Annotated in this window: 45 protein-coding genes and 3 pseudogenes (2 of these 48 only partly in view); 4 read left to right on the plus strand and 44 right to left on the minus strand. The window is 42.5% G+C overall.

The window, feature by feature from the left end:
* The 9 genes and pseudogenes from rseP to rpsB all read right to left on the minus strand — a co-directional run.
* Positions 1-197: pseudogene (gene rseP / locus QZL64_RS05620) on the minus strand (RIP metalloprotease RseP) (it extends 852 nt beyond the left edge of the window).
* 8 nt (positions 198-205) lie between these two features.
* On the minus strand, positions 206-1,351 hold the full coding sequence (locus tag QZL64_RS05625; RefSeq protein WP_021841026.1) for a 1-deoxy-D-xylulose-5-phosphate reductoisomerase: 1,146 nt from the start codon (positions 1,349-1,351) through the stop codon (positions 206-208).
* A 143-nt stretch (positions 1,352-1,494) separates the two neighbouring features.
* A complete protein-coding gene (locus tag QZL64_RS05630) occupies positions 1,495-2,307 on the minus strand; it encodes a phosphatidate cytidylyltransferase (RefSeq protein WP_021841027.1) in 813 nt (270 codons plus the stop codon).
* A gap of 1 nt (position 2,308) precedes the next feature.
* Positions 2,309-3,085, minus strand: a complete 777-nt coding sequence (locus QZL64_RS05635; RefSeq protein WP_021841028.1) for an isoprenyl transferase — start codon at positions 3,083-3,085, stop codon at positions 2,309-2,311.
* Positions 3,063-3,323 carry a hypothetical protein gene (locus QZL64_RS05640; RefSeq protein ID WP_021841029.1) on the minus strand — a complete coding sequence of 87 codons (261 nt, stop codon included), beginning with the start codon at positions 3,321-3,323 and terminating at the stop codon, positions 3,063-3,065. Before QZL64_RS05640 ends, QZL64_RS05635 begins: the two co-directional genes overlap by 23 nt.
* Positions 3,323-3,883 (minus strand): ribosome recycling factor, encoded by a 561-nt coding sequence (frr, locus tag QZL64_RS05645; RefSeq protein ID WP_021841030.1) that lies wholly within the window; start codon positions 3,881-3,883, stop codon positions 3,323-3,325. The genes QZL64_RS05640 and frr overlap by 1 nt, the downstream gene beginning before the upstream one ends.
* On the minus strand, positions 3,883-4,611 hold the full coding sequence (gene pyrH / locus QZL64_RS05650) for a UMP kinase (protein ID WP_021841031.1): 729 nt from the start codon (positions 4,609-4,611) through the stop codon (positions 3,883-3,885). Before pyrH ends, frr begins: the two co-directional genes overlap by 1 nt.
* Positions 4,612-4,680: 69 nt before the next feature.
* Complete coding sequence (tsf, locus tag QZL64_RS05655) at positions 4,681-5,361, minus strand: translation elongation factor Ts (RefSeq protein ID WP_021841032.1); 681 nt, start codon at positions 5,359-5,361, stop codon at positions 4,681-4,683.
* Positions 5,362-5,632: 271 nt separating this feature from the next.
* A complete protein-coding gene (gene rpsB, locus QZL64_RS05660; RefSeq protein WP_021841033.1) occupies positions 5,633-6,415 on the minus strand; it encodes a 30S ribosomal protein S2 in 783 nt (260 codons plus the stop codon).
* Between the two features lie 71 nt (positions 6,416-6,486).
* Here rpsB and QZL64_RS05665 point away from each other — a divergent pair, with 71 nt between their 5' ends.
* On the plus strand, positions 6,487-6,762 hold the full coding sequence (locus QZL64_RS05665; RefSeq protein ID WP_021841034.1) for a hypothetical protein: 276 nt from the start codon (positions 6,487-6,489) through the stop codon (positions 6,760-6,762).
* 430 nt (positions 6,763-7,192) lie between these two features.
* On the opposite strand, the gene QZL64_RS05670 is transcribed toward QZL64_RS05665, so the two are convergent.
* The 8 genes from QZL64_RS05670 to QZL64_RS05705 all read right to left on the minus strand — a co-directional run bounded on the left by QZL64_RS05670 (position 7,193) and on the right by QZL64_RS05705 (position 21,846).
* A complete protein-coding gene (locus QZL64_RS05670; RefSeq protein WP_295242890.1) occupies positions 7,193-9,055 on the minus strand; it encodes a YadA-like family protein in 1,863 nt (620 codons plus the stop codon).
* Between the two features lie 394 nt (positions 9,056-9,449).
* Positions 9,450-10,769 (minus strand): gluconate:H+ symporter, encoded by a 1,320-nt coding sequence (locus QZL64_RS05675; RefSeq protein ID WP_021841037.1) that lies wholly within the window; start codon positions 10,767-10,769, stop codon positions 9,450-9,452.
* A 55-nt stretch (positions 10,770-10,824) separates the two neighbouring features.
* Positions 10,825-12,381: a gluconokinase gene (locus tag QZL64_RS05680; RefSeq protein WP_021841038.1), complete on the minus strand. Its 1,557-nt coding sequence runs from the start codon at positions 12,379-12,381 to the stop codon at positions 10,825-10,827.
* A 43-nt stretch (positions 12,382-12,424) separates the two neighbouring features.
* Positions 12,425-16,105, minus strand: coding sequence for a PolC-type DNA polymerase III (locus QZL64_RS05685; protein WP_021841039.1), 3,681 nt, complete (start codon positions 16,103-16,105; stop codon positions 12,425-12,427).
* 36 nt (positions 16,106-16,141) lie between these two features.
* Complete coding sequence (locus QZL64_RS05690; RefSeq protein WP_021841040.1) at positions 16,142-17,545, minus strand: VanW family protein; 1,404 nt, start codon at positions 17,543-17,545, stop codon at positions 16,142-16,144.
* 65 nt (positions 17,546-17,610) lie between these two features.
* Positions 17,611-18,579 carry a DNA polymerase III subunit delta gene (gene holA / locus QZL64_RS05695; RefSeq protein ID WP_021841041.1) on the minus strand — a complete coding sequence of 323 codons (969 nt, stop codon included), beginning with the start codon at positions 18,577-18,579 and terminating at the stop codon, positions 17,611-17,613.
* Positions 18,580-18,587: 8 nt separating this feature from the next.
* A complete protein-coding gene (locus QZL64_RS05700; protein ID WP_021841042.1) occupies positions 18,588-20,957 on the minus strand; it encodes a ComEC/Rec2 family competence protein in 2,370 nt (789 codons plus the stop codon).
* Positions 20,958-21,168: 211 nt separating this feature from the next.
* A complete protein-coding gene (locus QZL64_RS05705) occupies positions 21,169-21,846 on the minus strand; it encodes a helix-hairpin-helix domain-containing protein (protein WP_021841043.1) in 678 nt (225 codons plus the stop codon).
* A gap of 171 nt (positions 21,847-22,017) precedes the next feature.
* Here QZL64_RS05705 and QZL64_RS05710 point away from each other — a divergent pair, with 171 nt between their 5' ends.
* Positions 22,018-23,247, plus strand: a complete 1,230-nt coding sequence (locus QZL64_RS05710) for an aminopeptidase (RefSeq protein WP_021841044.1) — start codon at positions 22,018-22,020, stop codon at positions 23,245-23,247.
* 800 nt (positions 23,248-24,047) lie between these two features.
* On the opposite strand, the gene QZL64_RS05715 is transcribed toward QZL64_RS05710, so the two are convergent.
* The 4 genes from QZL64_RS05715 to pheA form a co-directional block, all read right to left on the minus strand.
* Entirely contained in the window at positions 24,048-24,527 is a 480-nt protein-coding gene (locus QZL64_RS05715) for a deoxycytidylate deaminase (protein ID WP_021841045.1), read from the minus strand.
* A 129-nt stretch (positions 24,528-24,656) separates the two neighbouring features.
* Positions 24,657-27,125, minus strand: coding sequence for a leucine--tRNA ligase (gene leuS, locus QZL64_RS05720; RefSeq protein WP_021841046.1), 2,469 nt, complete (start codon positions 27,123-27,125; stop codon positions 24,657-24,659).
* A 111-nt stretch (positions 27,126-27,236) separates the two neighbouring features.
* Entirely contained in the window at positions 27,237-29,075 is a 1,839-nt protein-coding gene (locus QZL64_RS05725; RefSeq protein WP_021841047.1) for a glycosyl hydrolase family 18 protein, read from the minus strand.
* Positions 29,076-29,191: 116 nt separating this feature from the next.
* On the minus strand, positions 29,192-30,046 hold the full coding sequence (gene pheA, locus QZL64_RS05730; protein WP_021841048.1) for a prephenate dehydratase: 855 nt from the start codon (positions 30,044-30,046) through the stop codon (positions 29,192-29,194).
* Between the two features lie 111 nt (positions 30,047-30,157).
* Here pheA and lgt point away from each other — a divergent pair, with 111 nt between their 5' ends.
* On the plus strand, positions 30,158-31,021 hold the full coding sequence (lgt, locus tag QZL64_RS05735; protein WP_021841049.1) for a prolipoprotein diacylglyceryl transferase: 864 nt from the start codon (positions 30,158-30,160) through the stop codon (positions 31,019-31,021).
* 148 nt (positions 31,022-31,169) lie between these two features.
* Here the strand turns inward: lgt and QZL64_RS05740 are convergent, their stop codons facing one another.
* From QZL64_RS05740 to QZL64_RS05755, 4 genes and pseudogenes are all read right to left on the minus strand, one after another.
* Entirely contained in the window at positions 31,170-32,513 is a 1,344-nt protein-coding gene (locus QZL64_RS05740; protein WP_226974045.1) for an MFS transporter, read from the minus strand.
* A gap of 18 nt (positions 32,514-32,531) precedes the next feature.
* Positions 32,532-32,762 (minus strand): annotated as a pseudogene (locus QZL64_RS05745) (flavodoxin); the annotation flags it as partial.
* Positions 32,763-33,076: 314 nt separating this feature from the next.
* On the minus strand, positions 33,077-33,607 hold the full coding sequence (locus QZL64_RS05750; RefSeq protein WP_226977546.1) for a hypothetical protein: 531 nt from the start codon (positions 33,605-33,607) through the stop codon (positions 33,077-33,079).
* An 85-nt stretch (positions 33,608-33,692) separates the two neighbouring features.
* Positions 33,693-34,262, minus strand: coding sequence for a flavodoxin (locus QZL64_RS05755; RefSeq protein ID WP_021841052.1), 570 nt, complete (start codon positions 34,260-34,262; stop codon positions 33,693-33,695).
* A gap of 348 nt (positions 34,263-34,610) precedes the next feature.
* Between QZL64_RS05755 and QZL64_RS05760 the strand changes: the two genes are divergently transcribed.
* Complete coding sequence (locus QZL64_RS05760; protein ID WP_021841053.1) at positions 34,611-35,438, plus strand: LysR family transcriptional regulator; 828 nt, start codon at positions 34,611-34,613, stop codon at positions 35,436-35,438.
* A 229-nt stretch (positions 35,439-35,667) separates the two neighbouring features.
* Here the strand turns inward: QZL64_RS05760 and hslU are convergent, their stop codons facing one another.
* From hslU to QZL64_RS05855, 19 genes and pseudogenes are all read right to left on the minus strand, one after another.
* A complete protein-coding gene (gene hslU, locus QZL64_RS05765) occupies positions 35,668-37,071 on the minus strand; it encodes an ATP-dependent protease ATPase subunit HslU (protein ID WP_021841054.1) in 1,404 nt (467 codons plus the stop codon).
* A gap of 105 nt (positions 37,072-37,176) precedes the next feature.
* Entirely contained in the window at positions 37,177-37,722 is a 546-nt protein-coding gene (gene hslV, locus QZL64_RS05770; protein ID WP_021841055.1) for an ATP-dependent protease subunit HslV, read from the minus strand.
* On the minus strand, positions 37,722-39,032 hold the full coding sequence (trmFO, locus tag QZL64_RS05775) for a methylenetetrahydrofolate--tRNA-(uracil(54)-C(5))-methyltransferase (FADH(2)-oxidizing) TrmFO (RefSeq protein ID WP_021841056.1): 1,311 nt from the start codon (positions 39,030-39,032) through the stop codon (positions 37,722-37,724). The genes hslV and trmFO overlap by 1 nt, the downstream gene beginning before the upstream one ends.
* A gap of 43 nt (positions 39,033-39,075) precedes the next feature.
* Entirely contained in the window at positions 39,076-41,382 is a 2,307-nt protein-coding gene (gene topA / locus QZL64_RS05780; RefSeq protein ID WP_021841057.1) for a type I DNA topoisomerase, read from the minus strand.
* Positions 41,372-42,538, minus strand: coding sequence for a DNA-processing protein DprA (gene dprA, locus QZL64_RS05785; RefSeq protein ID WP_021841058.1), 1,167 nt, complete (start codon positions 42,536-42,538; stop codon positions 41,372-41,374). Before dprA ends, topA begins: the two co-directional genes overlap by 11 nt.
* Before the next feature lie 134 nt (positions 42,539-42,672).
* Positions 42,673-44,214: a YifB family Mg chelatase-like AAA ATPase gene (locus QZL64_RS05790; protein ID WP_021841059.1), complete on the minus strand. Its 1,542-nt coding sequence runs from the start codon at positions 44,212-44,214 to the stop codon at positions 42,673-42,675.
* Positions 44,215-44,348: 134 nt separating this feature from the next.
* A complete protein-coding gene (locus QZL64_RS05795; RefSeq protein ID WP_021841060.1) occupies positions 44,349-44,705 on the minus strand; it encodes a YraN family protein in 357 nt (118 codons plus the stop codon).
* 321 nt (positions 44,706-45,026) lie between these two features.
* Positions 45,027-45,836 carry a ribonuclease HII gene (locus QZL64_RS05800; RefSeq protein ID WP_021841061.1) on the minus strand — a complete coding sequence of 270 codons (810 nt, stop codon included), beginning with the start codon at positions 45,834-45,836 and terminating at the stop codon, positions 45,027-45,029.
* Entirely contained in the window at positions 45,823-46,743 is a 921-nt protein-coding gene (ylqF, locus tag QZL64_RS05805; RefSeq protein ID WP_021841062.1) for a ribosome biogenesis GTPase YlqF, read from the minus strand. Before ylqF ends, QZL64_RS05800 begins: the two co-directional genes overlap by 14 nt.
* Before the next feature lie 330 nt (positions 46,744-47,073).
* Positions 47,074-47,415 (minus strand): 50S ribosomal protein L19, encoded by a 342-nt coding sequence (gene rplS / locus QZL64_RS05810; protein ID WP_021841063.1) that lies wholly within the window; start codon positions 47,413-47,415, stop codon positions 47,074-47,076.
* Positions 47,416-47,601: 186 nt separating this feature from the next.
* A pseudogene (locus QZL64_RS05815) lies at positions 47,602-49,006 on the minus strand (DASS family sodium-coupled anion symporter).
* A 111-nt stretch (positions 49,007-49,117) separates the two neighbouring features.
* Positions 49,118-51,169, minus strand: coding sequence for a glycine--tRNA ligase subunit beta (gene glyS, locus QZL64_RS05820; RefSeq protein WP_021841066.1), 2,052 nt, complete (start codon positions 51,167-51,169; stop codon positions 49,118-49,120).
* Position 51,170: 1 nt separating this feature from the next.
* The gene (glyQ, locus tag QZL64_RS05825) at positions 51,171-52,046 is read right to left on the minus strand and encodes a glycine--tRNA ligase subunit alpha (RefSeq protein WP_021841067.1); all 876 of its coding nucleotides are present in this window, start codon (positions 52,044-52,046) and stop codon (positions 51,171-51,173) included.
* 159 nt (positions 52,047-52,205) lie between these two features.
* Positions 52,206-52,922: a DNA repair protein RecO gene (gene recO / locus QZL64_RS05830; protein WP_021841068.1), complete on the minus strand. Its 717-nt coding sequence runs from the start codon at positions 52,920-52,922 to the stop codon at positions 52,206-52,208.
* A 6-nt stretch (positions 52,923-52,928) separates the two neighbouring features.
* Positions 52,929-54,293, minus strand: coding sequence for a hemolysin family protein (locus tag QZL64_RS05835; protein WP_021841069.1), 1,365 nt, complete (start codon positions 54,291-54,293; stop codon positions 52,929-52,931).
* Positions 54,294-54,299: 6 nt separating this feature from the next.
* A complete protein-coding gene (era, locus tag QZL64_RS05840) occupies positions 54,300-55,196 on the minus strand; it encodes a GTPase Era (RefSeq protein ID WP_021841070.1) in 897 nt (298 codons plus the stop codon).
* Complete coding sequence (ybeY, locus tag QZL64_RS05845; protein WP_226974054.1) at positions 55,189-55,683, minus strand: rRNA maturation RNase YbeY; 495 nt, start codon at positions 55,681-55,683, stop codon at positions 55,189-55,191. The genes era and ybeY overlap by 8 nt, the downstream gene beginning before the upstream one ends.
* A gap of 5 nt (positions 55,684-55,688) precedes the next feature.
* Positions 55,689-56,807 carry a PhoH family protein gene (locus tag QZL64_RS05850; RefSeq protein WP_021841072.1) on the minus strand — a complete coding sequence of 373 codons (1,119 nt, stop codon included), beginning with the start codon at positions 56,805-56,807 and terminating at the stop codon, positions 55,689-55,691.
* A gap of 95 nt (positions 56,808-56,902) precedes the next feature.
* Positions 56,903-57,671, minus strand: the 3' portion of a protein-coding gene (locus QZL64_RS05855) for a TIGR01212 family radical SAM protein (protein ID WP_021841073.1). It continues 194 nt past the right edge of the window; 769 of the gene's 963 nt are visible here — the last part of the coding sequence; the start codon falls outside the window, past its right edge; its stop codon occupies positions 56,903-56,905.

Below are 57,671 nucleotides of genomic sequence, written 5' to 3' on the forward strand. Positions count from 1 at the left end.
TTATTATAGCCGCCGAGAGGAATGGCTCGGATAGAATACAATGTTTCGCCCTTGCGTTTTTTAGCAATAGCCGGACCAAAACCGATAGCGAATTCATCAACTCGCATGCCGCTTGCTTTGGCCGTAATAAAATGACCAAATTCATGAATAAACACAATAATGCCAAATACGAAGATTGTGGCAACAATAGTTAACATAATCTCTCCTATTTAATCAAAGCTTTGGCTGTTTCACGAGCCCATAAATCAATTTCACGTAAATGTTCCAACGTAAAGTCCGGTTCTGTTTCCATTTTTTCTAAAACAGCCAACACCGTTTTATAAATATCGGCAAACTTCAACTTACCGTCAAGGAACGCATACACCGCAATTTCATTGGCTGCATTAAACACAGCCGGTTTAAAACCACCTGCACGACCGACTTCATAGGCGAGGTTAAGCGCCGGAAAGTCATCATAACGAGGCGGGAAGAATTCCAATGTCAACGCATCGGCAAAAGTAAGTGTATCCATCTTGAGAGGTTTACGTTCGGGATACGTCAAAGCATACTGAATCGGTTCACGCATATCAGGATTACCTAACTGCGCCAAAATAGCACCGTCTTTCATCATGATCATGGAATGAACTATACTTTGCGGATGAACAGTCACTTTAATATGATCAAAATCAAAGCCGAACAACCAATGAGCTTCTATCACTTCAAGCCCTTTATTGAATAAAGTGGCCGAATCGATGGTAATTTTATTGCCCATATTCCACGTCGGATGACGCAAACAATCGGCTGCTGTGGCTGTTGCAATTTTTTCAGACGGCCATGTACGTAATGGTCCACCCGATGCCGTTATGAGCAAAGAATCTACATTTTCACGAGTCTGGCCTTCCAAGCATTGGAAAATCGCACTGTGTTCACTGTCAATCGGTAATAATTGAACACCATATTCTTTGCATAACGCCGTAATAAGCGGCCCACCGGCCACCAAGGTTTCTTTATTGGCCAGTCCGATGGTCTTCTTCGCTTTAATAGCCTCTACAGTCGGCTCGATGCCCGCTGCACCGACTACGGCAGTGACCACAAGTTCAGCACTCGTCAAGGTGGCGGCAACAATTAATGCGTCTTTACCGCCTACCAACTTTGTGGGACCTTGATAGCGTTTTTTTAATTCTAAAAAAGCCGTTTCATCAACCAGACCTGCTACTTCCGGTTGAAATTCCTTAATTTGAGCTTCCAATATATCCACATTGCGGTATGCTACCAGCCCTTTTACCGAAAATAAATCGGGATGCTGTCGTACCACATCCAAAGTTTGCGTGCCGATAGAACCGGTACTCCCAAGAATACTCAGTGTTTTCATAGAAACTCCTTTGCTTATCTTTGTACTACTACTATATTTATATGACTAACCGGTTAAGTATTACCAACGACTTAAGTATCACTAACTGTTTAAGTCTTACTAACTTAACGCTGTTATACTGTTCTCTACTTATTATATCGCGATTACAAAAGGTAAACCAATACCATTGGCGCTGAAAATAACAAGCTGTCAAAACGATCGAGTACACCGCCATGGCCCGGCAACAAAACGCCGGAATCCTTAACACCACAAGCGCGTTTTAACTTAGACTCAAATAAATCGCCCAAAGGTGCTGCAATACCGGTTAAAAGGCCGGCGCCAAGACCTAAGGAGAACGGAATACCTACGATTACAGCATAAATAATACCGGTTAATAAACAACCGATAAAACCGCCCACATACCCTTCCAATGATTTATTAGGGCTGATATTGGGTACAATCTTACGTTTACCCCATTTAACGCCCGCAAAATAAGCAAAAGTATCACTGGCCCAGGTGGTAAGTAACAATAACCAAATAACAAGTTCACCTATATGAGCATTAGCCAAGCCAATCGGTAATAAATCATAGAGAGAGTTTTCACGTAATGCCATGAAGGCAGCAAAGCCACCATTTATGTAAAAGAACCCTAACAAGGACGTACTGATCACGGATAAATCCAGTCTGGCCGGCCCAAAAATATACAATAAGCCTATTACCAATACTGAAGCTGCCCCCGCAATAATTGCCCATTTATATAAACCAAAAGTTATGGCTCCCATCATAAGGAGTGTAAATAAATAGCCCCACCGTTCCGGCAATACTATCTTAATATTACGAAGTATGCGCACATATTCTCGCCAACCCAATAAGGCCAGTAAAAGAATAATGCCATTAAAAATATAACCGCCTGCCGTAATAGCAATAATGGCTATTACAAGGCCAATCAATGCCGTAATCACACGAGTTTTCAGCATATTATTCCTCCGTCTTTAAACCGCCGAAGCGCCGTTCTCGTTGCTGGTAGGCATACACAGCATCTAATAAAGTTTGAGCTGTAAAATCAGGCCAATGAGTTTCGGTAAACCAAAATTCGGCATACGCCAATTGCCATAATAGGAAATTACTGATTCGATAGTCATTGCTTGGACGAATCAATAAATCTACATCACTGAATTCTTTGGTAAATAAATGTTCACCAAAAGATGTTTCATTAATATCTTCAATTGTCATAGTGCCGGCAGTCACTTCAGCTACCGTAGCTTTAACAGCTCGTACTATTTCATCGCGTCCCCCATAGTTAATAGCTAACTGTAAGGTAAGACCCGTATTATTCTTAGTTAATTGTTCTGCATCAGCAATAATCTGTTGCAATTCTTCGGATAAACCACCGATATAGCCGATAAAACGAATACGCACATTATGTTCATGCATATCGCGTACATTACCAAGCAAATATTCACGAATTAAACTCATCAATAAAGACACTTCTGTAGCCGGACGTTTCCAGTTTTCAGTGGAAAAACCGTACACAGTTAATGCTTTAATGCCGATTTCATCAGCGGCAATCACTATCTTCTTTAATACATCAGCACCTGCACGATGTCCCATCGTACGCGGTAAACCACGGCGTTTCGCCCAACGACCATTGCCATCCATAATAATAGCTACATGGTGAGGTATATTGTTAGGATCCAGAGTAACGCCTGACGTTGACGCAGTTCCTTCTTTTTTACGAAGTAAATTCTTTAGCATATTGTACCTCAGTGCAGTTTTCAAAACCGCTTGCTATCATAGGGCGATATAGCAAAACTTGCCATGTGCCCGTTTCCTCTACATAGGTCACTCGGCCTACATAAAAATCATTGTCAGCAACAGTAAAAAATCTATTGTAGTTCTCACCTATAGTTACTGAAAAAGGGATATTGGCAGCCTGCAACATCTTCTGTGCAAGCTGCCAAGGTAATCCAACAATTAAGTTCGGCGTATTCATTATACTTCTAATACGTCCTTTTCTTTCTTGTCTTTTAAATCATCGATAGCTTTAATTTTTTTATCCGTTAATTTTTGGATTTTTTCTTGACCTTGTTTAGCATCATCTTCGGTGATAGTTTTTGCTTTTTCTTCTTTTTTAAGAGCGTCATTGGCATCGCGACGAATATTGCGAACGGCAACTTTAGCTTCTTCCGCTTTTTTGCTTACTACTTTAACGAGTTCTTTACGACGTTCTTCCGTAAGTTGCGGAATCGCCAAGCGAATAGTTTCACCGTCATTGCTTGGGTTAAGTCCTAAATCGGATTGTAAAACTGCTTTTTCGATTGGTCCAATCATGGATTTTTCCCATGGTTTAACCAAAATTAAACGCGGTTCCGGAGCCGTTACATTAGCGACCTGGTTAATTGGCGATGGTGTGCCATAGTAATCAACCATAACTTTGTCCAATAAGGCTGTACTGGCACGGCCGGTACGAATGGAAGCAAACTCATGTTTTAAAGCCTCGATGGTTTTGTCCATACGGCCTTCTTCACGGGTTAACAGTTCTTGAATTTCCATTATTCTTCACCTCTTACAATAGTACCAACAACTTCCCCTTTCGCAGCGCGTGTGATATTGCCAGGAATATCCATGCTGAACACTACGATTGGAATATTATTATCCTTACACAAGGTCGTAGAAGTAGCGTCCATAACTTTAAGTTCGCGACTAATTACGTCCATGTATGTAAGCTCATCAAATTTCTTAGCATCCGGATTGGTGCGTGGATCCGAATCATAGACACCGTCCGCAAACTTCTTAGCCATTAAAATAGCATCGGCTTCGATTTCGGCAGCACGTAAAGCAGCTGTAGTGTCGGTGGAGAAATACGGATTACCCGTTCCGGCGGCAAAAATAACGATACGACCTTTTTCCAAATGACGGATAGCACGACGGCGAATATATGGTTCAGCCACTTCCTGCATAGCAATGGCAGTCTGAACACGAGTAGCCGCTCCGGCATTTTCAAGGGCGTCTTGTAATGCTAAGGAGTTCATAACAGTAGCGATCATGCCCATATAGTCAGCAGAAGCACGATCCATGCCTTTAGCACTGCCGGCAAGGCCACGCCAAATGTTACCGCCACCTACTACGATAGCAATCTGCAAATCCGTAGTGCGGGCAATTTCAGCGATTTCTTTAGCAATTTCTTCTACTACTAACGGGTTAATACCAAAGCCTTGATCACCGGCTAAGGCTTCACCACTCAACTTCAAGACGATACGTTTAAAATTTCTATTACTCATTGCTTTATTACTCCTCTGCTATTACAAAATAAGAGAACACGTGACGGTGTTCTCTTATCTCTTTAACTCTTATTGACCAGCGGCTGCACGAACTTCAGCTTCGAAGTCGTCCTGGCGCTTTTCAATTCCTTCGCCTAAAGCGTAGCGAACGAAACGACGTACGTTAATGTTTTCACCGATTTTAGCAATTTTTTCAGTAATAACATCAGTAATAGTTTTGTCACCATCTTTAATGAAAACCTGTTCCATAAGGCAGTTTTCTTTATAGAATTTTTCAACGCGACCGTTAACCATTTTTTCAAGAACGGCTTGAGGTTTTGGTTTGCGACCTGCTTTTACATCTTCTTCAGCTTCTGCTTTAGCTTGTTCTAAAAGAACAGCTTTTTCGTGTTCAATAACTTCGGCAGGAACTTCTTCACGGTTCAAGTACGCAGGGTTTGCTGCTGCAATCTGCATAGCAATGTCTTTAACGAGAGCTTGGAAGTCTTCGGTTTTAGCTACGAAGTCTGTTTCGCAGTTAACTTCAACAAGAACACCAATACGTCCGCCACCATGGATATAAGAAGAAACTACGCCTTCAGCAGCAATACGACCGGCTTTTTTAGCAGCAGCGGCTAAGCCTTTTTCACGAAGTAAGTCAATTGCTTTCTGAATATCGCCATTAGCTTCGGTTAATACTTTTTTGCAATCCATCATGCCTGCGCCTGTAATTTCGCGCAATTCTTTTACTAATGCAGCAGTAATCGCCATTTAATATATACCTCCTATACAATAATTAAGGTAAGGTCATAAAGCCTTACCTTAATTTTATATCGTTCTACATTTTTTATCAAATAAATTTTTGCCGATTATATAATATTTTATACTTCAAATGACAGCCCGCTCTGTGAAAAAGCAATAGCGCTGATTTCACAATTTCGCATTATCGTCAAAAGTGTATTCATCAAATATTTTTGAGCCGAAATTTATTCAACGTATGATACATTTTAAGTTTGTAAAGCTGTGCTTTTAAAAGCTCTTATTAGCCCTGACCGTCCTGAACCATGTCAACGGAGTCAGAAACCATTTGTGCTAAAGCTTGATCGGCAGCTTCCTGGTGTTCACCCTGGTCATCCAAGGATTCGCCCTGACGGCCTTCCAATACAGCGTCAGCCATTTTGCCGGTTAATAATTTAACGGCACGAATAGCGTCATCGTTTGCAGGGATTGGGAAATCGATTTCGTCTGGGTCACAGTTAGTGTCAACTGTAGCTACCACAGGGATACCCAATTTTTTAGCTTCTGCAATGGCAATGCGTTCTTTTTTAGGGTCAATTACGAATAATGCGCCCGGCATTTTAGGCATATCTTTGATACCGCCGAGGTATTTTTCCAATTTTTCCATTTCATGACGCAAGCCGATTACTTCTTTCTTAGGAAGAAGTTCGAATGTGCCGTCTTCAGCCATTGTTTCAAGCTGTTTTAAACGTTTTACACGAGTTTCGATAGTTTTGAAGTTAGTAAGCATACCACCTAACCAACGTTCGTTTACATAGAACATGTTAGCGCGGATAGCTTCTTCTTTAACGGATTCCTGAGCTTGTTTTTTCGTGCCTACGAAAAGAACTACTTCACCGTTCTGAGCAACTTCACGAAGGAAGTCATAAGCTTCTTCTACTTTTTTAACTGTTTTCTGAAGGTCGATGATATAAATACCATTACGTTCAGTGAAGATGAACTTAGCCATCTTAGGGTTCCATCTTCTTGTCTGGTGACCGAAGTGTACGCCGGCCTCCAATAATTGTTTCATTGATACTACTGCCATGTTGGCACCTCCTGTTAATAAACCTCCGCCGCTTCATATCCGAGTAAAAATCAGGAAAAGCCCTGACACAGATGTCGGATCAGACGTGCGTGCGTAATTTCATACTTTATGAGTATATCACACGAACTGTTGCTCTGGCAAGCGGTTTAGAAGAATTTCTTTTTGGCACTTGTGAGGCTCTAAACGGAAATAATAGAGGCATTAGCCATGTCATTCTTGCTCAGGTTTTGCAAAGCAAAAAAATCGCTGCGAATGACATGGCTAGTGCCTTTCCTTTCATAGCAGCTATTCCGTTTAGAGCCTCACTGTCCGTCAAAGAACTTACTCTTAAACGGCTTGCCTGTTAGCAAAGGTTCGTGTGCTATAAAAGTATTCAATTGGTGGGAGGTGGACTCTAGGTGCGGTCTTGCTCCAGGTTTTGCAAGCAAAAAAATCGCTTCGAATGACATGGCTATCGTCTTCCCTATCATACAGCTTCAACCATCCCACACATCGGTTACAACTAAAATACTCTGCCCACAAACGGCTTGCCTGTTAGCAAAGGTTCGTGTGTTATAAAAGTATTCAATTTGGTGGGGGTGGGCTCATAGTGTTTTTGCTGCTGGGTTTGCGAAGCAAAAAAAGTAGTGCCGTATAGGTTTAGTTGTTGTATTCAGTGTGCAAGGTTGGTTGTACTTAAGCAAGGATTTTGGGAGGATATGCTTAGTACGTGTTGTTTCTTTTGCAACGCTGAATTGGCTTAACACTTATACGGCACTTGTGTAGTTATCAAAAGAGTTAAACGGAGAGTTTTGTCATTAACAGTTCAAGTTTTTGACGGAGTTCTACGTTTTCTTGAGCTAGTTGGTCTATTTTCTGATTAGCAATTTGGTTTTCTTTTTCCAACAGGGTCATTTTATCGTTGAGTACATAAACGGTGCTGATTGGCGCCATGCGTTCATCGTTAATATAAGCACGACGTTTTTCACTTGGTCCCACTTTGAAGGTTGCGGACACGTTATACATGTTGTCATTATTGCCCACGCTTGTTCCTACAGCAAAGAGTACGTCTTCATTCGGTTGATAGGACGCACCTAATGCCATTGCCGAAGCTTCTCGGTAAAAGCCGCCGGCCACAGAGAAGTTTAATTTACTGCTTGGATCAAAAGCGAGGTTTCTTAAACCGGCTAAGGCCGCCGACATAGCACCGACTTTGTGCATTTCTCCTTTCATTTGGGTAACATCCCGTTCTATGGTATTAACTTTGCCCTCAATGTTATCTACTCGATTATTTAATTCATTTATCTGACTGGTATGATTGTTTATAACAGTTGTAAAACCATTCGTATATTCTTTCACGGTAGTTTCAATTGAATTTTTAACCGAACGAAGCTGTGCCACATTAACGGCATCGCTATCTTCCGAACCGGCCGCCACATTAACGATTTGACGTTTCATATCATCATTACCTACCGAAACCGCCCCTGCATTGCCTTTAACTGTGTTAGCAATAGCAGTTTTGTCGGCATCTTTAGCTTTATCAGCCCCATACACTTGTTCATCCGCCGCGGAGGCATCAGATACTACCGATACATCTTTTAAACTATAACGATTAGCTATGGACTGACTGCCTAAAGCTACGCCATCTTGAGTTTCCACGAAAGAATCTGCGCCTATAGCTATACCGCCGGCACTGGTAGAATCAGCTTGGCGACCGATGGCAATAGAGTCGGTATTGCGTGCATGGGTATCGGATCCCATGGAAATAGCATAATCGCCACCCGCATTGGCATCGTTATTCGCATTGGCGTTGCGCACCGTATTGGTACCGATTGATATTCCGTGAAGTCCGGCCGTTTGCACATTATAACCTACGGAAGTTGAAAATCTACCATCTGCCTGAGAGTTAGGGCCCAGCGATGTACTTCCTTCTGCAGTTGCAATAGAATGAGTGCCTAACGCTACGGCATAGGTATTTTGAGCTCTTGCATCATTACCGATAGCGGTTGCATTCATACCATCCGCTTTAGCAATGGTACCGAATGCCGAAGCGCCCCAACCGTTGGCATGGGCTTGGTTCCCAATAGCCGTATCACTTTCACCTAAAGCTTCAGCCTGTGTCCCAAGGGCCGTCGAAGCTATACCTTCAGCTTTAGTTTTTAATCCGACAGCAATACCGCGCCCGGCTCCCACATGAGCTTCTTTACCCACTGCAATAGCATTATTCATATTGTAAGTCGTATCAAAATACGTATACGTCTCACTCATAGAGGCACCACCGAGTGCAATACTGTTTTCGCCAATGGCGTTTGCTCCGTTGCCGAAAGCTGACGCATTTAGACCATTTACCTTGACTCCCGCACCTACGGCCGTAGCACCACTCCATTTCGTTTCAGCATTAACACCTATAGCGATGGATGTTTGGCCATTTGTTTTTCTTTTATCCGAATTCGACATAGTATCGCTATAATTATCCGATTGCAATACTTTAGCATTCCTGCCAATAGCTACACCATGAGCGGCCACATTAGCGACGCCGGCGCCGTTTCCTACAGTAATACTATTCACAGCTTCAGCCGTAGAATTAGGTCCTACCGCTACACTATTAGTACCGTTTGCAACCGGAACTGTATCACTGGAGTTAACAGCTACATAATCTATAGCTGACGCTCCAACTTCATTTGCGCCACATACAGCAAACGCCCCAAAACAAGCAAAGTCAGCATATCTCTTTGTTTCTTCTTCATTAATACCACCTAATCAACCTTACAAAAATGAAATTAATTACAATATTTTCATATTATAAATTAATTCAAATTGTAAATCAAGTGGTTATATTTTTATTTGATAAATCTATTATTAAGATAGGTTTTTGTCATTAAAAGCATTCTACATTATACGGTTATATTAAACATTTTGTGAATAAAAATAATATAATGCATTACATAAATTGAATATAAATAAAAGTAACAATTTATTAATTTTCACAAGATTTCAACAAAAAAGGTTGCTCCCTGAGGAAGCAACCTTTTGATTGAAACTTATATAGTTTTTATTAAACAAACAAATTCAAGATTTCTACACCGATGAGACCGCATACGGCAATGGCTGTTTCTACGGCACACCAAGTACGTACGGTTTGTTTAACAGTAAGACCGAAGAATTCTTTGAAGAGCCAGAAGCCAGGGTCATTCGGTGGGCTGAAGATAACGCTGCCCGCACCTACGGCCAGTACCATAAGTTCAGGGCTCACGCCGGTAAGCGGAATGAGCGGCGCTACGATACCACCTGCTGTAAGAGCTGCTACGGTAGCGGAACCTACAGCAATACGAATAACGGAAGCGATGATCCAGGCCAACAATAATGGGGACAAGTTAGCACCCATTACCAAGTGACCGATGTAGTCGCCTACACCGCTGTCGATGAGCACTTGTTTCAACGCCCCGCCCGCACCTACGATGAAGAGAATCATAGCAACGGTAAGAATTGCTTTTTCAGAAGTTTCCATGATTTCTTTCGTAGTTTTGCCACGAGCATAACCGAATGTGTAGAAGGCTACAGCAACGGAAATAGTCAACGCAACACTTGGGTCACCGATGAAGTTGAAGATATGCATGATTGGCGCATCTTTAGGAATACCCATCATTTTACCTACGGCGCTGATAGCCATCAAGATAACCGGTGTTAAAGCGGTTAAAATACTGCTCATGAAGGAAGGCATTTCTTCATCAGAGAAGTTTTTATCATTGTGAAGGCCTTCAGGAATTTCCGTTTTAATGTCTTTTACGGTGTTGTACAGTAACGGACCGGAAATAATAACGGTTGGAATACCGATGATTAAACCGTAAATCAAGGTTTTGCCGATATCGGCGTTAAAAATAACGGAAATCGCGGTTGGACCCGGATGTGGTGGCAAGAAGCCGTGAGTAACGGATAAAGCGGCAGCCATCGGAATACCTACTTCGAGAAGTGGAATGTCAGCTGCTACCGCAATGGTAAATACCAACGGAATTAAAAGTACGAAGCCGATTTCGTAAAATAAAGCGATACCAACAATAAAACCGGTTAAACAAACTGCCCATTTTACATTTTTACGACCAAACATATTAATCAATGTGGTAGCAATACGCTGTGCCCCGCCGCTGTCAGCCATGAGTTTACCGAGAATGGCACCGAAGCCGACTACGATTGTTAAGCCGCCTAAGGTTGAACCCAAGCCTTTTTGAATGGTAGGGAAGATTTTATCAATCGGCAACCCTTCACCAAACGCCAACAAAATACACACTAAAATAAGGGATAAAAAGCTATTCAACTTCACTTTTACAATAAGGAAGAACAATAGCACGATGCCTAATGCCAATATAACCAGTGGCATAGAAGCGCCTCCTTTCATATGAACCGACACAATAGTTCAAAAAGAAAAAAATATATTATAAACGATTGAACGGATGGTTCTGTTGGAAGTTCACCAAACGAGCCAAATCATCTTTCATATTTACATATAAAGACTCATAAATCTTGAACAAGTCATCATATACTTCGCGATTAACTTCTTTTGGTGTGTATACTTCTTGAGCCGTAACTAGTGTAGCTGTATCTTTAATGTCTTTCAACGTACCGTCAGAAATAAAACCTAATACGGCTGCGCCAAAGGATGCCCCTTCACTGTTTGTCGGCAAGGTAATGTTTTCATTAAAAATATCAGCCATAATCTGAAGCCATAATTCGGATTTAGTAAAGCTGCCGCTGACGCGAATGTCTTTCACTTCTTCAAAATCACGCAGAGCTTGCAATACGCAAAGAAGGCTGTAACAAATACCTTCCATGGTAGCGCGAATCATATAAGAACGGCTGTGATTTAAGGATAAGCCGATAAAAGCACCGCGTAAATCGGAGTTCCAATATGGTGCTCGTTCACCGGTAAAGAACGGCATCAAGAGTAATCCGCCGGAGCCGGCCGGTACGTGACGAGCTTTCATGGTCATCAAATCGTATGGATCCACATCGAGTTGTTCCATTTGCGGGCCATGCAAATGAAGAATACGGTCACGCATCCAACGCATGATGATACCGCCATTGTTAATGGCACCGCCGGCTACCCACATGTCATCGGTTAAGTTGTAACACCATGTACGTTGTTGTTTATCCATGCGCGGTTTTTCCGTAAGCATGCGAATCGCACCGCTCGTACCAATCGTGCAGCTGAGCTGACCGGCTGAAACAGCACCAATACCAACATTTACCAATACACCATCGGTTGCACCGATAACAACCGGTAAACCGGCCGGCAAACCTAAACGGCTCGCTACATCAGGCAACAAGGCACTACTATGAGTCGTAGAAACAACTTCCGGCAAACATTTTTCGGTAATACCGACAAAGTTTAAAATTTCTTCGTCCCAACATTCTTTGTGCGCATTGTAGAGACCACTGCTGCTGGCAACCGATTTATCAGTCACCCATTCACCGGTTAAATTACGGAAAATGAAATCTTTAATAGAGCCGATATGAGTCATGCGTTCAAAAATGGACGGCTGATTTTCTTTCACCCATAGGATTTTAGCCAGTGGATAGGTAGCATGCAACGGACAGCCTGTATTGAAGTAAAAATCTTTAACTTTAGGGTCTTTTTCTAAACGACGAACAATAGCGGCACTGCGGCTATCAGCCCAGGTCATCATATTGCCTAAGAGTTGGAACTTATCATCTTGCGGGATAAAGCTGTGCATAACGGAACTTAAGGCCAAACCGGAAATAGTAACCAATTTGTACTGTAATTCAGCTACGGTCCCCTTCACTACTTCTTCTACAGCATCATAAATCTGCTGCGGATTTTGTTCCGCCCAGTCATACTGTGGCGTTTCCAAGCTGTAAAATGCTTCAGTCGTAGCTACTGCCTTACCCGTAGCCGTATACGCCGTAGCACGCACACCGGTCGTGCCTACATCAACACCAATCCATACCGGATCTTTCACTTTTAAGGTCATAAAAACCTCCTTTTACTGCTAACATTTATTTTACTACTAATATTTAGCCGAATAAACTCATTTGTTCATCTTCCGGTAAATCTTTAAAACAACCTAAATCTCGCATAGTTGCGATGATGCTGCCGGAAACCTTGCAACGACGTTGTAAGTCTTTAACTGATGTAAACGGTTTTTCTTTCCGTTCCGCCACAATCATATCCGCTACTTTTTCACCCAAGCTGTCCACAGCCAAGAACGGCGGCAATAAAGCACCGTTATGAATAGTAAAACGACGGGCTTCTGAGTAATTAAGATCAGCCACTAAGAAATCAAAACCGCGCTGCTTCATTTCCATGGAAACTTCCAAGGCACTCATCATGTCTTTGTCTTTATTGCTTGCCTTGCGGTCCAGTGCTTTCAAACGATCAAACTCGGCACGCTGTTCACTGAGTGAACTTGCCATTATTTTCATGTCATACGCTTTGGCACGAATCGAGAAATAAGCGGCATAGAATGCCAACGGATAATTAATTTTAAACCAGGCAATGCGAAACGCCATCATTACATAAGCCACCGCATGGGCACGGGGGAATAAATAGGAAATTTTATTACAAGACTCAATGAACCATTCCGGAATACCACCGGCACGCATCTGTTCTTCGTAATCCGTTTCTTTTTGCCCCAATTTATTCAACTTATCAATCTTCTTGCCCTTACGCACGTTTTCCATGACTTTAAAGCAAGTAATTGGCTTAATACCGCGATGCATCAAGAAGTTCATGATGTCATCACGGGTAGAAATGGCTTCATTCAATTGGCAAGTACCATTTTTAATTAAAGTTTGCGCATTGTCAAGCCATACATTCGTACCATGAGAAAAACCGGAAATACGTACTATGTCGGAGAAACATTTCGGCTTGGAATCTTCCAACATACGCCGTACAAAGCCGGTACCACATTCCGGTACGGCCAAGGATGCAACTTTATCACCCATCAGCTGCTCCGGTGTTAAACCGATAGCTTTAGTGGACGAGAACAAGCTGAGTGTTTCCGGATCGTCAAACGGAATCGTTTGAACGTCGATACCGGTAATATCTTCCAACATACGAATAATTGTCGGATCATCATGGCCCAGTATATCAAGCTTCGTCATACAACCTTCAAAGGAGTGATAATCGAAGTGAGTCGTAATGATGCCACTGTCTTTTTTATTGGCCGGATATTGCACCGGTGTGAACTCATGCACATCCATATCGCGCGGACAAACCATGATGCCCCCCGGATGCTGACCGGTTGTATTTTTTACACCCGTAACGCCTTTGGCCAAGGATTCCAAAAAGCCTTGACGCGCTTGAATATCATTTGCTTCCGCATATTTTTTAACATAACCAATTGCTGTTTTTTCAGCAATCGTACCGATTGTGCCGGCGCGGAATACATTATCACGACCGAACAATTCTTCCGTGTATTTATGAGCGCGTGGCTGATAATCACCGGAGAAGTTAAGGTCAATATCAGGTACCTTATCGCCATTAAAGCCCATGAATATAGCAAACGGAATATCATGGCCGTTGGTGTGAAGCGGTGTACCGCATTCCGGACAATTCTTGCGTGGCAAGTCAAAGCCACCGGCATATTCACCCTTGGTAAAGAATTCGCTATGTTTACATTTCGGGCAAATATAATGTGGTGGTAACGGATTTACTTCCGTAATATCTGCCATGGTGGCTACAAACGAGGAACCTACGGAACCACGGGAGCCTACCAAATAACCGTCATCCAAGGACTTACGCACCAGTTTATGCGCAATATAATACAACACGCCGTAACCGTTGCCGATAATACGGGTCAACTCATAATCGAGGCGCTCCGCTACTACATCCGGCAAAGGATCCCCATAAATTTCTTTGGCCTTTTTATAACACATTTCCTTCAATGCATTATCGGCCCCTTCAATCTTAGGTGAATACGTTTTGCGCTGCGGTACCGGTTGCAAAGATTCAATGCTGTCATTAATCATGCGCGAGTTGGTAACTACCACTTCATAGGCTTTCTCTTCGCCCAAGTATTTAAATTCTTCCAACATTTCATCGGTAGTACGCAAATATAGCGACGGCGTCCGTTCAATATCTTTAAAACCGGATACAGTCAACATAATCTGGCGATATATTTTTTCATCATCATTCAGATGATGCACATCACAGGTTGCCACTACCGGTTTATTCAATAATTCGCCAAGTTCTACAACCTTTTTATTAATGTCAATCAGATACTGCTCATCATGAATTTTTTCACCGGTTTTACGGTCATACATTAAAAATTGATTATTTTCCAATGGCTGGATTTCCAGATAGTCATAGAAAGAGGCAATTTCCAATAATCGTTCCTGCGACTCACCTTTAATGATGGCACGAATCAGCTCACCCGCTTCACAAGCGGAACCGATAATGATACCTTCGCGATGGTCTTCAATAACGGCACGCGGTAAACGCGGACGGCGTTTGTAGTACTGTAAATGGGAAATAGAAATCATTTTGTATAAATTACGAAGCCCTACCCGATTTTTGGCCAATAAAATAATATGCGCGCGGGTATCATTTTCTTCATCTTCAATCAAATACCCTTCCACGCCGTAAATCACTTTAACGCCTAATTTGCCGGCCACTTCCTGTGCTTCCGGGAAAGCCTGAATGACACCATGGTCGGTAATGGCTACCGCCGGGTGACCCCAAGCTTTTACCGTTTGTAATAACTCTTTCACATTAACCAAGGCATCGCGGTCACTCATTTTAGTATGAAGATGCAGTTCTACGCGAGAATCTTCACGATTTTCCGTACGTTTAGCGCCACTTTCCAACTGTTGAATGCTACGCAATACCAGCGTATAATCACGTTCGAATTTATCATCATAATGAACATCGCCTTGTACGCGAACGGCTTTGAGTCCATTCATCGTTTTAAGGAGCTCCTCGCCCTCTTCGGCGGTATCCGTAAACTTGGCAAAACGGATACTGTTTGTGGCATCTACGATATCCCCCTTAATGAGACCTTTACCGGTTTTCGTTTCAATCATTTCAAGTGACACAAAGATGCCTTCAAAAACGACGCCGTTTACTTCTTCATTAACAGAAGAAATGCTAACCGGTTCGCCGTGAATAGCCGGCCCCAAAATCATGCCCGGATCGGTCACATCACGTTTAAAGCTGCGTCTTCGTTTTCCGCTATACTGAAAACCACCGCCTGCCTGTGCATCTACCGGCGTAGTCTTAGCCGGCACATAGTTACACTCTACCGGTTCATCATACATGCTGATAGGCGCATCCTCTCTTAATGCAAAGGGAAAATCGTATTCATCAAAGCCCGGTGGCATATCTTCTTCCTGATGGTTAAATTCATCAGGACTTTCATGCTCAGAGGCGTGAAAAATTTCATCCCAATACTTTTGATCCAACGCATCCTCAGGGATTTCAATCTCTCCGGGATCATCCATATAGTACTCTTCCGGCGTATGATCATGAATCGGTGCCGTAGCATAGCCATAGAATAAAGTATCAGCATCATCGGAAGCCAGTTGCCTTACGGGAATCTGCTTTATCTGATACCATTCTTCCAGTTTATTCTGTAACTCTTTAAATGCATCCGGTTGGGACAGCACATTTTTAATTTTTACGGTTTTATCCTTAATTTCAATCATAAGAGCCGTTTGCTTTCGCCGTTTCGGCACAATATGATATCGTACTTTCATGTCTATCCTTCCTTCAAATTTTTAAAACTCATTGTATTACTCCGACTTAGCGGATTCAGTTTTATCGTTATTGGTAGGTGTTTCTTTTTTATCAGATTCTTTAGCCCCGTCCTTACCGTCTTTAGCGGTTTCTTTAGCCGGTTTTACAACATAAGTCGTTACCGGATCATAGGTGGAGTTAAAGGAGTCAGTTTTGGTTCGGCCGTCTTTATACGTAATGTGTACCGTCGTATCCACACTAAGGCCTGCATGACCTTCGGTCGTTGTTTCCTTGGTCACCGACGGATCGATACGAGTTTCCACTTTATTCGGAATTGTCTGCTCATTGCCCACTGTAATAGATACTGCTTGCGGTTCATCCGCCGCAAAGCCTAAGATACTAATAGTTAAAGTATCACCGGATGTATGAGCCAGCACATAGATTGGATGGTCGTACGGATTTTTGAAAATAAAATCTAAATAACCGTACGCCACTGTAGCATCACGACCGGCCGCCATATAGCCTACCGGTGCAAAATGCGGCGTCCGTTCTACAATATCCATCCCCGCCAATAAAGCACTATTGAAAAGCGTGGAACTAACTTGGCAAATGCCACCGCCAATACCGGGCACTAATTTACCGTCCATAAATACCGGTGCATCATCGTATCCCGCTTCAGCCGTACGTTCACCAACAATATCATTAAATGAAAAGTTTTGGTGCGGCATAATCACCACATTATTAATTTTATCGGTAGCAATTTGAATATTATGGGTACGGCTTACATCACCGGAGTTAAAAGTAGTGGAATACGTTCCCAATACGGTATTAATCCCTTTTAATGTTTCAGCCGTGATCTTTGGCTTAGCCTGATTATCGATGACTAGCTCAAAACCTGATACTTCGCCTTTAGCAAGCTTTTCCTGTAAGCTAGCCACTGTCTTAGCAATATCGAGACGCTTACCCGGTACTTCCGGATGCAATACGACTTGTCCGTTTTCAACCGTCAAATAGGCATCATGGCCGGTATACCCGATTTCTTTACTATAAGTCTGCAATAAGGCTTCTAACGCCGGGACATTAACATCATATACGATAGCTTTAGATACCGGTGCCATCAATGCATGCCAACGATTCGTAATATATTCTTCCATAGAAGGCTCATACCCGTAAGTCATAAGGCTTTCAATGGTTTTATCTACATTCGGTTTTACACCGATATCTTTTAAAGCTACCGTGGTTTCCTTACCATCCTGCCATTTGACCTTCATATGCGTTGGTCCCTTGGCCGCTTCCGCTTCAATAATATCTGCCAACTCTTCTTTATTAGCTTGTGACACATCACGTTCACCTAAATACATGCCTTGAATGACATTGCCTGTAGGATATAAAAAGGCGCCCGTACTTAATGAAATTAAACATAACACCACACCGGCTACAATGCCGACTTTTTTCTTCATTCAACAACACCCCGCTGCCTATAACTTGTAATGAGTAAAACCCGGTAACTTTCTATGGGTAAACTCTAGGACTTGCAATAGGCTAAACATAAATCTTTAAAATAAGATAAGTCGCCCTCACCACGACGACTGTTGCGCATAACTTCATAGAGACCACGCAACAATTTAGCCAAGGCTCGTACTGACACGTTCCTTTGCCGGTACGCCAAAGTAATGGGATACGGTTTCGTAGCGGACTCGTATTTTTTAAATAAATCCTGTACCTCCCGTTCCGATAATCCCGTACCTTTACATTCGCTAACCATCAACTGCAAACGCAATTGGCCTTCAATATATGACATGGCTCGTTCCGATTCTTTGTTCTGAAGCATAAAAGGAAACAAAGCCAATAAAGTAGCTGCATCTTTTTGCAGTAATGCCTCTTTGAATAAAAAGATATTTTTTGCTCCATAATCACTACCATTATGAATTAAAAAATCCTGCGTTATTTTGCCTTTCGGCGGCAATAAGAGAAAATAACGGTCAAATTCGGTTCGCAAAAAGCTGACCGGCACATCTTGCCACAATTCCAATAAATGCTTCATATATTCCAGTCCGTCCATTGTTATGGTAAAACCATTTTGCTTACAATAGGACTGCAACCATTGGACTATTTCCTCTTTTTTTAGACGCATGCAGACCACATTCGTAATTTTTTTCAAAAACTCACTATTATGCTTAGTCCGCTTATCTATCGTATCATGATATAGAATTAACACCGGATTGGCACCTTCATAAGTAATCAATAAATTATACAATTGTTGCCACTCATCACTAACCTTTTTATTGGGCTTTACAAAAATAGGCGGATTGATTAAACAATATAAAGTTGGTTCACCAAATAGCGAATCTTCGCTTAACTTTTCACAAATTCGCCCCGGTCCGACTTCATCATTTAAAGACTGCACCGCCAAATCCTTGTATTTAGTTAAAAATTCGCGTTTCTTTTCATCAATGAGCTGTGACTCATCACCATAAAGCAGCAAAATTGCCATAGCCCCTCCTACAATAAAAAATCCGGGACAACACGTGTGCCCGTAATATATCTGGTTGAATCCGCCGGATCTACATCAGCGTAATTGCCGGAGCTCGGCCAATATACAATGGCAACCGGACCTGACGGACCGTCATCGCCCCTTGATGCTGTAGCGCTGTTAGTAGTTCCTACAATATATTGTTTCGTCTCTATTAATTTTAGATTGTTCTCGCTAATTTGTCCATTACCGAATAGGAATCCTCCCCTTGGTCCTTCCACCAAAATCTGATTTGGATACTCCCTAACAAGCTTGTCGAAATCTGCACTATTACGCCCTATATAAGTATCTTGATTCATATCGCTTTTATGTATTGCGCTCACAGGAAATTCCAAGCTATGCAGTAGGGTTATGATACTTTTTTCATTACCTTCATTTACCTCTTGCATTATAACACCATTGAGGCGTTCGATACCATAATAATGAACGCTGTTGACTATGGAGCTTCGCGTCATATTCGATACGCCTTTACCGCCTGTAGTCATATATAAAAAAGCTTTAGCAGTTTTTAACGGTTCCTCTTTAATGACTAAAAAAGCAGCTCCTCTATTAACCGGAATCGTATGAATAAAAACTTGTTCACTCGACAAATGAATTAAGGGTAAGAGAAGCACAATAAATAACAGACTCATTGTGATGTTTTCATAAAAAAGCGAGCGAACCCTCCATTCATGCATAATAGCATATAAATGACGACAACATATAACATATATAGTGCCAAGCCACACCGGCAATGCCCCTAACCACATAACCGCTCCCGGCAATGAAGCAATCGTAAAGTTTAAAAAGAGGGATAACCGCAAAAGGAGCCCCAGCAAATACCATAAACTGCCTACTGGAATTAACCAGTGCAAAAGCAACAGCACAGCAGTAGCCAATATGGCTAAATCCAATAAAGGACCGACAATAACGGCTGCCAAAAAGGATCCGTACCCCATAAGATGAAAATAATAAAGTTGCAACGGCCAAATTAAAATTTGCGCACTAAGGCATAAACTGATGGGGCCCATAATATAGGGCCAGCCTTTCGGCAAACGCTGATACAAAGTGCGGCTGAAGAGTAATATGCCATAGGTGGCACCTAAGGAGAGTTGAAAACTGATATCCAAGAACAAAAGCGGTTCATACGCCAACATAAGAGCCGCACTTATATTCAGAGCCTGCCGACTATGATACACCTCGCCTCGAATTAGAGCAATTCCCATAATAATACCCATGACAGCGGAACGCACCACGGGCGGATTGAACCCCACAATAGCACAATATAATATAACAAAGACGATGGCACCGTAAGTCGCTTTTTTCTTGGGTACCCCCATAATATGAGCAACAACAAACACAAACCCGAATAATAGGGCTACGTGAGAGCCGGATACAGATAAGATGTGGATTAACCCCGTTTTGGCAAACGAATCCATAACAGACGCATCGATAGCTCCATAGCCACCGCCAAGCAATAAACTCTGTCCTACGGCAGCCATTTCACCGGGTAAATTAGCAGCTATCTGATTCATCAGTTGCCAACGGGTCACCCCCAATAGATAATCGATTCTATCGTTAATACGCTCATACCAGTTTGGTCTCACCGCTGTATCAAAGCCCTCAAAAGTCCCTTCATATAGATTGCCTACGCGATGGGCTGCCAGATAACGGGGGCGCAAATCGATGCGACCTTCTTCGGGAGCCTGTAACAGTTTACTCGTCCTGCCTTTTACCATCACATATTGACCGGGCAAGATAGGCTTTGCCTTCATAGCTTCGGTAGGCGCCACATATACCATAAGTTGACCGTCCGCTTTTAACGGCTTTGACTCGGTGGCTTCTTTTTTTGGTATCATAGTAACTAAATCGCCTTCAAAGCGCAGAAATTCTTTATCTTGCAGGATAACTGATTCCGGCAAATTCAGAACACGAACTGTATATATTCCTTCAGCCCCCATATAGTAAGGGTTAACCTCATAATACTCGTCAATCTCGCTTTTTGTATGATAGTATCCCATACTCGCTAAAACCAATAACAATCCAACGATAATAGCTTGTACATAAGAAGATGTAATACCTTGGCGCACCATGTCCGTAGCACTTATAGTGGGACCGGCATAGATATAGCTTTGCTTCTTATTTTTACCTCCTCGCTGCCAAATCAGCCAAATGAAATACCAAATACTACAGAGAAAAACAATCATCGGGTTAGTGAATTCATAGCGTTGTCCGTAGGCAAACACGATTCCCCAAGCCGGCGCCAGCCATAGTATGGCACCCCATTCCGTATAAGTAAAAAAATATAATACCTTTTTACCTGGCGCTACAATTTTCTGCCATGATATTTGCTCACCCATATTACTCCTCATACATATAAACGTTTCAGACTTCAATTTGGCTCCAAATTTTTAAAAATTTTTATAAAAAATTTTTTCGTCACATCAATTATTAACAAAATAATCTGATTGATTGAAATAGATCCGCACAAAATATTTCGCTTAAACTATATTGTTTAAATCATTTTGCTTAAATCATTTTACTTAAATCATTTTTCTTAAAGCGTGCTGCTCAAACGGTAATATGGGGTGCCAATTTCTTAAACGTAGCGTCCCCAATTCCCTTTACCTTTTTAAGATCTTCAATCGCTTTAAAAGGTCCCGATTGCTCCCGATAAGCAATAATCTTCTTAGCCGTTCCCGGCCCCACACCGGATAATTTAGTCAATTCCTGCTCCGTCGCCGTATTAATATTTATCTTTTGCCTACGCAAAAGTTCTTCCGGGTTTCCCATGAAATTAAACGTCACATGGATATGACTGCCGCTGGTAGCAACTTCCGCCAAATTTAAGGTATCCACCGAAGCATACGGTAATAAACCGCCCGCCCCTTGAATCACATCGCCTACGGTTTCACCTTCGCGCACTTTGTATAATCCGGGAGTTTCCACAGCACCCGTTACATAAACAAACTGATTATCGCCGCCTGAATTGTTATTGAAATCACTGTTACGATTGTCCGTCGAAGTGCTATTAGAATGGCCACTCCCTTTACTACTTCTGTTTATTAGCGAACTATCGGCTTCACCATCATTAACACTCCTATTTCCGGATGTAGAAGCAGCCACCACATCGGATGTATTCATTTGCTCCGATGAATCTGATATAATAGGCCTTAGCACCACTAAATATAAAAATATAGATATAGCTAAAAGTAACCATACTTTTTTATGCTTTTTTAGCTGTTCCATTACAAAACCCTCCCAAAACTTAATTTTATATTCTTAGTTAGGGTTTCGTGATTGAAAATATAAGTCCTACTTAATTCCACCACTGGTGCGCATGCGCACTAATGGTATGAGTAACTAAAGATAAGAATCATAAAACTTCGTATGGACACAGTAATAGAAAGGATGTATTTTATGGAAACAAATCGTTTAAAAAATTATGCACACGCTCTTTTGACAACCGGCGTAAACCTTCAAAAAGATCAAACCTTAGTTATCAATGTGGATGTAGAAAACAGCGACTTTGCCCTAATCGTAACTAAGGAAGCCTATGCATTAGGGGCTAAAGAAGTAGTAGTGAATTGGCGTTCCACCGAAATCGGTAAAGAACGACTCCTTCATGCGCCGGAAGATGTATTATCCAATCCGGCCCCTTGGATTCCTACCTATTATCAAACCTATGTTGATAGAGGCGCCGCCTTTTTATCCCTCATCAGCGCTAATCCGAAAGCACTAGCCGGTGTTCCATCGGAACGCATTGCTATGCAGTCTCGTAACTTAAATAAAACGCTTGCTTTCTATCACGAAGCCATCATGGATTCCACCCTCACCTGGTGCGTAGCCTCCGTGGCGACCTTGCGCTGGGCTGAACTATTAGGCTTCACCGGTACCGATTCTGAAAAACTCGATACCTTATGGTCTGAAATTTTCACGCTCTGCCGTCTTGAAAACGTCGCTGACGAAGAAACTTTGCCAAAACATTTAGAACGCCTTGGCCATCGTACCAAAGCCATGAATGACTATCATTTTAAAACACTTCATTACACTTGCTCCAACGGCACCGACTTACGTATTGATCTTCCTAAAAACCATTTGTGGCAAGGCGGTGCAGAGGCTGCTAAAAACGGAACCATCTTCGATGCCAACATTCCAACCGAAGAAGTATTCAGTGCCCCTCAATACAATGGGGTTAACGGCATTGTGTACAGCACAAAGCCGCTTATTTATCAGGGCAATGAAATCAATGAATTCCATTTTACTTTTGAAAACGGCAAAATCGTTGACTACGATGCAAAAGTTGGTAAGGAACATCTGAAACACCTTATCGAAACCGACGAGGGCTCCGCTTATCTCGGCGAAGTGGCTCTCGTAGACCACTACTCCCCAATCAGTCAATCCAATCGTGTCTACTTCGAAACACTGTATGATGAAAACGCCTCCTGCCACCTGGCTATCGGTGCAGCTTACCCAACCTGCCTTGCCAACAGCGACGGCATGAGCAAAGAAGAACTGAAAGCGGAAGGCCTGAATGACTCCCTGACCCACGTCGACTTCATGATTGGACATGAAGATATGAATATTGAAGGAACGACGTTCGAGGGGGATGTTATTCAAGTCATGAAAAACGGAAGGTTGTTAATATAAGGCCTAGCTCCTTCAGCTCTCAAGAGCTTAATCGGATAGTTCGATTGAGCCTTTTTGCCAAAGAAAGAGCGGCAGCACCTCACGCAAACGTTCTCTATAAGCTTACGAGGACAAAATAAATAAAGAAAAAGCATTAGTAACCTCTCCTCCCAGGCTCTACAGAGCAAAGGTCGTTCAAGGTCACTAATGCTTTTTCTTTTTTATATAGTGCTATACTCCTACATAAACTCGCCCTCGTAAGCTTCTAAGAACGGAATCTTATGAAATAACTGCCGCTCTTTCTTTTAAAATAGTGCTACACTTCATACTCAACCTTCCGATTAGGCTCATAAGTGCAATAAGCAGGCGAGGCCATTATATTAACACCCGCCCGAGAACATGATAGAAAAAATCCCCCTCGTCCGTCGCTTCTTCAAAAATAGAGAGCTGAAGTGCGAGGGAGACTTAACAATTCATTCCCACTCCCCCAATATTAGCGTTGTAGTGCGCTTTGTTTTTTCTTGGTAATTCCTTCTCCTCTCTTCCTCCAATATTAGCGTTGTAGTGCGCTTTGGGTCTTCTTGACTGCGGTACGCATAAAAATGGGCAGTGAGCCGCATCGAGTTTTTAGTACTATAGCCCGCAATGTTTTCTTAGGCTCTAATATAAAAAAACAGACAGACTAAGAGGATTGTTGATTGCTGATTATGTAGCTCGCCATGTTTTTTACACATTATTTATTAAGACATAGCGGGCTAAGCACTAATACTGACCGCCTGACTGCCCTGTTTTTGCAATACCGCGCAAGAAGAAACCGCGCCCTACACGCTAATATTTACCGTGCGCCCTGTCGGTATATACTCCGTTATCTGCACACCGGCGGTTCTGAGCATTCGTTTCGAGGCTATAACTTCCGCTGTGTCTTTGTATTTATCCTGCCAATAAATCACTTCGCGAATGCCACTTTGAATAATCGCTTTAGCACATTCATTACAAGGAAATAAGGTGACATAAATCTTACTGCCTTCCAATGAACCGCCGCGATAGTTTAAAATGGCATTTAATTCACTGTGAACGATGTAAAAATATTTATTATCGTGGTCTGCATCGCGTCCCCAAGCGAATTCATCGTCGCTGCAACCAAGCGGCATACCGTTGTAGCCGATGGATAAAATCTTGTTATCCTGACTAACGATACAGGCGCCGACCTGGGTATTCGGATCTTTGGAACGCTGAGCTGCCAAGATGGCTACGCCCATAAAATATTCATCCCAACTAATATAGTCACTGCGTTTAGGCATATGACACCTCCTCATTATGCTATAAATGATATTGTTTCACGTATATCGACCTGTCTAACTTAAGCTTATACAGAAATATGCACAATTTAAAATTTAAATTGTGCATATTATCTCATATCATTCTACTAATTATTTAACAACAATATTCACAATTTTATTTGGAATAATGATGACTTTAGCTACAGTTTTACCGTCTGTAAATTCTTTTACACGATCAAGGGCCAATGCCTGAGCTTCCAAATCGGCTTTAGGCATATCTACCGGAATCGTCATTTTATCGCGTACTTTACCGTTAACTTGTACGGCGATTTCAACTTCATCGATTACAAGGGCCGCTTCTTCATAAATTGGCCAATCTTGCTGATGAATGCTGCCGGTTTTACCTACTTCATGCCACAACTCTTCCGTAATATGCGGTGTAAACGGAGCTAACATGAGCAGTAATTTTTCAACCAATTCATGGCCTAAATCAGCCTGTACTGTATCATGACTGTCTTTGAACTGATACATAGCATTAACTAATTCCATGATGCTGGAAATAGCCGTATTAAAGTTGAATTTACCGTCAAGGTCTTCGGTTACTTTTTTAATAACGCGGTGTAATTCACGACGAAGGGCAAATTCATCTTTCGATAATTTTTCACTATGACCTGCTTTAGCCAATTCTTGGTACGCATCAACGATACGCCATACACGATTCAAGAAACGATAAGAGCCTTCAACGCCTTCATCGCTCCAGTCGAGGTCACGTTCTACCGGTGCCGCGAAGAGGATGAAAAGACGAGCCGTATCGGCACCGTATTTCGCAACGATTTCTTCAGGGGATACAACATTGCCCTTAGATTTGGACATTTTGCTGCCTTCTTTAAGCACCATGCCCTGAGTCAACAAACCTTTGAATGGTTCGTCATAGCTTACAAGGCCCAAATCATGAACTACTTTTACGAAGAAACGAGAATACAATAAGTGCAAGATTGCATGTTCGATACCGCCGATGTATTGGTCTACATCCATCCAGTAATCAGCCAATTTCTTATTAAACGCTTCTTTATCGTTACGAGCATCGGTATAACGAAGGAAATACCAAGAGGAATCGATGAATGTATCCATGGTATCGATTTCACGACGAGCTTCGCCACCACACTTAGGACAAGTGGTTTTTACGAAGTTTTCAGATGTAGCCAACGGTGAAATAGCACCTGCATCAAAGGTTACATCTTCCGGCAAACGAACAGGCAATTCTTCTTCAGGCACGAGTTGTTCACCGCATTTATCGCAGTATACAACCGGAATTGGCACGCCCCAATAACGCTGACGGGAAATCAACCAATCACGCAGACGATAGTTAACCATCTTACGGCCTATGCCGCGTTCTTCCAAGTTTTTGATAATAGCTTCGCGTGCTTCCGCAGAAGGCATACCGTTATATTCTTCGGAATTGATAAGGATACCGTCTTCATGAGCTTCCGTTTGCCATTCGTCAAAAGTTAAGCTGTTATCTTCATTTTGGACAACCGGTAAAATCGGCAAATTGTATTTGCGAGCAAATTTATTATCCCGTTCATCATGAGCCGGCGAACCCATAACGGCACCGGTACCGTAATCAACGAGTACGTAGTTGGCAATCCAAATAGGGATATCTTTACCGGTCATCGGATGTTTGGCATAAGCGCCGGTGAAAAGACCTTCTTTTTCAACATCCGTAGAGGTACGGTCAATTTCGTTCAAATTGCGTACTTTGTGAATGAATGCGTCCAATTCCGCTTTATTCGGTTTATTGGCGATTAATTCTTCTACATACGGATGTTCCGGAGCCAATACGATATAGGAAACACCGTAAATCGTATCAACACGAGTCGTATAGACTTCAATATTTTTATTGATTTCAGGGATTTCAAAAGCGAACTGAGCCCCTTCACTGCGACCAATCCAGTTTTTCTGCATTGTTTTAACGCGTTCAGGCCAGTGGTCGAGTTTATCCAAATCGTTTAATAAACGATCTGCGTAGTCTGTAATCTTTAAGAACCACTGTTTAAGGTCTTTCTTTTCAACCTTGTTGTCACAACGCCAGCAAAGGCCGTCAATAACCTGTTCGTTAGCAAGCACTGTATGACAATGCTCACACCAGTTTACTTTGGCTTCTTTTTTGTAAGCTAAGCCTTTTTTGTAAAACTGTTGGAACAACCACTGGGTCCAACGATAGTAATCTTCCTTACAGGTAGCTACTTCACGGTCCCAATCGTAGGATAAACCGAGCTCTTGCTGCTGACGTTTCATATTAGCAATGTTTTCATAAGTCCATTTGCTTGGTGCAATGCCATGTTTAATAGCCGCATTTTCTGCCGGCATACCGAAGGCATCCCAGCCCATTGGATGAAGTACGTTGAAGCCCTTCATTTTTTTAAAACGAGCTACTACGTCACCAATGGAGTAGTTACGCACATGCCCCATATGTAAATTCCCCGATGGATATGGGAACATTTCGAGTACATAATATTTTTCTTTACTTTCATCATAGTCGGTCTTAAACGTATTGTGTTCAAGCCAATACGCTTGCCATTTCTTTTCAATGTCCTGGGCTACATATTTTTCGTTCATGCCACAGCCTCCTCAAACTCAAATTCCTCAAGTCTATACCGTTTTATTTTATCTTCAAGTCTTAAATTTAATTATATTACTATTATAACAATACCGTCAACATGGGATGTGTTACGATTCTTTTGTTACTGCCACTTTCGTAGAACTTGAACCAGTAACAGCTACGCCCGTTGAAGTAGCACCGGCTGATACTGTACCGGCCGTTTCACCACTGCTAGTAAAAGGATTAGCACCGGCATTCTGCTTAGTCGCAGCCGATTCGTTGCCATTAAAGCTAGGCAATTTAGTAATCTTTTTAGCCGTACCGTGTGGAACATTCTTTGCCGGCACCGCATCATTGTACATAAATTGACGGAAAGATGAAGTTTCAAAACCTTTTCGCCATGCTGCAAAGCCCGCTAATTTAAGCTCACTCATGAGCTCACGCTTGTAGGCCATAGATGCTTCGTCTTCAAACCACACTTCGGAAATGGTAGCCGACTTATTCCGCAAGCCACCGGCAATTCTCGGCTCTTTGCCGGTTTCCGCATAGGCCAATAATTGTTCACCTAATTCATCATTACCGAATCGCAAATAGTGTAATTTCAAATCATCATCCCACTGCACTCTATCAGCATAAATAGCTTTTAATTCCTCTGCTTCTTTCATAGTAAGCGTACGGCTCTTAGCTTTACCGTAGGTAACTTTCCCTTTATCATCTACGGAAATAGTACGCTGCCATACACGCATATAATACGGTACGCCAAGGACGATTTTTTCAGGTGAAACTTCGCGAGTAAGCGCCGTAGCATTGCGTTTTACCCACGGATAGCTGGCAACCGGGCCCGCTTCCGGACTGGATGCCCACACTTCGTCATAGGCCATGAGCACCATATAATCGAGGACTTTGCCTAAATGCTTACGATCGTATACCATGGACCAGTTTTCACTATCGGAATAGCCCGTTACATCCATAGAAACATAGATATTAAACTCATGAAGACGTTGTGTAAGGTATGTTACAAAACTCGTAAGTTTTGCTTTATCCTTATAATGCACATCTTCAAAATCTAAATTATAGCCGTCATAACCATAGGTCAACGCATACAATACCATATCATCCGCAATGGTTTGCCAGTATTTCTTGTCATTTAAGATTTTACTCGTTAAATCCGGATCAAACTGATTCGTCACCAACGGCCATACACGATACCCCTCGTCTTTATAAGTATTGGCGTACGTCAGGCTTACACCGTTTTTAACAGCCAAGCCTTTTTCAGACAAATCAAACCATGTTGGCGAAACAACGGAGGTACCGCTCTTCGCTACCGGTACCCCATAAGAAGCAGACACAGTAGGATCGAATACCCATGCCAAAGAACCCTTTATTTCCTTACGCGTTGGAATATCTAAAGCCCCTAAGGGTGCCTTCAATTCAATACCCGTCTTTGTACGAATCGCCTGTACGCCAAGAAGCGGTGATGTGGCACTCATGTCTACATATGTTGTTCCGTTGCGCTCTATCGTAGCCAATTGAATGGTACGTACACCGTTACGGCGATCGCCGTTGTAGCTCATGTCACCGGCACGACGGGGTGCCGGCAACGCAATATAGGCCTTGTTATTTTTTATACTGATAGTATTTAAATTTACCGTCTGATATACGCTTAAAGGGATAAATATATGGCCGTCTTCCACGATAGCCAATTCCCCCGCATCACTGGTCTGACCAGCCAATGTACGAATAAAAATAGGTTGCACCGATTCCGTGCCGCTAAGGTCATTGCCGGCCTCCTTAGAAACCGTTACTTTACCATTACTAGTAGCTTGCGATGCTTTATATTTTACAGAGTTATCTATTTTGATTAAACTGCTGCTTTCTTTAGTCACTTCAATAGATGCCGCCTGGGCGCCGGTGGCGGAAAGCGTCACTAACGCTGCCAATACGGCACGAGTCAAAATTTTCTTCATATACATCCTTTCTTTTATATAGTAAATTCCATTTTTTATGAGTTTGCTTAGCTTTAATAGACTTTTATTTATTATCAGCTGTTTGTACTCAACCTTAAAAGTCTTCTTAGGTGCTTTTACTCGACAATATATGTTTCATAGGCCCCCAATAGTTGCAAAGACGTGGCCAATTCTTTAAGTTCAGCCAGCGCCTCCGAAATTTGAGGTCCATTATCTAATATCTGAAGATCAAGGAAAAATTTATACTCACCGAGACGTCCTTTGGTCGGACGCGATTCGATTTTAACCAAATTGATTTGCCGTTTGGCAAAAATCCCTAAGCATTCCCACAATGAGCCCGGACGCAAGCCTTCCAATTCACATTGTAAAGACACCTTCCCCGTTGTCATAGTGGCATCAAACGTTATGTGATGATTTGGTTTTACCAAAATAAAGCGCGTCAAATTAAGCATATTATCTTGAATTTGATCGGTTAATTTAACCAAGCCGTATTTTATGCCCATAGCCTCGCCGCCAATGGCTGCTTTGGCTAATGACTGCGATTGAGCCACAATGCCGGCCCCTTGTGCCGTAGAATCCGTCACAATTTGTTGAGCCTGTTTAGCCTGTTTTTGCAAAAACATTTTACATTGTCTCAATGCCTGCGGATGGGAATAAATCATGGTTATTTCATTGGCCGCACTGCCCGGCAAGCCCCATAAATAATGGCGAATAGGCATGCAGATTTCAGCTCGTATTTCCACGCCGCCGTGTTCTGCCAAATAATCTATTGTTGTCAAAACCGTACCGCCCAAAGAATTTTCGACCGGTACGAAAGCATAATCCACATGTCCCAACATGGCCGCTTCAATAGCTTCATCAATAGTATTCATCGCCTCTTTTTGTATCATCAATGATTGACACTCACACAGACGATTCAGAGCTTCTTCCGTAAACGTCCCGTGAGGGCCTAAAAATGAAATAGTTATCACTCTTAATCGCCTCCTCCTACGATAATTTTTATTATAACATACCCCCTTTTTATTTGTCATAAGAATGGCGCTCCGTTATAATGAATATATACTATTTATGAGGAGGTAATTATGCATCAATATTTATTTTATATAGGAGACTTTCCGATTCGAGCTTACGGTCTGCTCTTATCGTTAGGTATTTTCTGCGCCGCCGCAGTAGCCTATTATTTATTTAAACGAGACGGCCGCGGTTGGCATGTTCACATGTTCGATTTCGCTATCACCACCGGTATTGCCGGTATTATCGGTGCCCGTCTTTGGGATGTGTTTTTCTTCGACTGGGATTATTATCAACATCATCTCTTAGAGATTCCCTTTGTATGGCAAGGGGGTATGGCCATTCAAGGGGGCGTCGTGCTCGGTACCTTAGCGGGTATTTGGTATGTAAGGAAACATAATATCGACACTTGGGCTTTTGCCGATGTGTTTGCACCGGCTTTAATTCTGGGTCAATCTGTAGGCCGTATGGCAAACCTCATGAACGGTGATGCTTTCGGACACCCCACCGGCGGTAATTTCGGTATTCTCTATCCGGAAACTACCCTTGCCTTTAAAACCTACGGGGCTCAACCCTTATGGCCGGCCGAAATCTGGGAGGGTCAAATCGATATCCTCATTTTCGTGGCACTGCTCTTATTCAATACAGTACCACACAAAAAAGGTCAGACTTTCGTACTCTATGCTATTTTATACTCAACGGCTCGTTTCTTTCTCGAGTTTTTACGTGGCGACTACGTAAATCTCACCATGGGCCTCAAATCGGCACAGATGACCAGTCTTACGGTTATTATTATCGGGATTATCGTCTTTATCTACCTTCAGGTAAAAGGTTCCTATGATACTCATCTCTATGGGGGCGACGGCGAGGGAGCCTCCCGGGATGCGTCAAAATTACAACCACAGAAAGCTCAAAATAAACATAAACGCAAATAATAGCTAAACAGTTAGTGTTCAATTACTGAATGCTAACTGCTTTTCGTTACAAAAACAAAAAGCAATCTACCTATAAGATATTTCATAGATATCTTACTCAGGCGGATTGCTTTTTATTGTGCCTTACATATTTATACCAAACTGTTATTTAATCGCGCCCCATAATAAAGGCTTTTATAATAATCATGGAAATAGCTGTATAAGAGGCCATAATAAGGAGACCTTCACTGTACGATGCGTTAAGCCCCACAATAATAGACAAACCTATAGGACCTCCTATTTGATGCATGGTGTTGGTAATTCCGCTGGCTGCGCCGGCCAATTCTTTTGGTGTGTCAAAAATACCTGCCGATGTCACCGTGGTTACAACCATGGCTTGCCCCATGCCGAGCGGAATCATCGGTAAGGCAACGGCCAGTACATAACCTTGTTCAATATCAATAAGCGCCGTGGCCACAAGGCCAAGAAGGATTAGTGCCGAACCGACCATCATTATGGTACTTTGTTTCCAATATTGAGATAAACGCGGAACTTGTAATGCAGTCATAAATTGTGGAATCGTCATCGGTAAAAAGGCTAGCCCCGCTCCAAACGGTGTTAGCTCATAAGCTCGTTGTAGCATTTGCGGAATTAAAAACCAATACGGCAGCACACTCATCATAAATAGTAATCGAGTTATATAAGCGCCAAACCGAACTTTATGGGTATATAGAGACAGTGGCATAATCGGAAACGTAATGCTTTTTTCACGCCAATAAAATAAAGCAAGGAAAACGATACCGATTATAGCAAACCAAAATCCGTTATTGTCAGCAGTTAAGCTGTAAATTAAGGAGCTGAGACCGATGACGGAAAGAATGCTGCCCAAATAATCGATTTTGCTGTTAACTGTTTCACTATCCTTAATATAGCGCCAAGTCAATACTACCAATAATAATGCGATAGGCACATTAATCAGAAAACCCACTCGCCAGGAAAATAGACTTGTTAAGGCGCCGCCGATAAGTAACCCGATACTGGATCCCAAACCGGCGGTGGTTCCGTAATACGCTATGGCTTTACTGCGCATTTCACCGATATACGCATCCATGATAAGAGCCAAACTGGTCGGTGCAATAATCGCACTGCCAATACCCTGAACGGCTCGGGCTCCGATTAGCATAGCCGCGCTCTGGGCGTAACCGATAGCTAAGGAACTGAGTGCAAAAATTACGAGACCCAGCTGAAAAATGTGTTTTCGCCCCAATAAATCAGATAAACGTCCGGCTAAAAGTAAGAAACCACCAAAGGTGATTGTATAGGCATTAGATACCCAAGCCAGATGAGTGGAATCAAGCTGTAATGATTCGCCAATCTGTAGCGAACTGGTAAACACGATGGAATTATCCATGAGAATTACAAAATATGATAGTAACGTTATGACGAGCGTCATACCAAACTTAGTATTTTCGGTAGCTTCAACAGAATTATTCGCTTTCATGACTTCTTCCAAAAAAAACATCCTTTTCTTTCAATGATAAAGAGTAAATGTAGATATGCTTACTAAAATAGCTGTAGTGCTACCTAAGCCGGAGCCTTCATGCGTAGTATACGGAATCACGGTTTTACCGTTTAAATCAACTTGATCGAGGAACATACGGACCACCATCGGATATTCGCCCCACCAAATCGGCGACCCGATATAGATAGTATCATATTGGCTTACATCAGGTATGGAGCCTTTGATTGCGGGTCTTTCGTTCTTCTCCCTCCACTTTTTAACTCTTCTTTAATCTCAAATTTTTAACTTCAGCCAAAAAATCTGATTTCCAACTAGTATAAGAACTGTTAGTATCATATCTAATATTCTAAAAATAGTACAATAGTGGTTCTTTATTCATGTATAAACAACACGCATACTGAAGTGTAATTTTAAAGAATTAATAAAGCAATCATTGCAAAAAATAATCCGCTCGATGTATTTTCCCAGTTAAAAATACGCCGAACGGATTATTTGGCAGAGTTCATTCTATTTATGGTAAAATAGTTTCACCTTAAGCTCTCAGCCTAATGTGACTACTTCATTCGATACCAAGCATATGATGCCAACACAAATAAGGTGTAGGCATCAAATGTCATCATAAAGTATAGGCTCTCGGCAATGCGTGGAATCATATGCACATGGACCAGACCGAGCACAATGGCCAACAAATATAAACGATGCAACCATCGTCCCGTCTGATATGACCAAAGCTGACGCATAGCTTGCCTAAAAGAATCAAATGTTGTTTTCGCTTGTTTACTTAACGGTGTGAGCCAAATTATGGCGACCAACAAGGCGATAACAGCTGCTACCAGAGCTCCAAGCCCGGTATATTTGATTTCCTCATGCATGGAAAAAGAAAACCAATAGTGTCCCAACGCAAGCAGTAAGGTTAAAGGGCCCAACAACCGATGCCAAGCCATAACTTCTGAAATGCGCAACACACGGAGCAACCATTTTGGTTTTGTTATTATATAGACTGCTAACAACCATCCTACATAAGCTATTACGCCTACATCATAGGTAATTAAGTTGCTCGTAGTCTCAACTATACCTGTGTTCATCAAGTATACCAAAGGGGCCGACAGAATGAACCAGTATATTATCAAACGAAATATTTGCAGTAAATTCCCCATCTACACGCTCCCTTTACTGACCCAATACACCGATACGTTGCAGCCATGTCTGTACAGCCGTTTTAGCGGCATCGGAATCAGATTCGCTGCCACGAATTGCTAAGCCTTCCAATAAATGGGCTCCAGGGAATTGTTTTGCTAAGACTGCTTCAACACTCCCTAAGCCGGACCCTTCATGAGTTGTAAACGGAATTACAGTTTTACCATTCAAATTAACTTGATCAAGGAAGGTGTGAACAACCATAGGGTACTCACCCCACCAAATTGGCGAACCGATATAAATAGTGTCATATTGACTCAAATCAGGAATTTGTCCCTGAATAGCCGGTCTTTCATTATTAGCCTGTTCCGCCTTCGCTACTTGCGTAGTTTCACGATACTCCGACGGATATTCTTTTACCGGTACAATTTCATACATATCGACCCCGGTAGCGCTTTGAATGTAATTGGCAATTCGATGGGTGTGACCGATTGGCAATTCGCCTACACCGTAAACACCTTTAGTTCGCGAGAAAAATACGATTAAGCTTCGGTGGTTCCCTTTAGTTGTATCCGTAGTGGATACTACATTACTAGTAGACACGGTCGTAGTACTCGTATCAGTTTTATCGTTTGAAAAATTCAGCCAAAACAGGCCTGCGCCTATAATAACAACAAGAATAGCAAAATAAATTTTTTTAGAGTCATATAAATTCCTCCCAATTCTCTCAATATCTCAAAATATAATGGCTTAATGCTTTTGATAGCATATTTTGCTATTATTTCATTGCCATTATATTCCTTGATGTTAACTTCAAGTCAAGTAAATAGTTCTAAGTTTTTAAATATTTTGAAAAAGCCTAACTATCTATTATGATAAAATTTTATGAGTATGCTATAATTATTGTGCATAGTAAATTCGTAGTAACCGTTACACCAAAAGGAGTTTACCATGATTGATTTAATCTTATTAGAACAATTAATTGCATTCAATGATTTCGGCACTTTATCAAAAGCGGCAGAACAGCTTAATATATCCCAACCGGCTCTGACGCGAAGCATGCAGCGCTTGGAAGATGAACTGGGCATTCAATTATTTATACGCACCAAGAATCGCATGACCCTTACCGATACCGGTTACTACACCGTATCGCAAGAGCGTCAATTACTGCGTCATACGGATGATTTTTATCAAAAAATCCATCAATATGCGTTACAACAAGTGGTCTTATATGTGGGGGCCTCCGCGCCCGGTCCTTTATATAAAGTAGAGTATCGAGCCAAAGAACGTAAGTTAGAGCAAAAATTAAACACAGAAATGGCGGATGACCAAACACTGAGAGAAAAGCTGTTAAATGAAGAATGCCAGCTGGTCATCACCGACAAGCCTATCGATAACCCAAAAGTGATTACTGAACTGTTCTTTAACGAAGTGTTGTCACTCACTGTTCCACCCGACCATCCGTTGGCGGACCGAGAATTTGTCACAAAAGAAGATTTAGCCGGTTTAACCATGTTACTGCGTACTCAGCTCGGCATTTGGGAGGATTTTGTCAATCAATTGACCGAAACGACCTTTATCAAGCAAAGCGAGCCGGAAACATTTAATGCCTTAGTAGCGGCTTCCAATTTGCCCAGCTTTATTACCAACGTGAGCAAACTGAATTGGCATGTCCCCGAAAATCGCATCAAGATTCCTATTAAAGAGGACGCTGCTACCATACCGTTTTATATGAATTCCTTGAAAAAACACCGTCATTTAATGGAACAGTTGTTATAAAAAACAATGTCTCCATAGTCAAAACGAGGCTTATAGGACAAAACGAAAACCTAAAACGACCACCTAGCAAAAAAGCAATCCGCAGGCAAAGGCTCTGTCAATCAGAGTTTCTCGCCTTATGGATTGCTTTTTTATTAGTATGATAGCTCCTAAAATGAGCCGTTCTGCGTTCTCTATACCGCTCTTACCAAAGGTTTAGGATAACTAATGTTTTATATTTAACGCACTTTTATAGAATATACTCGGACAAATCAACGTCTTGAACGATAGTACCTAAGCGTTCTTCAACCATTTCAGCAGTAATGGTTACGTCTACTTCTTCAGCCGGTGGTGCATTAAAGGAAATGTCCTGCAATAATTTCTCTAAAATCGTATGTAAACGACGAGCACCGATATCTTCCGTTTCATTATTTACGCGATAGGCCAATTCGGCGATTTTATCGATGGCTTCTTCTTTAAAGTGAATGGTCACTTTATCCGCTTTAAGAAGCATATGATATTGTTTTAATAATGCTTGTTGCGGTGTCGTCAAAATTTCTTTGAAATCTTCCTGCGTCAAGCTGTTAAGTTCTACACGAATCGGGAAACGGCCCTGTAATTCAGGAATTAAATCGGATGGTTTCGACACATGGAAGGCACCGGCCGCAATAAACAAGATATGTTCCGTTTTAATAGGACCGTATTTCGTATTTACTGTTGCACCTTCTACGATAGGTAAAATATCGCGCTGTACGCCTTCACGGGATACATCGGGACCGGACGCACCGCTGCGAGCCGCAATTTTGTCGAATTCGTCGATGAATACAATTCCCTCTTGTTCAGCCAACTCCACGGCACGATCCGTAACGGCATCCATATCCAATAATTTTTGAGCTTCTTCCTGAACGAAGATTTTACGCGCCTGCCCTACTGTGGTATGGCGTTTTTTCTTTTTCTTCGGTAATAAATTACCAAACATTTCGGAAATATCGGTACCCATACCGTCAGGCGAACCATTTAAAGGCATAGCAAATGCTTTGGCCTGTTCTTCTACTTCAATTTCGATTTCACGGCTATCCATGAGACCGTTCTTCAATTGTTCAAAGAACTGGGTCCGTTTTTCAGACATTTCCGGTTCTTCTTGTTCTTTTTTAGCTTCTTCTTTTTCTGTATCTTCAGGACTGGCAAAAAGCATTTCCAAAGGATTAGTCATCTTTTTAGATTCCGACTCTTTTTTAGGCCAAAGAATTTGCAATAAACGTTTATTGGCAAGTTCTTCCGCTTTTTCCTGCTGTCCTTCCATCATTTCTTCTTTAACCATGCGCACGGAGTTTTCAACCAAATCACGAATCATTTGGTCCACATCACGACCCACATAGCCTACTTCGGTAAACTTAGTGGCTTCCACTTTAACAAACGGAGCCTTTACCAATTTCGCCATACGACGAGCCAATTCCGTTTTACCGACACCGGTAGGGCCGATGAGTAAAATATTTTTTGGCGTATACTCTTCGCGTACATCTTCCGGCAATTGTTTGGCACGCCAGCGATTACGCAAGGCAATGGCTACCATTTTCTTGGCTTCCGATTGCCCGATAACATATTTATCCAACTCCGCCACAATCTGACGCGGTGTAAAGTTATTAGTATCCATCAAAACCTCCAGAATAAGGCCGGCTACCTATGTCGATAACACGGTCTTGTTAACTGTAACATTAATAGCTGTAACCTTAATAGCTATAGCCCATACCGGTTATAACTATTCAGACAACTCTTCAACAATAACATTATGGTTTGTATATACGCAGATATCGGCTGCAATATGAAGTGCTTTCTCGGCAATTTCACGAGCACTAAGCTCTGTATTGGCCGCTAAAGCGCGAGCCGCTGCCAACGCATAATTGCCGCCGGAACCGATAGCACAAATACCGTCATCCGGTTCGATGACTTCACCGTTACCGGACACCAATAAAATAGTTTTACCATCTGTTACTAATAAAAGTGCTTCCAAATTACGAAGCATTTTATCGCTGCGCCATTCTTTAGCAAGTTCTACGGCACTACGCACCAATTGCCCGTTATATTGATTAAGCTTAGCTTCAAACTTATCAAACAAAGTAAAGGCATCGGCTACGGATCCGGCAAAACCGGAGATAACCTTGCCATTATACAAACGGCGCACCTTTTGGGCCGTATTTTTCATAACTACACTTTGTCCCATCGTAACCTGTCCGTCACCGGCAATGGCAACAGATTTATCACGTTTAACGGCACAAATTGTAGTTGCGTGAAATTCTACACTCATTATAATTCCTCCTTCAACTTCGCTAACGTATCCAACGCACGCTGCGCAATTAAAGCATTTTTTTCTTTCTTTTTACGTACTTTAGTCGGCCATGATTCCATTATACCAAAGTTAATATTCATCGGTTGGAAATCGGAGCCTTCATACGCACTGATGTAATGGCTTAAACCGCCCATCGCCGTAGTGCGCGGGAAGCTTACCGGCACTTTTTCTTCTAAAATACGACTAACATGAAGGCCTGCCATAAGGCCCGAGGCAGCCGATTCCAAGTAGCCTTCGACACCTGTCATCTGACCGGCAAAGAAGAATCTTGGATCTTCAATCAGTTGGAAGTATTCATTTAATAAAGTCGGTGAATTGATATAGCTGTTGCGGTGCATTACGCCATAGCGGATAAATTCCGCATTTTCGAGGCCCGGAATCATGGAGAAAACACGTTTTTGTTCGCCCCATTTAAGATGTGTCTGGAAACCGACTAAGTTAAACATGGTCGCTTCTTTGTTTTCTTTGCGAAGCTGTACTACAGCATAGGATTCCTGATTGGTTCGTTTATCTACAAGGCCAACCGGTTTTAACGGCCCGAAGCGCAAGGTATCGATACCGCGGGATGCCATGATTTCTACGGGCATACAGCCTTCAAAATATTGCTCTTTTTCAAACTCTTTAACTTCCGCTACTTCAGCGGTCGTCAAAGCATCCCAAAAGGCTTTATACTCTTCTTCCGTCATCGGACAGTTCAAGTAATCCGCATCACCCTTGTCATAGCGGGAAGCGGCAAATACTTTATCATAGTTAAGTGATTCGGCCGTTACAATCGGAGCCGCCGCATCATAGAAATAAAAATCGGCAGTCCCTGTTTTGGCTTTAACCTGTTCAGCTAAAGCATCCGACATGAGCGGCCCCGCCGCTACGATAACGATGCCCTCCTTCGGTAATTCCGTCACTTCTTCGCGGATAACCGTTACCATCGGATGTTCCGATAATTTCTTCGTTACCATTTCACTAAATAAATGGCGATCCACCGCCAAGGCACCACCGGCCGGTACGGCCGTAGCATCGGCACAGGCCATAATTAAAGAATCAAGCTGACGCATTTCTTCTTTTAAAAGGCCTACGGCATTTTCTATATTTCCGGCCCGCAGGGAATTACTGCACACCAATTCGGCAAAATTTTCTGTATGATGGGCCGGCGAAGTCCGTTGTGGCCGCATTTCATACAAAGTAACGGGTATATTGCGCTTAGCCAGTTGCCAAGCCGCTTCCGAACCGGCAAGTCCGGCTCCGATAATCGTAACTTTAGATGTAGTCACAATATCCTCCTTTTGATATTTCTATATTAATAATCTATTAGTTTTATTCTGCTGATTTTGAATCAGTGGTACTTTTCTCTCCATCATCAGCCTTTTTCTTACGCGTTCGTTTCTTAGGCTGCGTCGGACAATTTTCATTGGAACAGAGCTTCTTCGTTGTACCGTTCTTATACGTCTTTTCTGTCATAATACTGCCGCAAGTTTCACAAGTCTCGTTAATTGGTTTATTCCACAAGGTGAAATCACAAGCGGGATAACGATCGCAACCGTAGAAAATACGACCGCGTTTCGATTTACGTTCCACAATCGTCCCTTCATGACATTTTGGACAGGTCACACCGGTGCTGACCGTAATCGGCTTAGTATTTTTACATTCAGGGAAATTGGAGCATGCCAAGAAACGGCCGAAACGACCGAATTTATACACCATCGGATTGCCGCAAACATCGCAGATAACATCGCTTTCTTCATCGGCGATTTTAACCTTATCTACTTCATTCGCCTCCTCCAATTCCTGAGCAAACACAGTATAGAATTCACTTAAAACATCCTGATAGGTTTCTTCACCACTGGCAATATCATCCAGATCTTTTTCCAAATGAACGGTGAAGTCTACATTGATAAATTTTTCAAAGTGAGCAATCAAGAAGTCAACCACTACAAAACCCAGTTCGGTTGGCACAAATTGCTTATCCTGTTTTTCCACATAGTTACGGGACATAATAGTATCGATAATTGGTGCGTATGTACTTGGACGACCAATACCGCGTTCTTCCAACGTTTTAATGAGGCTGGCTTCCGAATAACGAGCCGGCGGTTGTGTAAAATGTTGTTCCGGCAAAATTTCTTTATTCGCTACCGTATCGCCTTCCGCCATAATAGGAATTAATTTTGGTTCATCCCCATCTTTTTTAGCTTCTTCGTAAACTTCCGTAAAGCCTTTAAATACTACTTTACTACCGGATGCACGCAATTTATAGTCATCAACCTGTAATTGGGCCGTTACCGTTTCCGATTGTTGCGGTGCCATCTGGCTCGCCATAAAGCGATTCCAAATCAAAGTATACAGCTTTAATTCATCACGACTAAGGAAGGGCTCTACCATTTTAGGTGGTAATTCAAGCGAAGTAGGTCGAATCGCTTCATGCGCATCCTGACTGCTTTCCTTCGTACCGAACACATTCGGTTTAGCCGGATAATATTCTTTGCCAAAATGATTTAGAATATATGTCTTCGCAGCCTGTTGCATTTCAACGGCAATACGGGTAGAGTCCGTACGCATATAGGTAATCAAACCGACATGGCCGTAGCCGCCGATTTCGAGGCCTTCATATAAATGCTGAGCAATCATCATGGTACGCTTGGCGCCGAAATTAAGCTTACGAACACCTTCCTGTTGCAAAGTCGATGTGGTAAACGGTGCCGGTGCTTTGCGGGAACGCTTGCGACGCTCTACTTTGATAACTTCCGCCGTCTGACCGGCAATGTCTGATTTAATAGCTTCCGCTGTCGCTTCATCAGGGATAGTGATTTTTTCATCACCTTTATGTGTCAGTTCAGCCGTAAAGCTTTCCTTATCCGTCGTCATATATTGCCCTTCAATGGACCAATATTCTTCCGGAATAAATGCTTGAATTTCTTGTTCCCGTTCACAAATCAAACGAACGGCTACGGACTGTACGCGGCCGGCACTGAGGCCTTTACACACTTTACGCCATAATAAAGGACTTAATTTATAACCTACAATACGGTCGAGCATACGACGAGCCTGTTGGGCATCCACCATATTTTTATCAATCGTACGTGGCGAATTAATCGCTTCCGCCACGGCATGCTTTGTAATTTCGTTAAACGTAATACGACATTTGGAAGCTTCATCCACATTCAGTATATAGGCTAAATGCCAGGAAATGGCTTCCCCTTCACGGTCCGGGTCAGTAGCCAGTAAAATGGCTTTTGATTCGTCCGCATCATGTAATAACTCTTCAATCAACTTTTTACGAGTCGTCAAATTAGAATAACGCGGTACAAAACCGTTTTCAATATCAATACCAAGCTGACTTTTTGGTAAGTCACGTAAATGCCCCATACTTGCTTTAACAATATAGTCAGGGCCTAAGAATTTTTCAATAGTTTTAGATTTTGCCGGTGATTCCACAATCACCAACGTTTTACCATCCGGATTATACGTACGAGGTGGCAATGTTTTGGCTAAATCACCTACAGCCTGCATAACCGGTTTGGCTTTCCCCTTGGCGGTAACCGCCACTTTGCCTTCCAAACGGCGTTCTTCTTTTTTACCAGTTGCGGTGTCTTTCTCACCGATTACGATGGAACGTTTAATGGACAAACTGATTCCTCCCGAATTCCAATATTATATACCCTTTTGAAGCAGTTCGTTCAATACACTGCTTAAGTTCTAAGGACAATAAACTCAAATGGAGGGCTCCCTCTGAAAGTTTTGTCGTCATAGCTAACGTTTCCAACGATGTTTCTTTTTCATTGGATAATGACGCTAAAATCTTTCGTTCCTCCACACTAAAGCTTAACACACCCACGCCTTTATGGCTACTGCTTTTTTCCTCACCGGCGCCTTCCAAGCATTGCCAATTATACATATCAGGCACTTGAGAGGGCTTTATTAATAAAATAGCCCCCTCTTCTAACAGCCAATGATTGCCTGCAAATTCATTAGTCAATATATTCCCCGGCACAGTGAAAACATCTCGCCCTTCATTGTTCGCCATATCGGCGGTAATCAATGAACCACTGCGTGACTTGGCTTCTACGACTATAACACCGCGCGAAAGCCCACTGATGATGCGGTTGCGCATAGGAAAGAATCCCGCCTTAGCTTGTACACCGGGACCGTATTCCGACAACAAAAGGCCATCATTTTCAATTATTTTTTGAAATAAACGGGCATTACTGCGTGGATAGCTTTGGTCCAGACCACAGCCCATAACAGCGATCGTCTGACCATGCCCCTTGAGAGCCCCTTCATGAGCATACGAATCAATACCGCGGGCACCCCCACTGACGACAGCGATACCATATCTCGCCAGTTCGGCTGCAAAAACAGTGGCTACATTGCGCCCGTAGGGCGTACAATTACGGGCTCCCACCATAGCGATTTTACGGGGATTTTTAAATGTCTTTAAATTGCCGCGATAAAATAAAACTTGCGGCGGATTAAATATTTCACGTAATTCTTCAGGATAGGCTTCATCGTGAAAGCCGACTACCTGAATATGATAATTGTTCAAATCATGCTCAAGCTTACCTAAATCCATAGTTAATATTCCTTTTACTAACGCTGATTTATATTGCTTTTTAACCTGCAAAGTATCGTCAACCGCTTTATCTTTTTGTACGGTTTGCCATAGTTCAATAGGTGTGCCATAGCGCTTTAAGGCTTCACTAATTGTTACACTTCCTATACCCGGCAAACTTCCTAAAGCGGCTAAAATAAGTCGATCGTCAGTTAATTCTGTTGCTTGCACCATACTGTACTCCCCATCCCCTTTAAATTATAAACAATATATAATCGCTATACGAAATTCAGCAGATTATGGAATGTCTTTAACTTTAATAATAACCTCTATTTGATGTTTACCTTATTATTTAACCTCGTTAGCTCTTACATGCGGTAGCTCAATGCTTCCGCTACGTGTGAAATATCTACCCGTTCTGCGCCGGCCAAATCGGCAATAGTCCTAGCTACTCGTAAAATCTTGTCATAGCTGCGTATGCTAATGTCTAAATTTTGAAAAGTCTGTGCTAAGACTTGCTGCGCTTCATCGGTTACCTCACAGGCAAGCATCAACTGTCTATGACTTAGTTCACTATTAAGCAAGACTCGATTACCGTCACTAAAATGTAACGCTATAGAACGTTTTCGTTGAATTTCACGAGCGCTGATAACACGTTCACGAATGGTTGCTGACGTTTCAGCATCACCAACAGCTTGTAATTCTTCATAAGTAGGTCTCGTTACATGAATCACCATATCGATTCTATCCAATAGCGGTCCCGATAAGCGTTTAACATAACTTTCAATTTGCCACGGTGTACAAGTACAAGTATGACCTTCACCACCATCATGCCAGCCACACGGACAGGGGTTCATCGCCATCAATAAAATGAAGCGGCACGGATACGAGAATGTACCATTGGCTCTCGAAATATGGATAACCCCTTCTTCCAAAGGTTGGCGCAAAACTTCCAGTACCGACCGAGAAAATTCCGGTGCTTCATCTAAAAATAAAACACCTTCATGACTCAACGTTAACTCACCGGGTTTCGGAATACTCCCACCTCCGGCCATGCCGGCCAACGTAATAGTATGATGAGGACTGCGAAATGGTCGTACCTGCATCAGGCCTTCCGTCGGCAATAAACCGGCCACACTATAGATGCGGCTGATGCTGAGCTGTTCTTCTTCGGTCAAAGGCGGCAATATGGACGGCATAGCTTTAGCCAGCATAGTTTTACCGGCCCCCGGCGAACCGGTAAGCAGTACGTGATGACCACCGGCGGCGGCTATCTCAAGGGCTTTTTTGGCTATAATCTGACCTTTTACCTCTGAAAAATCGGCCAGTCGCTGCAACGAATGAGTACCTTGTGTTGCGGGTTTTGCCATAATCTCCGGTATTTTCCCAAGAACCATAGCTACCAAATCTTTAAGGCTCGAAGCCACCACCACATCACCACCGAAACCATGCTTCATTTCGGTACCATTATCCGGCGCGGTATACAGTTTTTGTATGTTTTGTTCTCTTGCACCAAGAGCCAATGCCAAAGCACCGGTCGTCCCTTTTAAACGTCCCTCTAAGGATAGTTCCCCAATAAATATCGTATTTTCAGCCAAATCCTCTCTTTGGTCGGTATTAAACGGAATAGCCTCCGAAGCCAATAAAACGCCCATAGCGATGGCTAAATCGAGGCCTGAGCCGTCTTTACGAATATCCGCCGGTGCTAAATTAATGACAATCCGTTTCATGGGAAACTCAAAGCCTGCATTGCGAATGGCCGCCCGAACCCGTTCTTTGGCCTCTCTTACTGCGGCCGTAGGCAAACCTACTATTTCAAAACAAGGCAATCCCCTTGCTATATCGACTTCAACGGTCACCACTTTGGCAGCCAAACCATATAAAACGATTCCTTTAGTTTTTGCATACATACCCTAACATCCCCTATAAACCTCGGCATCCCTATAAACACCGGCATTCCTATAACCCCCGGCATCCCTATAAATACGGCATTCCCTATAAATACCCGATGATTCCCATTTATTCAATAAAAAAAGCTTTTTATTTAACAAAAACAGCCTTTTAAATGGCGTATTTGAAATCGATCATTATGAAATACATAGACTTCAATAACATCAAAACGAACCGGTATATCCCCACTACTGTACTGCTCTAAATAAAGTTCCGTACTGCGTCGAATATGATTTTGCTTTAATGCTGTAACAGCCTCACAGGGAAGACCGTACTTCTTACTGCGCCGCGTTTTTACTTCTATGACAATCAAAATTCCCGCTTTTTTGGCAATAATGTCTAACTCTCCATAACGAGTCCGCACATTACGGGCCACTAACTCATATTCATTAGAGCATAAATATTCACATGCTTTTGATTCCCCATACTGTCCCAATTCTTTGTTAGTCAAAAATAACAGCCTCCCGATTTCTATGTAAACCAGATTCCATATGGTGCTCAATTATGGTTTCTCTTTGTCCAAAACATTGTATAGTATCTGTTTATTACCTTATCAGTTATTGAAGGAACTGTAAATCCTTGTACTTCAAACCTCTTTTTAAAATCGACCTTTCGTAGCAGCACACCACTTGACAAAAACCAATTAATTGTTCTATTCCATTTAGAATATTTATTCGTTTTTGAATATTAATCATTCAACTATTACGCAACTAAAGTTATACATAGAGAATGCCAAAAACCGGCCATAGGACCGGTTTTCCAACATAGGATTCTATTTACTTTTTGACGGATATTCAAAACCTACCATGCTTTTAATGGGTTCAAAACTTTTGCGGTGGAGCGGAGTTATGCCTTGCAACTCCAAGGCTTCTTTATGGAGCGGCGTAAAATAGCCCTTGTGAATGGCAAAACCATAACCCGGATATTCATCCTCCAAGGATTCCATATAACGATCGCGTGTTACTTTAGCCACAATTGATGCGGCCGCAATGGAAGCACTTTTAGAATCACCCTTAACGAGTGATTCTACAGGAACTGCAAGCTCCGGCAATGGCATAGCATCTACCAGGACTGCCTTCGCCGGCACCTTTAAGGTATTAATTGCTTCATACATAGCCGTCTGCGTAGCCCGATAAATATTGAGCTCGTCAATTTTTTCAGGACCATACGAAATGCAACTAACCGCAACGGCTTGGCGCATAATTTCATCATAAATAAGCTCCCGTTTATGCGGTGCAATCTTTTTAGAATCATTAAGGCCTTCGATTTGAGCATTTGGCGGTAAAATTACAGCAGCCACTGTAACCGGCCCCGCAATGGGACCGCGCCCAACTTCATCAACACCGGCCACTTCAAAAATACCTTCTTCATAGAAGCTGTTTTCATACGTATAAAGTGCATTCAAACGCTGAAATTCCGCTAATTGCTTCTTCTGACGCATCACGTAAGCAGCGGCCAACTTACGAACCGAAGATCGGGAATCTTCCTGAGCCCACAAGAGAACATCAAACTCAAATTGAGTGGTTTCCAAAAGGGTTTTAATTTCTTTTACCGTTAAGGCCTCAAATTCATTCTTCGTCATGCTTAGTTTCGTCCTCTTTAGTTAACGGTTCTTCATTGACACTATCCAATGTTAAATTGCCAAGCTTCTGATTCCTATAATCGGTGAGCACAATGCGTCGCGCCTTGTCTAAATCGACGATACCGCCACTTACTAAACAACCGCGACGACGGCCGATATTTTCTAACAATGTATCGGCATCGCCTAACTCTTCCGGTTTTAATTTATAGCGTTCCGCTAATAAACCGGGTTGCGCTTCATTGACCTGATTAAGTAATTGTTTCATTACCGATTCAAGGTCATACACATCATCTGAAATAGCACCGGTCATAGCCAGCCGAGCAGCGGCACGCTGATCTTCCAATTTAGGCCACAATACGCCCGGCGTATCGAGAAGTTCCAAATCCTTACCGATTTTAACCCACTGTTGACCTCTGGTATGACCCGGTTTATCCGCCGTGCGAGTAGCGGCAGCACCGGCCAATTTATTAATCAAGGTAGATTTCCCTACATTGGGAATACCAAGAATGATAGTACGCACGGAACGGCTGCGAATGCCTTTATTCTTCCATTTGTCGATAATCGGCTGGGCCAGACGTTCAACAGCTTTGACTAACTGCTTATTCCCCTTACCGGTTTTGGAATCAATTGCCAATACGGTAGCACCTTGGCTTTCGAAATAAGCAACCCATTCTTTAGTTGCTTGCGGATTAGCCAAATCGGACTTATTTAACACGACGATATGTGGTTTTTGGCCCACTACTTCACTGATTACGGGATTGGCACTACTCCGTGGAATCCGAGCATCCAACAACTCGATGACAACGTCTACTTTTTTGACATATTCCTTTATCATGCGGGTGGCTTTCGCCATATGCCCCGGGAACCAATGTACGACCGGAAATATATCCTGTTTTGTATCTGCCATGGTATCGCCTCCTTTAAGCTTAATCGTTCATCTTTAACTGATTTTTATACACGTATCTTTATGCCACAGTAAAAAATAATAAAAATATTCGTACGTTATATATCGCCTCAGTTTATATATACTGACATATAACGTAGCACACATGTATAATAATCAGAATATTTTTAATTTATGCAATTCGTGTAATTTAATGCAGTGCTAACTAATTGCTAACTAATTGGTCACTCATCACTCGCTAATTATTTACTCATCACTCGCTAGTTTTTCACTAACTATATTATAACATGCAAAAAATAAAGGGCTGCCAACGGCAACCCTTTATTTGTGAAATTAGCGTTTTTCGCGAATACGCGCAGCTTTACCAGTGAGATTACGTAAGTAATACAACTTAGCACGACGAACCACACCACGACGCATAACTTCGATTTTAGCCAAACGTGGGCTGTGAAGTGGGAATGTACGTTCTACACCCACACCGGAAGCAATACGACGAACAGTGAAAGTTTCACGAACGCTACCGCCTTGACGGTTAATAACCAAGCCTTCAAAAACCTGGATACGTTCACGTGTGCCTTCGACAACTTTTACGTGTACACGAACGGTGTCGCCGGCGCGGAATGCAGGAATGTCTGCACGAAGCTGTTCTTGCTCAATTACGTTAATAATGTTCACTTTTTTTCCTCCTTATTGTAGACATTCTTACCCATACCTCATAGGCAGCGGACTATCTCAAAATAACAGTACTATAATATCACATACTAACTATATATAGCAAGTCTATTTTTGTAAAATTTTTACTGCGACCAACTATTTCCATCAGCCCTATATTTTCGCTACTTACGAATGACTTCAGCCCAATTAGAGTATGCCGAATAGTTTCATACCCAATACGCCGCCCCAGAAGTGAATTAAGAAACTCACAACCGAAATAGCCAGGCCAACGCGCCACCACGTACCCTGCGGTACATAGCCGACACCGAAGAAAATCGGCGTTACGCCGGAGCTGTAATGTGTCAACGTACAGCCCGGGCTGTTCATCAAACCAAATAACAAGATGGTAAACGGTATAGGAGCCCCCATCGCCACCAAAATAGCCGCAAAAGCGGAGAACAAAGCGGTAATGCGAGCGGTGCCGCTGGCAAAGAAATATTGAGAATACACGAAAGCCGCTGATACAAAGAAAGAGGCCCAGAACCAGTCATACCCTTTCAGGAAGTTACTTACGAAATCCGCAAATACTGCAACAACGCCTAACTTACCAAGGAGCCCGGCCATACCGACGAGGGTACCCATCCAGATGAGTATATCCCAAGCCGTTTTTTCGCCCAATATATCATCCCACGTTAATGAGCCCGTCACAACACAGGCAAGAACGCCGATTAAAGCGACAGCCATTGGATGCAATTTAGTCCAGATAGCTGTAGCCCATAAAATGATACAAGCCACAAAAATCAAAGCCACATAAATTTCACTCTTGGTGATAGGTCCTAACTTATCCAGCTCTTTTTGTGCCATCGCCGGTGCTTCCGGCGTCGCTTTAATTTCAGGCGGATAGATTTTATAAATGAACCACGGCATTAAAATCATACAAATCACACCGGGAATCACGCCCGCCTGAAACCATTCCCACCAGGAAATATCATAACCGAATAGCTTGGCCCCTAAGGAGGTAATCAATAAGTTACCGCTACAAGCCGTTAAGAAAATAGTAACGGTAATCGTATTAATGGTGTGAGCCGTAGTCATCAAAAAGGCACCGATTTTGCGGGACGAGCTGTCGTGTGGATTGGATCCGAAGGACAGTGAAACATTTTGCACAATCGGGAAAATAATCCCGCCCCCCACGGGCCGTATTTGACGGCGTTGCCGGCGATATAATCAAATCTGCACAGGCTAACGCATAGGATAGCTTCAACGAACTGGTACCGAATAAATGAATTAAGGTATACGCAATCCGCTTGCCGAGGCCGGAATTAATGATGCCGCGGGAGAAAAATACAGCTGCCACGATGAGCCATACATTAGCTTCCGCGTAACCGCCCAAAGCTTGTACCATAGTGATAGATTTAGTCGCTACGGCAGCAACAACGCCAAAAATCGCCATAATCCCCGTAGGCCAGGGGCGCAGAATAAAGCCTGCAATAGTGGCTATAAAAATAGCCAACAATTGCCAACCTTCCGGCTTAATGGCCTCGGTGTGAGGTAAAAACCATATAACAAGCCCTACCAAAACGGTTAAGGCCGCTCGCATAAAAGTATTCATATTAACATCCCCAAATCATATAAATCTGCTCTCTCTTTCAGATTTATTCTAAATTTTTTAAGTACTTATATCTTGTTTTGAACGTGTTCAATTTGATATTGTAATTTAGTTTTATTTTAAAGTACTTACATCCCCGATAACAGCCATGGATTCATAGGCCAAACGCACTAATTGTAAACGATTGGCTTTAACCGCTTCATCGTCGACCATAACCATAACATCTTCAAAGAATTTATTAATAGCCGGTACCAAGGTTTCAGGAATAGCTACTACTTTATCATAATCCTTGTTTTCAAGGGCTGTTTGTGAATTTTCATAAGCAAGAACCGCTTCTTTGAATAATGCTTTTTCAGCTTCGTCACTGAATAACAAATCATCCACAGCCTTATAGCTTTCGTTTTTAACCAAGTTATACATACGCGTATAAGCCTGAACGAGTTCTACATTTTCATCGATACGATGAGCCATAATAGCTTTAACAAGGCCGTCAGCCTGAGTTACGGTAACAGTCGGATTGGATAATACCAATTCAATAACATTGTGCGGCACTTCATGATCGAGGTAAATATTTTTCAAACGAAGGGCAAAGAAGTTATTCAACTGTCCTACGATTTCATCGTGTTTAGCTTCCGGAACGCCTAACAATGTTAAATCCTGGCGCCATAACGGTTCTAAAGAAACATTCCAAGCACTATTGCTTAAAATATTCAATACGCCGATAGTCTGACGACGAAGTGCATAAGGGTCCTGGGAGCCGGTTGGAATTAAGCCGCGGCTGAAAGTAGCCACAATATTGTCAACTTTGTCGATAATGCTGAGCACTTTACCGGCCGGAGTTTCAGGCAAAATATCGCCGGCAAAACGTGGCAAATATTGTTCAAAAATAGCTTCCGCCACTTCACCGGATTCACCGTCGAGCAAAGCATATTCTTTACCGATAATGCCCTGTAATTCAGTGAATTCAGTTACCATGCCGGTTGTTAAGTCCGTTTTTGCCAATACGGTAGCTCGTTCAAGTTCAACCATGGCGTCTTCACCAAGGCCGCAAGCTTCACCGAATTCAGCACCTAAGGCTAATAAACGTTCAGTTTTATCAGCTAAATTACCGAGACCTTCTTGGAATACGATTTTCTTAAGGCCTTCAGAACGATCGGCCAAGGCTTTTTTACGATCTTCATTAAAGAAGAATTTAGCATCGTCCAAACGAGCACGCAATACGCGTTCGTTACCGGCTGTTACCACATCAAGACTATGGCTGTCGCCATTGCGAACGGTAAGGAACATTGGCAATAATTTACCGTCTTTGGATACCAATGGGAAATAACGCTGATGGTCTTTCATCGGCGTAATAACCGCAGCATCCGGCAATGCCAAGTAACTTTCATCGAAAGTACCGCAAAGAGCTGTCGGATATTCTACCAAGTATAAAACTTCTTCCAATAAATCGTCGTCCCATACGATGGTAGCATTTTTAGAATCAGCCAAATCATGAAGTTGTTTACTAATCATGTCACGGCGTTTATCTTGATCCACGATAACAAAGTTATCTTCCAAGTTTTTGATATAATCAGCCGGATGCTGTACAAGCACACCGCGTTCACCTAAGAAACGATGGCCACGGCTGAAGTTGGAGGAACGAACACCGGCAAATTCCACCGGAATTACGGCGGTGCCCAATAAAGCCAAAATCCAACGAACCGGACGAATGAATTTATCATCCAAATCGCCCCAATGCATAGATTTAGGGAAACTTAAACCATGAATTAATTCAGGCAAGATTTGTGTGAAAATATCCATAGCTTTAACACCGGCTGTTTTGGTTTCAGCGTAAATATAACCGTCTTCTACTACTAAGTCGGCTACATCAAGGCCTTTACCGCGGGCAAAGCCGATAGCGGCTTTTGTCGGATTGCCATCTGCATCATAAGCGATAGCTGCGGAAGGTCCTTTATGGCGTTCGCTCAATTCTTCGGACATATCCGCTGCACCATCAACCATTAAGGTAATACGGCGTGGTGTGCCCATAGTGCGAATCACTTCATATTTTAAATGATGTTCCTGCAATTTAGTTTCCGTTAAGGATTTAAGCTGTGCTAAAATGCCGGGCATGGCGCCGGCCGGTATTTCCTCAGCACCAATTTCAAATAATACATCTTCAGCCATATTACTTATCTCCTTTCAAGAGTGGGAACCCTAATTCTTCACGTTTATCCAAGTATGCCTGAGCGCAAATACGAGCAAGACTGCGTACACGACCGATGAAAGCGGTACGTTCGCTGATACTGATGGCGCCGCGAGAATCTAATAAGTTAAACGTGTGCGAGCATTTTAACACATAGTCGTAAGCCGGCAAAATATAGCCTTCTTCACAAATGCGTTTAGCTTCTTTTTCATACATTTCAAACAAAGTGAATAACATATCCGTATCGGCTAAATCGAAGCTGTAAGCAGACTGTTCCACTTCATTAAGATGCCAAATATCGCCATACGTTACATTTTCATTCCATTTCAAATCATACACGTTTTCTACGCCCTGAATATACATAGCCAAACGTTCCAAACCATACGTAATTTCTACAGATACCGGTTTTACATCGATACTGCCCACTTGTTGGAAGTAAGTAAACTGCGTTACTTCCATGCCGTCGAGCCAAACTTCCCAGCCGAGACCCCAAGCGCCTAAAGTTGGCGATTCCCAGTTGTCTTCTACGAAGCGGATATCATGGTCTTTCGCATGAATCCCCAAAGTTTCCAAGCTTTTTAAATACAACTCCTGAATATTTTCAGGCGATGGTTTAACGATAACCTGGAATTGATGATGTTGGAACAAACGGTTTGGATTGTCACCATAACGGCCATCCGCCGGACGACGGGATGGTTCCACATAGCAAACGGCCCAAGGTTCAGGTCCGATAGCGTGTAAAAAAGTCGCCGGGTTCATTGTACCGGCCCCTTTTTCCATATCATAAGGCTGTTGTAAAATACAACCTTGCTCTGCCCAGAATTTTTGCAGATTTAAAATTATTTCTTGAAATGTCATGTTCGTTCCTCCTAACATGGTGGCCCTTTAGGACACTAACTTCTGTTACCATACCAATTCCCGTTTATATTGTCAACCAAAAACATATGTCCTCGGTCAAAAATTGCTTATATAGTAATAATTATATGCGTAACTTACTAACTATTATTAAAGCCATTGCTAATCAAAAGCTTTCGCCTTCATTTCATGTAAGAATCGCAAAGAACTGAGTTCTTGCCCCAACTGTATCGTTGTATAGGCAAAAAGCGCACGCTCCAACTCGCGCCACAATGTACGGGGCAATTGAACCGATGTGGTATCCTGCCAATCATAGAGCAAAATCTGCCCTATCGCATCTTGCGCCGTTCGCGACAAAGTAAAGCCAGTTGTGTCTGTGAATTCTTTGACAAACCGAGCTACCCCGTCCGCCTGTTGATAGGCTTTAGCGGATGGCACAAAGCCGGCCAGACTAAGTAGTTGCCAACCCAGTAAGATAACGGCTAACGGCACCGGCTTCGTACGAATTAACTCCGAAAATCGCACAACCAAAGTATAAAGATTTATATCTCGTTCTTCCGCAGCAAAGGCGGTGCTGATAAACTCCCCCGCAAAGGCAGCATAGCAAATGCTGTCTAAATCGGTTTCGATGGAGCGAACTAAATAACGACCGTCCAGTTGCTGTAAATCGTAATACTCACCATTCGGCAATAAGGTAATATACACCTGACTGAAAGGCTGTAAATAACCGGCATTTTTAAGCGTCTGCCAACGCCGTTGCGGGATGGAGCAATGAAGAATACCACGTTGTTTTGTCAAAAACGTTACTACTGAATAGGTCTTGCGTTTACGGCGATATAAGACCACCGCATCACAATTTATCGTATTTTGACCTTTCATAGGGTATTACTCCTTTTCCTTATCCTGCTCCTTAGGCTCAGCTTCAGTCTCTTCTTCAACCGGTGGTACCGGTGCCGCTTTGAGACGGGCAATGCGATACCCTTGCATTTCTGTAACGGTGAAAACATAACCGGAAAGCTCAACCGTATCGCCTACAACCGGCGTACGTTCCAGCATACCGAAAATATAACCGCCGATAGTATCTTCTTCCGGCTCATCGAAGTCAACATGCATAGCATATTCCACTTCGTCCACAAGGACTTTGCCGTCAAAATCGAAGGTGCCGTCATCATTGATGACTACAGCCGGTAAATCTGTTTCATGCTCATCTTTAATGTCGCCAACGAGCTCTTCGATAATATCTTCGAGGCAAACAAGACCCACCATACCGCCGTATTCATCAACTACAACAGCCTGATAAATTCGACGGGTACGCATATATTGTAAGAGTACGGAAAGCTTCATGACTTCCGGTACGGTCAAAATATCGCGACGAACTAAGCGTAAATCTTTCCGAGCCTTTTCTTTTTGCTCCATTAAATCCTTAATATGAACAAGGCCGATTACATGATCCTTATCTTCCATACAAAGGGGATAACGGGTATGACTTGTTTCAGAAATAATTTTTAAGGTTTCTTCAAAGTCATCTTCCACGTAGATGCAATCTACATCTTGACGAGGAATCATAACTTCACGAGCCATGCGCTCCACAAAGTCAAATACATTATCGATAAGCTCGCCCTCCACATGGTCAAGCTTACCTTCCGAATGAGATCGGTTAACCATCATACGAATTTCTTCTTCCGTATGCACTAAGTCCAGTTCGTTTTTGTACAACGTGCCGAAGCTCTTTAAGAAGATAGCGCTCACTTTTTCCGCCACCCATACTAACGGTGTAGCTATAAAGCCTACGCCCATAACTATCTTGGCAGTCCAACGGATATAGCGAATCGGGAAAGATAAACCCAATGCTTTAGGAATAATTTCACCGAAAGTCAGGATGGATAACGCAATCAAGGCTATCACTATAAAATCGATAATACCGGCCAGCCAATCAGTTTCGACCTCAAACAATCGCTCCCAATCTGCAATAAACGGTGCTATCAAAGCACTGCCAACGCCGGCAAGGAGTACGATAAAAAACAGAATCAAAAATTGCGCCGTATTAATAAACCGAGCCGGTCGTTTATACAAATTTCGCAAATACGCTTTGGCCACTTCACTTAAATCTTCAATATCATCCAAATGCTCTTCACTGAGCCTTGCGAATGAAAATTTTGCCAAAACTAAAATATTAATCATTACAATACAAACTACGGCCAACCCTATCAATAATATGGCGGCCCCTAGGGGGGTATCTATACCAATCATTCCTTTCTATTCATAACCAAATTCAGACAACATGCCTGATTTGTTGCGCCAATCCTTTTTAACTTTTACCCATAAATCGAGGTAAACTTTGGTGGCCAATAAGCGTTCTACATCCGTTCTCGCTTCAGCCCCTAATTCACGCAACATATTTCCTTTTTTACCGATTATTATACCCTTTTGCGAGTCCCGTTCGCAATAGATAGTTGCACGAATGTAAGTGGTGCCGTCGGGACGTTGTTTCATCTCATCTACATCAACAGCGATAGCATGCGGAATTTCTTCACGCGTTTTAAGCAAAATTTTTTCACGCACAATATCGGCAATAATAAGACGTTCCGGCTGATCCGTAATCATATCTTCCGGGAAGTACTGCGGACCTTCCGGTAATACTTTTTCCAATACGTCCAATACTTCATGGATATTATCCTTTTCAAGGGCAGAAATAGGAATAATCCCTTCAAAGGGATATAAATTCTGATATTCTACGATAGTTTCCAAAATTTGTTCTTTGGACAAAGTGTCAATCTTATTGATTACCAAGAATACCGGTACATCCACATTCTTAAGCTGTTCGATGATGAAATTGTCCCCGGGCCCGCGTTTTTCATTGCCTGCCACCAAGAATAAAACGGCTTCTACTTCTTTTAGCGAGTCTACGGCCGCTTTTACCATGAATTCACCCAATTTGTGTTTCGGCTTATGAATCCCCGGCGTATCCATAAACACAATCTGTTTTTTCTCATCCATGTACACACAAACGATGCGATTACGCGTCGTCTGCGCTTTATCGGAAACAATCACAATTTTATTGCCAATGAGCGCATTGATTAATGTGGATTTGCCCACATTCGGACGCCCTACCACTGCTACAAAACCGGATTTAAAATGTTTATCTTTATTCATTATATGGTGCATCCTCCCGCACATAACCTAAATTGCCCAATACGAACTCTTCTTCGCGGCGCATTTCCGCTTTATCTTCATCCGTCATATGATCATAACCCAAAATATGTAAACAACCATGAACTGTTAAATATGCCAATTCCCGTTCAAACGGATGGCCGTATTCTTCAGCCTGTTCGGCTGTTCGTTCCAAGGAAATAATCAAATCGCCAATCAAATGAGTTTCCACTTCCATATCAATTTCGTCCCCTTCATTGAGGGCAAAAGACAAGACATCGGTTGGACGGTCGATGCCGCGATACTCTTTATTGAGCTGATGGATTACTTCATTGTTACAAAGTAATACACTGAGCTCTTCTTCATCGCTGAGACCATATACTTCGCTCACTTCGCCGCAAACTTTTTGAATAATTTCTTCATTAAGGGCTGCCGTTTTATCACCTTCAACAGGTTCCATGCCTTCTGCATAACTGATTGTAACTATCATAGGTTTCACCGACCTTCCTCTTGTGTAGTATCCGTCTTTTGAACCGGTGTATCAAACTCTTTTGCGATTACATCGGTTGAATCATTTTTTACCGTTTTATCCGCCTTAGCTTGCTTATCCGTTTTATCGTTCTTTTGTTTACTAAGCGGTTTATTTAAATCACGCCCGGTTCGTTTCACTTCATACCGTTCATACGCGCGAATAATCTTACTTACCAGGTCATGACGAACTACGTCCGCATCGGTAAAGTGAACCATGGAAATGCCGGCTAGGCCCGTAAGTACATTTTCCGCCTCAATAAGGCCTGACACCATGCGTCCCGGTAAGTCGATCTGGGTGCGGTCACCGTTAATAACCATCTTAGAGTTGTTACCCAAACGGGTTAAGAACATCTTCATTTGTTCCGGTGTCGTGTTCTGTGCTTCGTCCAAAATGATAAAGGCGTTTTCCAAAGTACGGCCGCGCATGTAAGCGAGTGGAGCCACTTCGATGATACCGCGTAGCATGAAACGGTCAACCTGTTCCAAGCCGAACATATCATTTAATGCGTCATAGAGTGGTCTCAAATAGGGATCCACCTTTTCCTTTAAATCGCCAGGCAAATAACCAAGCTTTTCACCGGCTTCAACGGCCGGACGCGTTAAAATAATACGCTCTACATCGCGATTTTTTAAGTAAAAAGCAGCCAGTGCTACGGCTAGGAACGTTTTACCCGTACCGGCCGGTCCGATGCCAAAAGTAATCGTATTGCGACGAATACTGTCTACATACACCTTCTGACCTTCCGTTTTTGGCGTAATCATGCGACCCTTCATAGTCACATTAATGGTATCTTCAAACATGGTATGCAATAAATCGGCCTTACCGGATTTAACCATGCGCACGGCCATACGAATCTGCTGTTCCGTAATGGCACTGCTTTCTTTATAAAGGAAAACCAGTTCTTCCAGGACACGCCAAAATTGGTTGACAATTTCATCGTCCCCTTTGAGTTGCAACGTATCGCCGCGACTCACCACCTGGCAAGGTAATTCTTCCACAATAATCTTTAAATTTCGTTCTTGCATCCCCAAAATAGGGGCTGCCATTTCATAGCGGGGAAACGTAAAAGTTCGTTCCGTCATACTCTTCTCCTTATTCCTTTTAACTGTAATAAATAAAACTGTAGGATTTTATAAAAATGCCATTAATTGTATCTGCCAATATTCGTTATTCATTTTTACAAAAATTTACGTACTGCCGAGCCGTTTAAGTAGTTACATAAGTCCCCCTGTCGCACATCACGTTCATCCATACGTCGTTCTATTTCTTCTTGAATACGCCACCAGCCCATAGACCAATTCGTAAACAAGGTGTTTTCTTCCGGCGCCCGGCCAACCAAGCGCTGTAAGACTATATTTTTATCTAAATGTCGTAAAAAAGCAATAACACGCTCAATATATTCATCGGCACTGATTAATTCAAATTGTTTCTCTTCATACCACTTGGCCATTAATGTATTCTTTACAATATAAAGAGCATGCAGTTTAACTTGATCAACACCGAGTGCCGTTAAAATCCTGGCCCCTTCAATCGTATCCGTCATGGTATCCCACGGCAGATTGACGATCATATGAGCACAAACGCTGAAGCCGTAACGTTTAGTCCTAAGCACCGCATCAATGAACTCCGCCATGCCGTGACCACGATTGATTTTTTCAAGGGTGTGGTAATTCACCGACTGCAAGCCGTATTCCAAATAAATATCCACACCGTATGTTTCCTTAATACCTTTTAGAATCTCTAGGTACGTGTCGTTAATACAGTCAGGTCTGGTCGCTATGGCAAGGCCAACCGTACTATCAATGCAACCTGCCTCCATATATTCTTTGAAACGTTCCGGTTCCAAATACGTATTGCTGAAATTTTGGTAATACGGAATGTATTTATACGCTTTATATTTAGGGGCAATATGGGCAATATTCTTCACCAATTGCTCCTGCACCGTC

Source organism: Veillonella sp. CAG:933 (assembly GCF_000431435.1).
Classification (GTDB): domain Bacteria; phylum Bacillota; class Negativicutes; order Veillonellales; family Veillonellaceae; genus Veillonella_A.

Excerpts from the sequence above, each read along its gene's own strand:
- QZL64_RS05625 (WP_021841026.1), bottom strand. The coding sequence starts at position 1,351 with ATGAAAACACTGAGTATTCTTGGGAGTACCGGTTCTATCGGCACGCAA.
- QZL64_RS05630 (WP_021841027.1), bottom strand. The coding sequence starts at position 2,307 with ATGCTGAAAACTCGTGTGATTACGGCATTGATTGGCCTTGTAATAGCC.
- QZL64_RS05635 (WP_021841028.1), bottom strand. The coding sequence starts at position 3,085 with ATGCTAAAGAATTTACTTCGTAAAAAAGAAGGAACTGCGTCAACGTCA.
- QZL64_RS05640 (WP_021841029.1), bottom strand. The coding sequence starts at position 3,323 with ATGAATACGCCGAACTTAATTGTTGGATTACCTTGGCAGCTTGCACAG.
- frr (WP_021841030.1), bottom strand. The coding sequence starts at position 3,883 with ATGGAAATTCAAGAACTGTTAACCCGTGAAGAAGGCCGTATGGACAAA.
- pyrH (WP_021841031.1), bottom strand. The coding sequence starts at position 4,611 with ATGAGTAATAGAAATTTTAAACGTATCGTCTTGAAGTTGAGTGGTGAA.
- tsf (WP_021841032.1), bottom strand. The coding sequence starts at position 5,361 with ATGGCGATTACTGCTGCATTAGTAAAAGAATTGCGCGAAATTACAGGC.
- rpsB (WP_021841033.1), bottom strand. The coding sequence starts at position 6,415 with ATGGCAGTAGTATCAATGAAACAATTATTGGAGGCCGGCGTACACTTC.
- QZL64_RS05665 (WP_021841034.1), top strand. The coding sequence starts at position 6,487 with ATGTCGGATCAGACGTGCGTGCGTAATTTCATACTTTATGAGTATATC.
- QZL64_RS05675 (WP_021841037.1), bottom strand. The coding sequence starts at position 10,769 with ATGCCACTGGTTATATTGGCATTAGGCATCGTGCTATTGTTCTTCCTT.
- QZL64_RS05680 (WP_021841038.1), bottom strand. The coding sequence starts at position 12,381 with ATGACCTTAAAAGTGAAAGATCCGGTATGGATTGGTGTTGATGTAGGC.
- QZL64_RS05685 (WP_021841039.1), bottom strand. The coding sequence starts at position 16,105 with ATGAAAGTACGATATCATATTGTGCCGAAACGGCGAAAGCAAACGGCT.
- QZL64_RS05690 (WP_021841040.1), bottom strand. The coding sequence starts at position 17,545 with ATGAAGAAAAAAGTCGGCATTGTAGCCGGTGTGGTGTTATGTTTAATT.
- holA (WP_021841041.1), bottom strand. The coding sequence starts at position 18,579 with ATGGCAATTTTGCTGCTTTATGGTGATGAGTCACAGCTCATTGATGAA.
- QZL64_RS05700 (WP_021841042.1), bottom strand. The coding sequence starts at position 20,957 with ATGGGTGAGCAAATATCATGGCAGAAAATTGTAGCGCCAGGTAAAAAG.
- QZL64_RS05705 (WP_021841043.1), bottom strand. The coding sequence starts at position 21,846 with ATGGAACAGCTAAAAAAGCATAAAAAAGTATGGTTACTTTTAGCTATA.
- QZL64_RS05710 (WP_021841044.1), top strand. The coding sequence starts at position 22,018 with ATGGAAACAAATCGTTTAAAAAATTATGCACACGCTCTTTTGACAACC.
- QZL64_RS05715 (WP_021841045.1), bottom strand. The coding sequence starts at position 24,527 with ATGCCTAAACGCAGTGACTATATTAGTTGGGATGAATATTTTATGGGC.
- leuS (WP_021841046.1), bottom strand. The coding sequence starts at position 27,125 with ATGAACGAAAAATATGTAGCCCAGGACATTGAAAAGAAATGGCAAGCG.
- QZL64_RS05725 (WP_021841047.1), bottom strand. The coding sequence starts at position 29,075 with ATGAAGAAAATTTTGACTCGTGCCGTATTGGCAGCGTTAGTGACGCTT.
- lgt (WP_021841049.1), top strand. The coding sequence starts at position 30,158 with ATGCATCAATATTTATTTTATATAGGAGACTTTCCGATTCGAGCTTAC.
- QZL64_RS05750 (WP_226977546.1), bottom strand. The coding sequence starts at position 33,607 with ATGAACACAGGTATAGTTGAGACTACGAGCAACTTAATTACCTATGAT.
- QZL64_RS05760 (WP_021841053.1), top strand. The coding sequence starts at position 34,611 with ATGATTGATTTAATCTTATTAGAACAATTAATTGCATTCAATGATTTC.
- hslU (WP_021841054.1), bottom strand. The coding sequence starts at position 37,071 with ATGGATACTAATAACTTTACACCGCGTCAGATTGTGGCGGAGTTGGAT.
- hslV (WP_021841055.1), bottom strand. The coding sequence starts at position 37,722 with ATGAGTGTAGAATTTCACGCAACTACAATTTGTGCCGTTAAACGTGAT.
- dprA (WP_021841058.1), bottom strand. The coding sequence starts at position 42,538 with ATGGTGCAAGCAACAGAATTAACTGACGATCGACTTATTTTAGCCGCT.
- QZL64_RS05790 (WP_021841059.1), bottom strand. The coding sequence starts at position 44,214 with ATGTATGCAAAAACTAAAGGAATCGTTTTATATGGTTTGGCTGCCAAA.
- QZL64_RS05800 (WP_021841061.1), bottom strand. The coding sequence starts at position 45,836 with ATGACGAAGAATGAATTTGAGGCCTTAACGGTAAAAGAAATTAAAACC.
- ylqF (WP_021841062.1), bottom strand. The coding sequence starts at position 46,743 with ATGGCAGATACAAAACAGGATATATTTCCGGTCGTACATTGGTTCCCG.
- glyS (WP_021841066.1), bottom strand. The coding sequence starts at position 51,169 with ATGGCTGAAGATGTATTATTTGAAATTGGTGCTGAGGAAATACCGGCC.
- glyQ (WP_021841067.1), bottom strand. The coding sequence starts at position 52,046 with ATGACATTTCAAGAAATAATTTTAAATCTGCAAAAATTCTGGGCAGAG.
- recO (WP_021841068.1), bottom strand. The coding sequence starts at position 52,922 with ATGAAAGGTCAAAATACGATAAATTGTGATGCGGTGGTCTTATATCGC.
- QZL64_RS05835 (WP_021841069.1), bottom strand. The coding sequence starts at position 54,293 with ATGATTGGTATAGATACCCCCCTAGGGGCCGCCATATTATTGATAGGG.
- era (WP_021841070.1), bottom strand. The coding sequence starts at position 55,196 with ATGAATAAAGATAAACATTTTAAATCCGGTTTTGTAGCAGTGGTAGGG.
- ybeY (WP_226974054.1), bottom strand. The coding sequence starts at position 55,683 with ATGATAGTTACAATCAGTTATGCAGAAGGCATGGAACCTGTTGAAGGT.
- QZL64_RS05850 (WP_021841072.1), bottom strand. The coding sequence starts at position 56,807 with ATGACGGAACGAACTTTTACGTTTCCCCGCTATGAAATGGCAGCCCCT.